Source organism: Granulicatella elegans ATCC 700633, assembly GCF_000162475.2.
Classification (GTDB): Bacteria; Bacillota; Bacilli; order Lactobacillales; family Aerococcaceae; genus Granulicatella; species Granulicatella elegans.
The window spans coordinates 1,136,911-1,194,581 of the sequence record NZ_KI391971.1 but is presented as its reverse complement, the minus strand read 5'-3'; the positions used below and the strand labels follow the sequence as shown (position 1 = coordinate 1,194,581).

Below are 57,671 nucleotides of genomic sequence, written 5' to 3'. Positions count from 1 at the left end.
ATGCATTGGATTGCGACATATCAGAAATTATGGAGTGTATTAAAAATGATTGAAATAATAAATGGAGAATGAATAGAAGAATTGAGGAAGTTAGACTCATCTACGGTTGATTTAATTATTACAGATTCTCCATATAATATTGCGAATTTCATGAACGGGAGAGATACAAATCTATAAAAAATGCGTTCTAATTTTTTTGGTGCTGCTGGTTGGGATGATTTAGATTTTAATGATTGGAAAGACCATATGAGATTGTTTTTAAAGAATTAAGTAGGATACTTAAGAATGGTACTTCCATGATAGTTTTTATGTCAATATTAAGGGTTGAAACTCTTGTTGAAATAGTAAATGAATTTGGTTTTTATTATAAAACCACTGGAATTTGGCACAAAACAAATCCAATACCTAGAAATATGAATTTACATTTTATTAATTCAAATGAGTGCTGGATATATTTTACTTATAAAACAAAAACAGGAACATTCAATAATAAAGGTAAATTGGTTCTAGACTATATTGAAACATCTGTCACGACTGCTAGGGAAAAGAAATTAGGTAAACATCCAACACAAAAGCCAATTATATTATTCGAACATTTTATAAGATTGCTTTCAAATGAGGGCGATTTAGTAGTAGATCCATTTCTAGGAAGCGGTTCTTCTGCAATTGCAAGCTATAGATTAAATAGAAATTTTATCGGTGTTGAATTAGAAGAAAAATATGCTAAATTAGCGAATATGAGGGTAGAAGATGAAAAGACAAGTTATTGATTTGTTTTTTGGAGTTGGTGGACTATCTAAAGAATTTTTCGACTCAGGATTTGAAATTGTTTTAGCAAATGAAGTTGACTATTCTATAGCTAATTTTTATAAAAAAAATCATCCTAAAGTGAAAATGATTAATGAAGATATTTCAAAATTAGATATTGATGATGTTTTTAATGAGTATAAAAATATAGACGTAATTGTTTGGGGACCACCTTGTCAAGGATTTTCTCAAAAAGGGAAAAGAAAAATAATGGATGATCCACGTAATTATTTATTTAAATATTTTTTGAGGTAGTTAGTGTTGTTAGACCGAAGTATTTTGTACTAGAAAATGTAGCCAATATATTAACTGCAAATAACGGACATTTTAAAGACGAAATTTATAGCTTATGTTCCAGTAATGGTTACACGTTATGATGATACCCTAGTAAGGAAGATTATCCAGAATGTTAGTATTTATGATGACCACTTTGTAATATGCTTTAAATCTGGAATTGAAATGGAAGTATGATTTAATACTAATATAAACCGTCAATTAAGAGTTAGGTTCTCTTGATTGGCGGTTTTTGCATTGACTTTTACATGATTTATACATGTGATATTATCAAAAATGTTGTTTATAAGGTTATTGATAAGGAGTTGACCACATGAGTGATGTAATAAGCTGTTAGATGAAGCTATTAAAGAAACCGAAAACTTGTACGAAGGAGAAGTCTTTATTTTTAAGGAATTGTTTAAAGGATATGTATGGAACAGGATACCGAGAAAGGACTGTACTAATGTCTTAGTAGATGTTTTTGAGATATTTTAAATAATAAAAAACACTTGAATAAATGCTCATATAACTATTGACACAATAGAAAAATAATAATATAATAAATACACAACGTATGAATGCTTATTCAAGTAATCAGATGAAATGATTTAAAAAGAGGTGATAATATGACTAAAAAATTTAATTCAATTGAAAGATGTGACTACAATGTAATTCATGAGGATATTGTAAATCAAGTTAGAGATAAAATGCCTCAAGAAGAAAGCCTTTATGATCTAGCAGAATTGTTTAAAGTATTTGGAGATTCAACACGAATCAGGATATTATGGGCTTTACATGAAGCTGAAATGTGTGTTTGTGATATCGCTGTATTACTTAACATGACACAATCAGCAATTTCCCATCAGCTGAGAGTCTTAAAACAAGCTAATTTAGTGAAAAACAGAAAAGAAGGCAAAGTAGTATATTATTCATTAGTTGATGATCATGTAAGAGAAATATTTGACCAAGGTCTAATTCATATCAACGAGAAGTAGTAATGCGGTAGAATAGAATATTTTTTGAAGATATTTGGGCATATATTTAAGTCTTCATTTCAAATGAGCAATGCTTCAAGAAAATTTGAAAAAGACTTGTAGTATTCAAAATAAAATTACAAATAATATTTAGGAGGATTTAATAATGAAAAAGAAATTTATACTTGAAGGTTTAGATTGTGCAAATTGCGCGGCAAAAATGGAAAAGGCTATTAATGAGCTTGATGGAGTGAAAGAAGCTACTGTTAACTTTATGACCACAAAACTCGTTATTGATGGTGAGGATGAAAAAATGCCAACAATAATAGCAGAGGCCGAAAGAATAGTTAAAAAAATCGAACCCGATACAACTATGAAAAAGGCTTAAAGGAGGCTATTTAGTATGACAAAACGACTATGGCGAATAATTATTGGTGCAGCCGTGTTAGCTACAGCAGTATTGCTTAGTTTAAATAACGAATGGTTACAGATTGCTCTCTTTATAATAAGTTACATTATTGTAGGTGGAGATGTTGTAAAAAGAGCTGTAAAAAATATTTTTAAAGGTCAAGTTTTCGATGAAAATTTTTTAATGAGTATTGCAACAATTGGTGCATTTTTTATTGGTGAGTATCCTGAAGGTGTTGCAGTTATGCTGTTTTATCAAGTTGGAGAACTGTTTCAAAGCTATGCAGTTGGCAAGTCGAGAAAGTCAATTGCAAGCCTTATGGATATTCGACCAGATTATGCAAATGTTAAAAAAGGTGATGAACTTGTCAAAGTTGACCCAGATGAAGTACAAATTGGAGATATTATTGTAATTAAAGCAGGAGAAAAAATTCCTCTTGATGGCAAGGTAATTGAGGGAAGTTCAATGATTGATACATCGACACTAACAGGCGAATCTGTTCCTCGTGAAGTAGAAGTTGGAAGTGATATCCTAAGTGGGTGCATCAACATTAATGGGGTTATTACAGCAGAGGTTACCAAGGAATTTGGAGAATCTACTGTAAGTAAAATTCTTGATTTAGTTGAAAATGCAAGTAGTAAAAAATCCAATTCAGAACAATTTATTACGAAGTTTGCGAGATATTATACACCGGTTGTGGTTATAATTGCAGTTTTTCTAGCTATTATACCACCTCTTGTTATAGACGGGGCGACTTTTAGTGATTGGATATATAGAGCACTATCATTCCTTGTGGTATCCTGTCCGTGTGCTTTAGTTATTTCAATTCCTTTGAGTTTCTTCGGTGGAATAGGTGGAGCCTCAAAAAAAGGTGTTTTAGTCAAGGGTAGTAATTATTTAGAGGCATTAGCAGAAACTGAAATTGTTGTTTTTGATAAAACTGGAACACTAACGAAAGGTGTATTTAATGTACAGGAAATTCATCCAGAAGGAGTTTCCAAAGAAGAGCTACTAGAATTAACTGCACATGCAGAAAGCTATTCCAATCATCCGATTTCACTTTCACTGAAACGTGCATATAGCAAAGAAATAGACAATGGACGTATTTCAGATGTAGAAGAGATATCAGGTCATGGTGTTATTGCAACAGTAGATGGCAAAAAGGTTATGGCAGGAAATATCAAACTTATGAAAATGATGGATATCCCTTATTTCAAGGGAGAGCTGATCGGTACTATTGTACATGTTGCTGTTAATAACAAATATATAGGTTACATTGTAATTGCCGATGAGGTAAAGGAAGATTCAGCACAAGCAATCAAGGAACTTAAGGCAGCTAATATTAAACAAATAGTTATGTTGACAGGTGATAATAAAAGTATTGGTTCAAAAGTTGCTAAAGAGCTTGGTCTTGATAAGGTTTATGCAGAACTGTTGCCAGCAGACAAAGTTGAAAAATTAGAAGAATTATTTTCGCAAAAATCTAAAAAAGGTAAACTTGCCTTTGTTGGTGACGGAATCAATGATGCACCTGTATTAGCTCGTGCAGACATTGGAATAGCAATGGGTGGTTTAGGTTCTGATGCGGCCATTGAAGCTTCTGATGTTGTAATTATGACTGATGAGCCATCGAAAATTGCTACTACAATGAAGATTTCTAAAAAGACACTAAAAATTGCACATCAAAACATAGTATTTGCAATTGGAATAAAAATAATTGTTCTTATTTTGAGTGCTTTTGGAATAACTACTATGTGGGCAGCTATATTTGCAGATGTAGGTGTAACTATCATCGCAGTATTAAATGCTTTTAGAGCTTTGAATGTAAAGAATCTATAAACTATTTTTCCTATTCACCCCTTGAATGATACCGATAATTGACGATACAATCAAGGGGTATTTTTTTATTTAAAAACTATAAATGAAAATTGGTTGGGATTTACCTTGAATTAAATGGTTTTAAATATATGGAGGTTATGTAATTGAAAGTTATTGATGAATGTTGCTGTGAATGTATCACACAAAATTTAAATAGAACAAAGGAGAATTGAATCAAGTCATTCCTATGAAAGAACACATATAAAATCAATTTAGGCAACCGAAGCTTTAGTAGATGCTTATTTAAAAAGTGAATTAGTATAATAAAAACGACTCTTATGTACGATAACCTTATGCCATTGATAAAAAGCTTATAGACCTGTTTCTACTTACAGACAAGACTACTTGGCATACGTAGTGTTCACTTGTTTCATGTTGAGGTGGTATCACTGCTTGTACGAGCTGAGGCATTAGCGAAGTAGAAGTAGATGCTCCGCCAATGGGATAGGACTCGTAGAATAAGGAGAAATACCGACGAGATGATACGGTAAGTTCGAACCGCTGAGTGTGTGGCTCTGCTCTTCCAATCTGAGAAAGTCGAAAAGTAGAAGGGGATGGTATTGGTATCAATCAATGAGCAACAAAGTAACAGCATGATTCGAAACATTTGCTTGTAATTTGAGGAGGAACATCAATATGGATGGAATAACAAATGATTATATAAAAACGGCTAAACTAATGAAACAATTATGGCCCCGATTGTCTGATAAAGAAGCTATTGATGAAGTAAAAAAATATACGAATGGCAAAAATACTGCAATCTTTACTGAAGTTGAAGGTGACACAATTGTAGGTCTAGCACTATGTTCACTCAGATTTGATTATGTTGAAGGTTGTAAATATAGTCCTGTTGGATTCTTAGAAGGGATTATTGTCGACGAGGAATATCGTTTAAAGAATATTGCTAAAAATCTCTGTACAAAATGTGAGGAATGGGCGAAAAATAAAGGATGTAAGGAGTTTGCAAGTGACTGTACTTTAACGAATACGGATTCTATAATATTTCATCTCAATATTGGATTTCAGGAGGCAAATAGAATTATTCATTTTAAGAAGAATTTATAATTTCAGAACGTGGTAAAAATTTATGTATCTTTAGGAAGTGTGAAAGAATGGACGGACTATGAATTACTTTTCATTAGTTAAGAATATAATAATGTTGTAAAGTTAATCGAGGAGTGATTGATAAAGATTATTAGTAAAGTAGCCATAAATAAAAGCTGGTCAGATGATAAAAAATATTGTGTGACAGATCAAAATCAGCAAAAATATTTCTTGTGTATTTCTGAACTATAAAATATTTTAATTCTAAAGTTTAATTTTAAACAACAATTCTATTACTTTCGTTCTATAATATAGAAGTTTGCTAACACCACATTTTATGTTTAGTTGTATTGAAGAAACGGGAACAGGGGCGAATAGTAGCATTCCTGAAAATGCTGTGGAATTTTTAGCAGTCGATATGGGTGCAATGGGAGATGACCAACAAACAGATGAATATACGGTTTCTATTTGTGTGAAAGATGGTTCTGGTCCTTATAATTATACGCTACGTCAACATTTAGTAGACTTAGCAAAAGAAAAAGAAATTGACTATCGTTTAGATATTTATCCATTTTATGGAAGTGATGCTTCAGCTGCCATGCGTGCAGGAGCAGATGTCAAACATGCTTTACTAGGAGCAGGAATCGAATCAAGTCATTCCTATGAAAGAACACATATAAAATCAATTTAGGCAACCGAAGCTTTAGTAGATGCTTATTTAAAAAGTGAATTAGTATAATAAAAACGACTCTTATCGTTCGATAGGAGTCGTTTATTTTTTATGATAGAGTTTTATTAATGAGTTTCATATCCCATTAAAATACCACCTTGTTCAGCATAGTAGCTACATAATCCACTAGTAGGATAAGCTTGAACATCAGCATTAGGGAATTCAGAGTGAATTGCTGTCGTAATCATGGCACAAATTTCTGGATTATCGCAATGACTAATCGCCACACGTCCACCTTGGTAATGATTTTTCTTCATTTCATCCCAGATGGCAGTAACAGCACGCTTTTGTCCACGTGATTTATGGAGTAATTCTAATGTTCCTTCTGTACTAGCCTGTCCAACCATGCGAATATTTAATAATCCAACAACACGTCCAACCAATTTGCTAAGACGACCGTTTTTCACTAAATTATCTACACTTGCTAGAGCAAATAATAGTTTAGTTTTTGAATGATAATTACGAGCTTTTTCAACAACTACTTCAAAAGAAGGGTCTTCTTTGATGAAGGTTGCAATGGCTTGTGTGAGTAATACCATTTCTCCGCTGGCTGATAAGCTGTCGATAATTTCAATGTTTGCTTCAGGATGTTCTTCTAAGTACATTTTTTTTGCTAATTGTGCACTATTATGGCTTCCAGATAAAGTACCAGTAATCGTTACGACAATAATATTGTCAGCACCTTCAAATGATTGTAAATAGCTCTCAGGGCTTGGACAAGATGAAGAAGTTTTTCCTTCATAGGCATACATTTTTACCATCATTTGATCAATTTCTAATGCTTCATTATCAATAAATTCTTCCTCACCTACATGAATCGTTAAAGGAACATTAATGTAAGTACAATGCTCAGGTAGAGATTCTAAGTGTTTGATATCACAACCAGAATCTGTAATAATTTTCCAAGTCATTTGTTTCCTCCTAGGGATTATATTTTCAATTAATGAGTTCAATATACTGAGAAAAAAGGGAATTGTCAATGGATAACTGAAACGCTACCACTGTTGAAAATAAGAATAAAAATCGGTAAAATAGAAAGGAAGAAGAACAAGGAGGAGTTCCAATGAAAAGAGCAGCCATTGTATTGACAACAGGATTTGAAGAAATTGAGGCAATAGCGCCAATGGATATTTTACGTCGTGCAGGAGTAGAAGTCGATATAGTTGGAGTAGATGCTAAAGTAGCGACTGGTTCACATAATTTAACGATTTCAACAGATAAAGAATTAGTAGAGGTTATGAATGAGTTATATGATATTGTAATTTTACCAGGTGGAATGCCAGGGGCAAAATTATTAAAAAATCACCAAGCGGTACAAGATTTTGTCAAACGTCATTATGATGTTGGCAAATTGGTCGCAGCTAATTGTGCTGCACCGATTGCCATTGAAAATTCTGGAGCGTTAAAAAATTGTCATTACACTTGTTATCCTGGATTTGAAAAACAAATTGTTGATGGTACTTATACAGGTGATTTTGTACATCAAGATGGTCGAGTGATTACGGGTTCAGGTCCCGCAGCAGCTTTTGAGTTTTCTTATACAATTGTGGGGGCTTTAGGGATTGATGCAGCACCCCTAAGAGAAGCGATGGGATATAATCGTTTGCTACAATAAGGTGTTCATAAAGCTTAATAAAATTTCAAAGTAATAGTTATTAAAATTGAAGTGGACAAAGGAATCTAAATAAAACTTAAGATTTCTGTCCATTTTTCTTTTGAAATTGTAATTTGCTTGTTTAATCAGTTGTTAGTATAATAAAGTGGATTATGATAATTAGAAATGTAACATTGATTTAACGCTAGTATTAATGTTACAAATATGTTACAATATTACAGAACGATGTTATTATAGAAGAATTTATCCGAATATTTAAAGTTAGAGAAGGGGTTCTATGCACGAAAAAGAACTGAAAAAATTAAAGGAAAAGTTAAGAGAAGACGGCGTAAGAATGACAACTCAAAGAATAGCCATTTTAGATTATTTAGCTGAGTCGCATCATCCTACTGCTGAGGATATTTACACAGCTATTGTTGCGAAAGATCCCAATATTAGTATGGCAACCGTTTATAATAATTTGAATAAATTAACGGATGAGGGATATTTACTAGAATTAACATATGGGGATGATGCTAGTAGATATGATTTTAATATAGGGAAGCACTATCATGTAGTCTGTCAAGAATGTGGTTGTGTAGAGGATTTATTTTATCCTTTATTGGAAGATGTAGAATCAGTTGCTGAAGAATTAACAGGGTATAAAGTTCTAGGGCATCGTATGGAAGTTTTTGGAGTTTGTCCAAATTGTCAACAAAAATCATAAAATGTAAAGATTAGGAAGAGGAAATATGAAGAGAGACTGGAAAGGTATAAAACGATTAGAACTACCTCAATTAGTTGCAATTGCTATTTTGATTTTATTTTTAGTATTAGTTGAGTGGTTCGTAGTCAGCAGCTTAGCAAAAAATCATTTGATTAGAAGAAATGAAGCTGTTATGAGAAAAGCTGAAGCAACTGATGCACAGCAGTATAATGAAGCTGTAGAAGTTCAATCTCAAACTATTGGGAATACAGTATTTACGGTGTCATATCCTACTGTTGACCAAAAAATCGTTGAACCTATTCAAAAGGAATTAGATGTTTTATTAGAAAAAGCACAAGAACAATATAAAGATGAATCAAAACGTACTTGGGTATATTTAAAGGTGTATCAATCACATGTTTTAAATGGAATCAAAGATGTTTATTATTATCAATCTGTTTACCAAGAAACTAAAAAAGGATTGGAACAGGTAGCTTATGATGAATTAGGGCATCAATTAGAAGGTAAAGAAAAATCTGGGACAGCTGTTATCAGTGAATTATTTATTAATGATTTAGAAGTTACGAATCATTTTGTTAAAAAAGCTATGAACGTAGCAAAAGAACAATCTTTATCTGAAGAACAGACTAACCAATTATTAAAAGAATTTGCTTATGAAAATTGGAAAAACCTAGATGCATCTATTATTCAAAATGGATTTAGATTCAACTTGAAAGAACCTATTCAAACGAGTAACGGAGAAAACTTGACTCAAATTTCATTTTCGTTTCAAGAACTATTTCCAATTTTAAAAAGTGATCGTATTCCTGAGTCACAACAAGAAGCTTATGAAAATTGGAAAAATCAATTAGAGGAACGTTTAAATGAAAAACGTGTGGCAATTAGTTTTGATGATGGTCCAAGTAGTGAGTTGACTCCGAAAGTTTTAGATATTTTAAAACGATATGGAGTTCATGCAACATTCTATATTATGGGAAAACATGTTCCGGGTAATGAAGATATTATTAAACAAATTGTGGAACAAGGCCATCAAGTAGGAAATCATTCATATAGCCATCCATTATTAACAACATTAACTCCTGAAGGTGTTCATAAACAAGTGGCAGATACTCAAAAATTAATTGGAGATGCTACTGGCGGAATTCGTCCAACAACTTTAAGACCTCCATATGGTGGATTTGACCGTATGGTTGCAGAACAAGCAGGAATTGCTATTTTAAATTGGTCTGTAGATACTTTAGATTGGAAGAGTAGAAATGTAAATAGTATTCTTCAAGAAGTAAGAGAAGGAACTTATAATGGTTCAATTATTTTAATGCACGATATTCATCCAGAAACAGTTGAAGCTTTACCTCGATTATTAGACTTCTTACAACAGGAAGGATATGCGATTGGTTCAATTGACGAATTAATGGGTGGACAAGCAATGTTACCAAATCATGTATACTTCGATAGAAAATCACATAAAGAAGTTCAATAATAAAACTATCAAATTACTTGATTTTTTGATAGAGTTACGTTAATCTATTAGTGTGTTTTAACACAGACCTTGTACCGAGTTTTACGATTCACCAACGTTTTACTCAGTAGAAGGAATAATATAAGAAAGAGGTGTTTAGAAATGGCTATTTCTAAAGAACAAAAGAACGCAATCATCAAAGAGTACGCGATTAAAGAAGGAGATACTGGTTCACCAGAAGTACAAATTGCTGTACTTACTTACGAAATCAATCACTTAAACGATCATATTCGTGTACACAAAAAAGACTACCACTCAAACCGTGGTTTATTGAAAAAAGTTGGTCACCGTCGTAACTTATTAGCATACTTACGTAACAAAGATATCCAACGTTACCGTGAGTTAATCAACCGTTTAGGTTTACGTCGTTAATCATACGATTCAACAAGTCTCACTCCATCGTTTTTCGATGGGGTGTTTTTTTATGAAAAAAAGACGACCGAAGTCGTCTTAAAATGCTGTTGATTGTTTAAAGTGAAATAATTTGATCATTCGTATTGATTTTTTTGAAAATTTTATCTTTTAAGAGATAAGCTTCTCCGTATAGTTCTTCCATTCCATCATGTCCATAAATATAAGTACCATCTGGGAAAATGTAAAATTCTTGATTCATGCTATCTTCTGTAGCAATTTCTTTAATGACATGTTTTCCATCTAAATATTCATGTTTTAAAAAATTATAATGAGGAATCACTTGCTTCGTTGTCAGTCGTAAGCCTATTAGAAATCTTTGGTAATCTGGATTTATACTTTCACCTTCTAATTCTGGATGAGCGTAAACCGTTTCTGCTGCATTCATTGTTCCAGCGCTAATGCCAATAACGACCCCTTTAAAGGTTTGAATTTTTTCAGCTAATTGAATTTCTTGGAAAAATTGATTTTGTGTAGGGACATGACCACCGGATAAAATAACTAAGTCGACTTCATTTAAATATTCTTGAACATTTACTGTTTGACGGTGATCAAAAATAATAAATGGATCAAAATGAAGTCCAACTTCTTCAAATCCTAATTTTGTATAAGAAGAAAAGTCATCTGTTAATTCATATGCATCTGGGTCAGATGAAATATATAAGGTTTTAATCGTTGTTTTTCCAAGTGCATTTTTTAAGTTTTCAATGAAACCATTAGCGGAGTTTACTTTATAAGATTCAGGAATACTTGCACTACTTGTTAAAAAATATTTCATAAGATTCATCCTTTCAAGTTCTATAAGCATAGCCTAAGAGAGAAAAAATTTTTTGTCAAGAATGAAGCTGTGGTATACTACATAAAAATGGAAATGGTAATATGAAAGGGATTTTGAATGACAATTAGAGTAGCAACAATAGAAGATGCAGCAGCATTAGTAGAAATTTATCGATATTATGTAGAAGAAACAGCGATTACTTTTGAATATGATGTTCCAAGTATCGAAGAATTCGAAAGAAGAATTCAAACGACTCTTGAAAAATATCCATATTATGTAATTGAGGAAGAAGGAGAAGTGCTAGGATATGCCTATTCAGGTCCTTTTGCGAGTCGAAAAGCTTTTTCTTGGTCAGCAGAAATTAGTATTTATTTAAAACAAAATCAACAAAGAAAAGGCTATGGGAAAAAATTATATCAACTAATGGAAGCTAAATTACAAGAATTAGGGTATCAAAATATTTATGCTTGTATTGCGACACCTGAAGTGGAAGATGAATATTTAACAAATAATAGTGTTCAATATCATGAATATATGGGCTACAGCTTAGTAGGAGAATTTAAACGTTGTGGTTATAAATTTGATCGTTGGTATCATATTGTTTGGATGGAAAAATGGATTGGAAAACATGAAAGTCCAATAGAAGAACCAAAAAGTTTTTCAGAGCATAAAAAAGTTTGTGAAAATTCTATCTAAATGTTTATCTCAAGCAGTTTCTTTGATATTGGTTTGTGCAGATGATATAATGAGTACTCATTAAGAAATTACTTTGGAGGTAGTTTATGTCAAAAAAAATTCGAGTACTATTGTACTATAAATATGTACCAATTGAGAATGGAGCACAATTTGCTGCAGATCATTTGGAATTTTGTAAATCAATCGGACTAAAAGGACGTATTTTAGTCGCTGATGAAGGAATTAATGGAACTGTTTCAGGAGATTATGAAACAACTCAAAAATATATGGACTATGTTCATTCTTTACCAGGAATGGAAGACTTATGGTTCAAAATTGATGAAGAAGATGAACAAGCTTTCAAAAAAATGTTTGTTCGTTATAAAAAAGAAATCGTTCATTTAGGATTAGAAGATAATGATTTCGATAATGACATTAATCCTTTAGAAACAACTGGAGCTTATTTATCTCCTAAAGAATTTAAAGAAGCTTTATTAGATGAAAATACAGTTGTTTTAGATACACGAAATGATTATGAATTTGATTTAGGTCATTTCCGTGGAGCGATTCGTCCAGACATTCGTAACTTCCGTGAATTACCACAATGGGTTCGTGATAATAAAGAAAAATTCATGGACAAACGAGTAGTTGTATATTGTACAGGTGGAGTTCGTTGTGAGAAATTCTCAGGATGGATGGTTCGTGAAGGGTATAAAGATGTAGGTCAATTACACGGTGGTATTGCGACTTATGGTAAAGACCCAGAAGTACAAGGCGAATTATGGGATGGAAAAATGTATGTTTTCGATGAACGTATTGCAGTAGATATCAACCATGTAAATCCAGTTGTAATCGGAAAAGATTGGTTCGATGGAACTCCATGTGAGCGTTATGTAAACTGTGCAAATCCTGAATGTAACCGTCAAATTTTAACTTCAGAAGAAAATGAAGCAAAATATATCGGGGGATGCAGTCATGAATGCCGTGTTCACCCAAGAAACCGTTATGTTGCTGCTAAAGGATTAACTCCTGCAGAAGTAATGGAACGCTTAGCAGCGATTGGAGAAGAATTACCAGTTCAAGCTTAATTGTAAAGTAAAACTCTTATTGTAACGGATGTTATAGTAAGAGTTTTTGTTTTTCTAAAATCGCTTGACAATTTATATATGGTAGCTAATAATGAATTTATTCTAGTAAATAGGAGGGATTCTATGACAAGAACCACTAGAGGAACAGTATCGATTATTATTGCAATTGTATTAATGGGGATTATATTTTATAGTTCTTCAATGCCTTATCATGATCAATCGCTTGTTTCAAACATACAGACAACTTTACCATTTCAACCTTTTTCAGAAATGCTATCAAAAATTCATTTTACGTATGCAGGAAAAGTAATTAGTATTCCAAGTTTAGGATATGCTCAATTTCTTGAATTTTTTATTCGTAAGGGAGCTCATTTCTTAGTTTATTATTTCATTGGATATCACTGGTCTAGAGGACTAAAAATTCATTTGAAAAATCGTGGTTGGAGTTTAATGATTGCGATTTTTATTACTGTTTTATATGCAATTACAGATGAATTTCACCAAGGCTTAACTCCGGGAAGAACTCCATTAATACAAGATGTTGTTTTAGATAGTTTCGGAGGGATTTTTGGAGCATTATTAGGATTTTTAAAAAAATAACAAAAAAAGTCGAGAAAAAAATATTTTCTCGACTTTTTTGCGTATATATAAGGTGACTAGTCAATTTTTAATAAAGGAGGGAGAAAAATGGAGGAGCTAACGAATGAAATTTTATTGGCAGCACTGCAATTTCGCATTGATGACATTCATTTACTGCCTTTTGGTGAGGAGTATCGTTTTTATTTACGAGATGGAGAGCAATTATCCTTACTAAAGACTATTGATTCGGATACCGCTAATCGGTGGATTACTTTTGTAAAGTATCGGTCTGGAATGGATGTAGGGGAAAAGCGTAGACCACAAAGTGGTGCAATGAAATATGAATTAACGAATGGAACAAGCATTGAATTACGTTTATCAGTGATTACAAACTTTAAAATGCAAACGTCCGTTGTGATTCGTTTATTACATTTATCGATGGATGAGAAAAAATCTGGAGAAGTATCCACCTATTTTTCAAAAGATATTGAGCTTCTTCAAACAATGTTGCATTACAAGAGTGGGCTAATATTATTTTCAGGACCTGTCAGCTCCGGAAAAACGACAACAATGTATCACCTGTTAAGAAATCGTGTTAGTGATACAAATTTACAAGTTATCACAATGGAAGAGCCAGTTGAAATGAGTGAACCTTTATTTTTACAAACAGAAATTAATGAAAAAGCAGGAATTACGTATGAATTACTAATCAAAAGTTCACTAAGACATCATCCTGATATGATGCTAATCGGAGAAATTCGTGATGAAATGACTGCAAAAATGGTTATTCGCGGGGCCTTAACAGGACATTTAATGTTAGCGACAGTTCATGCAAAAGATTGTAAAGGAGTTATTTCAAGATTAGAGGAGTTAGGCATTACAAAAGATTTATTAAGGCAAACATTAGTTGCAGTAGTGGCACAACGTTTAGTACCAAGATATTGTTCTCTTTGTCAGAGTCGTTGTTGCTTTCATTGTAATCATATTCCTCTTTCAAAGAAAAAGGCTACTTTATTTGATATTGCATACGGAATTTCATTGCAGCATTTAATTCAAGAAGAAGAATTTTTGAATCCACTGTTACATCCTTTTAATAGAAAGTTGAGGAAAGCTTATGCGCTTGGATATATTTCAAAAGAAAGTTTCGAAGCCTACAAAATCTATTAAGAAATGGTCTAACAAAACACAGGCTTTGTTTTTAACCCAAGTAGGAGAATTATTAGAAGAGGGCTTCACTTTACAGGAAACATTGGCATTTGCTAAATTACTCATTCCAAAACAAGAACATGTGATTAGTAAAATGATGGAACAATTATTGATGGGTGAGAGATTTGATGAAGTTTTACATCTTGTAGGCTATTCTGATTCGATTTGTTCGCAAATATATTTATCCATGTCGACAGGTGCTTTTGCACTATCTTGTCGAACGATTGGACAATATTTAGATCAAAAGGATCAACAATTAAAAAAATTACGCCAAGTATTAATGTATCCATGTATTTTAATTGTGTTTTTAGTTTGTATGGTTGCTGCAATTCGTTATTTACTTTTAGGGCAGCTACAATCGATGGTTCAAGTAGAGAGTATTAAAGACCATATGATGCTTTATTTGATATGGAATGGTTTTGTTCATTTACCTTGGATTGTTTTAGGAGTCAGTCTGTTTATAGGGATTGTAGCAGGTATAGTATATGTATATTGGAAAAATAAAACAATTTTGAGACGTCTACGCTTATTAATTCACCTACCCATTGTAGGAAGCATAGTTCGTCAATATTACACATTTTTATATGCTAGAGAATTTGCCTATTTTTTAGGAAATGGACAGTCATTACTGCAAATGATTGAACAGATGAAACAAGCAGGTACAAGTCCATTAACAAAGGCTATTGCTGAATTTATTGAAAGTGAAATGCAAAAAGGAATTTCATTTGCAGCGGCGATTGATCAATTGAAGTTATTTCAACAACCACTTATTTTACTAATTGTACAAGGAGAACTAACTCATCAATTAGACATTAAATTACGCCAATTTTCCAAAAATTCATTTGAAGATTTTAAAGGAACACTGGAAAAGAAAATAATGCTTGTTCAGCCAGTTTTATTTATTGGAATTGGGCTAATGATTATGTCAATGTACATTATTTTAATGTTACCAACGTTAACAATGATTGGAGGAAATTAAAATGAAAAAATTAATCAAAAAGAAAAAAGCTTTTACATTAATTGAATTACTCATTTGTCTATTTATTATTGGGCTGATGATGTTACTCATTATTCCTAATATTGCTAAACAAAGAGAAGAGGCACAAAAGAAATCGGACGCCGCGATTGTGAAAGTCATTGAAAATCAACAGGAATTGTATCAATTAGATAAAAATGTAAAAGAAAAACCAAATGCTCAAACATTAAAGGATAATGGATATATTACTCAAGAACAATTAGATTCCTATAATAAGACAACAAATAAAGCTGCAACTAATTCTCGATAATTAATGAGTTGGAGGAATAATAATGAAAGCTCATGCATTTACTTTAGTAGAATTACTCGTTTCTCTCAGTATTCTACTTATCTTATTATGGTTAGTTCCTCCAGCTATAGAGGATTTTGGAGAAACATATCAAGAAAGAGTATTTATAAAGCAGTTCGAGAATGATTTGAAATTGGTACAGGCGAGTGCACAGGCTACTGGGAAATATTCTTATTTAGAAATAAATACTCCTGATAAAAATTTCTATCAGTTATCTTGTCCAGGAAATGAACATTTAAATGTAGTTAGAGAGATACCAAAAAATATTTCTACTTCAGGGATTCCTATTGTTGAATATAAAGGGGAAACAGGGAATATTACCACCTTTAAAGAGTTCTCAAAAATTACTTTTAATAGTAAAAAGTATTCCTATAAGTTTACATTTCAATTAGGAGGAGGTAGATACTATGTTAAAGTTTCAAAAAATTAAAGCATATGCATTTGTAGAAGCTTTACTAGCCTTAATGATTGCGACTTTAACCGTATTATTACTTTCGTTTGTATTAGGCGATTCCGTAAAAAGAGAACAGCAGCATAAATGCATCTTAAATGAATACTCGAAACAATTGATGAAGTTACATGAAAGTAGACCTCCAGTAAGCTATATAGAAGAAAATACTATATCAAAGAGTTCTACCTCAAACTCAGAAAATAATACTTCATCAAAAAAAGACTCTCCAAAAAATTCCGAGTATAAAAATAAAGAAGTCACACATTTGAAAAAAATCAATTCAAAAACTCCAGTAACTTCTGTGCACATTTCTTGTAATCAGGAGGAGGTGGTTCGAATTGAAAGAATGGATTCAACGGAAAAAGTCAGCATTTCTACTCATTGAGCAATTAATGGCTTTAGCGATTTTTGCAGTTAGTATTCTATTAATTAGTGGAGTTTATCAAGTATTATTAAAAGTGCAAAATAAATTGGAAGTCCCTAATTATATAGAATGGCATTTGATGACAACACAAATAGATACTCACTTACAAGGTTATGCAAAAAATAATAACCCTGAGTTGATTGAATTTGTAAATCAACGAACTGTCAAAGAAGGGAATTATGAAGTTAGAGCAAAACCAGATGATGAAAATGTAAAAACAATTTTATGGATTAGTAAAGATAAAGGCTACCATCCATTATTAATTGGATATGAAAAAATGTTTCTTCATAGTGAAAAAGCTGGAGTGCGTCTGAAAGGAATCTTACGAAATAACGAAAAATTTGAAACATATTTTATTCCAGGGAATCGTGTTATTTCACTTGAAAAAGAAGTCATTCAAAAAGAGGAATCCACTTCGAGTAAAGAAGGTCATAAAAAGGAGGACTCTCATGATAAAAAATCTAATAAAACATCAAAAGATAAAAGCTAGTTTAGTAGTTCCTTTCTTAGCTTTACTATTTATTACAAGTTTAGTAACGGTTGCTTTCTATCAAATTAGAGTCGCAAATGCGAATCAGTATCGATTACTCCGTGATACGTATCAACTGAAAATAATGTTAGAATTAACAACTCAAAATTTAGATAGTCATTTAGAAGTAAAAGATAATGAAATGATTTTTCCTACGAAAATAGACTTTTCGACTGGAATTGTAGAAATTAAATGGGATGAAAAAAGTAAAGTTTTTGATTTAAGTGCTCATTTAAAAAATGGTTCCACTCGTTCTGAAAAAGTTTATCTTGTATTTAATGAGAAGAAAGTTAACGAAAAAACACAGTGAATGAGTTTGTTTCATATGCAATCTATGGTATACTTTTCATGATAATATGAAAAGTTGGTGGTTAAATGGAACAAACAATTGGAGAAATCTTAAAACGTGCTCGTCAGTTAAAAGGATATACTTTAGATGACTTGCAACAAATTACAAAAATTCAAAAAAAATATTTAATTGCAATCGAAGAAAATGATTTCGATTTAATGCCTGGAGACTTTTATACTCGAGCATTTATTAAACAAGTTGCAGAAACAGTTGGGGTAGATGGTGTTCGTTTGTTGGAAGAATTCCAATTAGAAACTCCAAAAAATCCTGGAGGAATTCCAGAGGAAGAATCTGTATTAGCAGATAAAAAATTCATCTCAAGTCGTTTATCAAATAATAGAGAGGCACAAACTTCTGTTACAAAAGCTTGGGGACAATTTAAAAATTATTTACCTACAATTTTATTAGGAATGTTAGCTGTAGCAATTGTATTTGCGATTGCACAGTCATTATTGAATAAACGTTCAACTCCGAAGCCAGCAGCAGTTGCTACAACTGTAACAGCTCAAAATACAACAACAGCTGAGAAAGCAGAAGAAACAACTGTGGCGGAAACTACACAATCAACAACGACTACAAAAGAAATAAAAGAAACAACGATTCGTTATTCTTATGCAAATGGAAATTCATTATATTACACAGCAAAATTAGCTGAATTTCCTGCGAATTTAGTAGTCACAAACCGTGCAAGAACACAATTATGGGCAAGAATTACTGCAAATCAAAAAGTTGTAGCTGATGGTGCTCCTACAACAGGACAACAATTAGTAGGATCAATTCCTGAAGGAACAAATTCAATTGTTTTAAACTTTGGTTATACACCAGTTGGTACCATTACTTTAGCAGGACAAGAAATTCAAATTCCTGATGGAGTAAGTGCTACAGCCATTTATATTACAGTGGAATAGAGGAAATAGCATGAATATTGCCAATCGATTAACCATTGCTCGCATTGTTATGATTCCATTGTTTTTACTAATAATGTGTTTTCCAAAAGATGGTTTAGGAATCGTGAATGTTTTTCATTCAAACTTAAGTGTTAGTTGGGTACTGGCAATGCTTATTTTTACGATTGCTAGTATTACAGATTTTTTAGATGGATATTTAGCTAGAAAATATCACTTAATTACAAATTTTGGAAAATTTGCCGATCCTTTAGCAGATAAATTATTAGTGATGACGGCTTTTATTACATTAGTAGGAGCTGGTGTCATTCCAATGTGGATTGTAGCAGTGATTGTATGTAGAGAATTAGCTGTAACAGGACTTCGTTTATTATTAGTGAATGATGGTGAAGTACTTGCAGCAGCATGGCCTGGAAAAGTTAAAACAGCAACGCAAATGTTAGCGATTATCTTTTTATTGATTGATGATTTTCCAGTAAAAGGATTGCCGTTTTCAATTGGAACGATTTTATTATATGTTTGTTTAGTTGCAACAGTTTATTCAGGAGTAGATTACTTTATAAAAAATAAATATGTTTTTGCAGATTCATTTTCTGTTTAATGGTGGAGGCTGGGATTTACCCAGCCTTTTGTTTTTTATAAATGAGGAGTAGAAAGTATGAAAGCAGAAATTATTACAGTCGGTACAGAATTATTAATGGGACAAGTGATTAACACAAATAGTGCAACTATTGCTAGAGAATTAGCAAAGTTGTCTATTCCAACTTATTACCAACAAACTGTTGGAGATAATCCAGAAAGAATGTTTGAAAGTATTCAACTAGCTAGTAGTCGTAGTGATTTAATTATTTTAAGTGGCGGATTAGGCCCTACAACCGATGATATTACAAAACAAGTTTTAGCGAAATTTGTTCAAAGAGAATTAGTAGAAGATGAAGAAGCAATGGATAAAATAATTCGTTTCCATCAACAATCTCATCGTCCAATGAGCCCTAATAACCGACTTCAAGCATTGGCTTTTGAAGGTGAAACAGTTTTTAAAAATCATAATGGGTTAGCGATTGGTGGAGCAGTAGAAACGGATTCAACTATTTTTATTGTTTTACCAGGTCCACCAAGTGAATTAAAAATGATGCTTGAAAAAGAGGCGATTCCATATTTAAAAGAAAAAGTGTCGAATGAAGGCACTTTTGTATCTAGATATTTACGTTTTTTTGGAATTGGAGAATCTAGATTAGTCACTGATTTAGAACAATTAATTGAAGAACAAACGAATCCAACAATTGCTCCATACGCAGGAATGTATGAAGTTGTTCTTCGATTAACAGCAAATGGAGATACAAAAGAAGAGTGTGAACAGTTATTAGATGAATTAGAAGAAAAAATATTGTCCGTTGAACGTGAATATTTTTATGGACATGGAGAATATGAAACACTATTATCCATTACAAGTGAATTATTAAAAAATAGTGGATTAAGTATTGCTTCTGCAGAAAGTTTAACAGGAGGACTTTTTTCTTCTACATTAATTTCTGTTGAAGGAAGTTCACAATATGTACTTGGTTCTTGTGTTGCTTATCAAGAATCTATAAAGAAAAATCAATTACAAGTTTCTCAAGAAATATTAGAAAAATATGGAATGGTCAGTGCTGAGTGTGCCGAAGCAATGGCAGAAAATGTACGAACAATATTTGGTAGTGATCTTGGAATTTCCTTTACAGGAATAGCGGGTCCATCACCAATGGAAGGAAAAGAAGTAGGAACTGTATTTGTTTCATTAGCAGATGGGGTAGAAACGAAAACAATAGAATTACATTTAGCAAGAAATCGTAATGGTAACAGAGAATATACGGTTCAATATGGACTTAATGAGCTAAGAAAATATTTATTAAAAAAATAACAGAACAAATGTTCGTTTTTCTTGCTTTCAGTATGAAGTATAGTGTATGATAAGGATGAATTAAGAGGACATGGAGGTTTAACATGGCAGATCAAGAAAATCGTCAACGTGCATTAGATGATGCATTGAAAAAAATTGAAAAAAGTTATGGTAAAGGTGCAGTAATGAAATTAGGAGAAAAAGCTGATTCGCAAGTTCAGACTGTTTCTTCAGGTTCATTAGCACTAGATATTGCATTAGGAGCAGGTGGATACCCTAAAGGAAGAATTATTGAAATTTTTGGTCCTGAATCAAGTGGTAAAACAACAGTTGCTTTACATGCGGTAGCGGAAGTACAAAAACGTGGTGGAGTAGCAGCATTTATTGATGCGGAGCATGCTTTAGATCCAGAATATGCAAGAGCATTAGGAGTTAATATTGAAGAATTATTATTATCTCAACCAGATACTGGTGAACAAGGATTAGGAATTGCAGATGCATTAGTGGCTTCAGGTGCAGTTGATATCGTAATTGTCGACTCAGTAGCTGCATTAGTACCACGTGCAGAAATTGAAGGAGATATGGGACAATCTCATGTGGGGCTTCAAGCTCGTTTAATGTCTCAAGCACTTCGTAAATTATCAGGTACAATTAACCGTACGAAAACAATTGCAATCTTTATTAACCAATTACGTGAAAAAGTTGGAATTATGTTCGGTAATCCAGAAACAACACCTGGTGGTCGTGCATTAAAATTCTATGCAAGTATTCGTTTAGATGTTCGTCGTAGTGATCAAATTAAAAATGGAGCAGAAATTTTAGGAAATCATACTAAAATTAAAGTAGTGAAAAATAAAGTTGCGCCACCATTTAAAACAGCTGAAGTGGATATTATGTATGGAGAAGGAATTTCTCAAATTGGAGAAATTTTAGATATGGCTTCTGATTTAGATTTAGTGAAGAAGAGCGGTGCTTGGTATGCATATAATGATGAAAAGATTGGACAAGGCCGTGAAAATGCGAAGAAATACTTAACGGAACATCCTGAAATTGTTGATGTTTTAACACAAAAAATTCGCGCTCACTATAATATTGGTGGAGAAGTTATTTCTCAAGAAGTTGAAGATTTAGGTCAAACAAATTTATTAGATGAAGAATAGTCATAGAAGGGAGAATGAAGTTGAATAGCTCATTCTCCTTTTTTTATGAAAAATTTGTATGATTCAATACTTTAAACTAATTTTACTATTTACTTCGGTTAAAAATTTAAGAAATTCGTTAAGATGGTGTTTTTTTATTGGAAGGGCTATAATGAAACCAAAGAATGTGTTATGATAACAATGAATGTTATAAAATATTAGGGTGAGGTGTATCCATGTCAATGAATCAAAGAATCTTAATTATTGAAGACGAAAAAAATTTAGCACGATTTGTAGAATTAGAATTACAACATGAAGGATATGAAACCAAAATTTGTTTTGATGGACGAAGTGGTTTACAAGCAGCAACAGATGAAGATTGGGATGTTATTTTATTAGATTTAATGTTACCAGAATTAAATGGATTAGAAGTAGTCCGCCGATTACGTCAAGTTAAGAAAACACCAATTATTATTATGACAGCTAGAGATTCTGTAATGGATCGAGTAACAGGATTAGATCAAGGAGCAGATGACTATGTTGTCAAACCGTTTGAAATCGAGGAAATCTTAGCGAGAATTCGTGCGTTATTTAGACGATTAAGTATCGAAGAAGAAGCAAGAGTACAAAAGCAAACGATTTTAGAATATCGAGATTTAGTCATTGAAAAAGAAAATCGCACAGTGCGTCGTAATGGTGAATTAATTGATTTAACGAAGAGAGAGTATGAATTACTATTAATGTTGATGGAAAATATTAATGTTGTTCTTTCTCGAGAAGTTTTATTAAACCAAGTATGGGGATATAAGATGGAAGTTGAAACAAATGTTATTGATGTATATATTCGTTATTTAAGAAATAAAATTGATATTCCAGGACGTGAAAGTTACATTCAAACGGTTCGTGGAACAGGTTATGTAATGCGTCGTTAATCAAGTCTAAATGGAGGATATCATGAAAGAAAAACATGAAGAAACTTCCGTTGGAAAAAAATGGTGGTTGATTATTTCGACCACTATTTTTTTACTATTAACATTAGTGACTGTTGGATTTTTAGGATTTGAACTCCAATATTATCAAAGTCAAAAAATAGCTCTAACGGAAAAATATAGAGAACAATTAAGCGAAAAATTATCTGAATACGAAGCTCCACTTACTTCAGCTAATATTGTGGCTACATTAAATCAAAATAATAGTTATCAAAAAGATAAGGATAGTGTTTATCAAAAAAAATTTTATATTAATGATCAGCAGTTCAATGTACAAGTTTATGGAACAAATCGAAAAGAGATCTTTAGAACACAAACTTGGAATGATGGAGAAGTTATTGGAAATGAAGCTAAGAATCAAGTCAAGAAGTTAAAAAATGGACAAACAATTTTTCAAACTTCTATGCCTATCATTTCTAACAAATCAAGAGTTTTAATAGGGTATTTAGCAATTACAAACCGATTAGATAATTTAAAACAACTAAAAGATGAGTTAAATCAGTTAGTTCTGTCGATTCTTTTTATTTCAGCAATTATTGCGATAGTTTTAGGATACTTACTATCGAATCAAATGACAAAACCGATTAAAAAAATTCAAGAAATCATTTCATCTATTAGTGAAGAAAATATTTCAACGAAACGAATCAAAGTTTCAGAAAAGAACGATGAATTTGCAATTGTTTCTGAACATTTTAATGAATTATTAGATAAGATTAGTTTTTATATTGAACAGCAAAAACATTTCGTTGAAGATGTTTCTCATGAGTTAAGAACACCTGTAGCGATTGTAGAAGGACATTTAAAACTTTTAAATCGATGGGGGAAAGACGATCCAGAGGTTTTAGAAGAATCTTTACAAGCTTCACTAGTAGAGTTACAAAGAATGAAAACATTAGTACAAGAAATGCTTGATTTATCTCGTGCACCTCAAGTGAAAGAACAATATAAAGATGCTACAACGAATGTTACTGAAGTTGCCAAGCAAGTGGTGCATAATTTTAGAGTGCTATATCCTGAATTTACATTTACATTTGATGATGATTTAAAGCGTGATTTATGGATTCCTATTTATTTAAATCATTTAGAACAAGTAGTCATTATTTTAATGGATAATGCTGTGAAATATTCTCTTGATCGAAAAGAAATTATTTTAAGTTTATCAAAAGGTGAAGAGCATGTAGAAATTGCTGTTCAAGATTTTGGAATGGGAATGACGGAGGAAGATCGTAAAAAAGTTTTCTCAAGATTTTATCGTGTCGATAAAGCTCGTTCGAGAGAAAGAGGCGGTAATGGTTTAGGATTATCTATTGCTAAGGAATTAATAGAAAGTTATGACGGAGAAATTTCTGTCACAACTTTATTAAATCATGGCTCTATTTTTAAAATTACTTTACCTTTGACGAAGAAAGATAAAGGTAAAAAATAATGGAAATAGTAAAAATGGATAAAGTAGATGCTAGAAAAATTGCAAAAGAAAATTTGTTGCGCTTATCTGCAGAAAAAAGAAACTCTCAAGAAGAATTGGTATTAAACTATTTACGACATCTTCCTGAATGGAAAAAAGCAAAAATTATTGCATTAACGAAGTCAATGCCTATCGAGTTTTCATTGGAAAAAGTTGTAAAGTTAGCTCGAAAAATGAATAAGAGAATTGTAGTTCCTGTAACTTTACCACATCGACAAATGAAATTTGCATTTTGGGATGAAAAGACTGAATTTCAAAAGAATTCCTTTGGAGTAGAAGAGCCTATTCAACCAATTTGGGTGGATGAAGAGCAAATTGATTTAGTCATTGTTCCAGGATTGGCTTATTCTAAAAAAGGAGAACGATTAGGATTTGGTGGAGGTTATTATGATCGTTTCATAGAACAACAGAACTTTTCTACCATTAGTTTAGCTTATCAGGAACAAGTTTATGATGAAGCTATTTGGAATGTGGAAGTATTTGATCAAACGGTTCAAATTCTTATTACAAAAGAAGGAGTGATTCATTCAAATGAATTATTGGAAAAAAGAGAGATATAAAAGAACGATTTTACAAAATTTAACGTTTTCTAATTTATTTTTACTCATACAAATTATCATGTTTATTATTATGACATTAAAGGGTGGTTCAACGAATCCAGGAATTTTAGTTTATTATGGAGCAAGAGCTAATGCATTTATTATTATATTTCATGAATATTGGCGTTTTATCACACCGATATTTTTACATATTGGTCTTGAGCATTTTGCGATGAATAGTTTATTTCTTTATTTCTTTGGAAATCAATTAGAAAGTATTGTTGGTCATGGAAGATTTTTAGTCATTTACTTATTAAGTGGTATTATGGGAAATCTTGCCAGTTTTGCTTTTAACGCTCAGCATATATCAGCGGGGGCAAGTACTTCATTGTTTGGTTTATTTGGACTGATGCTCTATTTATCAACAAGACATCGTTATATTTATGCCTTTAAAGAATTAGGAATGCAATATATGGCATTATTAGTGATGAATTTAATAACAAGCTTATTTTCAAGTACTATAGATCTTTGGGGTCATCTTGGTGGATTAGTAGGAGGTTATGTTATAGCATCAGTTGTTTCATTTAGAGGAGACCGAGTGACTAAAATGTATGAAAGAGTACTATTTGCGATTATTTACATTCTAATTGCAATTTTATTGTTTAAAATCGGTATTGAAATAGGAAAAGAAATGCTATGAAAACTGTATACTAACTGATATACTATAAATAAAATGAATACGTTTTATGAGGTGAAGAATATGAATAAAAAAATTATCGGGATTGATTTAGGAGGAACCTCAATTAAATTTGCTATTTTAACGCAAAATGGTGAAATTCAAGAAAAATGGTCTATTCCAACAAATATTTTAGATGAAGGAAGCCATATTGTTCCAGATATTATTCAATCGATTAAACATAAACTAACGCTATTAGGCTTAACAAAAGATGACTTTTTAGGAATTGGAATGGGTTCTCCCGGTGTAGTGAATCGCCAAGAAGGAACTGTTATTGGTGCATATAATTTAAACTGGAAAACATTACAACCAATTAAACAACAAATTGAATCAGAATTAGGCTTATCATTTTATATTGATAATGATGCCAATGTCGCTGCTCTAGGTGAAAAATGGGTTGGTGCTGGAAATAATGAACCAGATGTTGTTTTTGTAACACTAGGAACAGGTGTTGGTGGTGGAGTCATTGCCGGTAACCAATTAATCCATGGATTTAGTGGTGCTGGTGGCGAACTAGGACATATTGCAGTTGATTTTGAAGAACCAATCTCTTGTACATGTGGTAAAAAAGGGTGTTTAGAAACTGTAGCAAGTGCAACAGGAATTGTGAATTTAACTCGCCGTTATGCAGAAAAATATGCTGGAGATTCTGAATTGAAAGCGAAAATTGATGATGGACAACAAGTCACTGCTAAAGATGTTTTTGATTTAGCAAAAGAGAATGATACGTTGGCGTTAATCGTAATTCGTCATTTTTCAGAATATTTAGGTGTAGCATGTTCTCATATTGCAAACATTTTAAATCCATCAAGAATTGTCATTGGTGGTGGAGTTAGTGCTGCTGGAGAATTTTTATTAAAAGGTGTCCGTGAAGAGTTTGAGAAGAATGTTTTCCCACCAATTAAAGATTCAACAGTTTTAGCATTAGCTGAATTAGGAAATGATGCTGGTGTTATCGGAGCTGCTTCATTAGTATTAATTGGTAAATCATAATTAGAGAGGTAATCGTGTATGTTATTTTGGATTGTTTGGACTATTTTAGCAGTATATGTTGCGTATATTGCGGTATTATTTTGGATGCGTCGTAGTGCAGCAGAAACTTTAGATGCAACGGAATTTAGTAAAGACTTACGTCATGGTCAATTAATTGATTTGCGTGAAAAGGATGAGTTTAGAGCGGGGCATATTTTAGGTGCTAGAAATATTCCTTATTCTCAATTTAAAGATCGTATGTTTGAATTAAGAAAAGATCAACCGATTTATTTATATGAGCAAGGGATGACGATTTCAGGAAGAGCAGCGTATCGTTTAAAACGCAAAGGTTATTCTAATATTTTCATTTTGAAAAATGGATATGATGCTTGGAATGGGAAGGTCAAAAAAGGGTATTAGTATTAAATTAAGACTTTATCTGATGTAGCAAGGGACGGCAGCAGCTTCGCATGGCGAATCTCATGTTTGATTGCTACGACGAAAAGTCTTTTTAATTTGACGTGATTTTACGAGAGTCCGTTAGCAAGGAGACTTTTTCTGATGTAGCATAGGATGCCAGTAGCCAGCAAAACTGACCTACTCCAATGCTACATCTAAATTTTCTCTTGTCACCTCAAAAAATAAAATTTAGCCATTGACAAATAGGAATTTTTCATATATACTGTTGACAATTTGAATAACTCATCTTTAATGTGATCCAGAGAGGTCAGCAAAGATTTAATGATAGAAAACGATGTTTTTTTATGGCTGAACCTACTTACATAAGTAGGCTATTTTTTTATAAAAAACAGTATTCTTTTGATGAGCAACTCATTTTAAATTGTTGGATGTCTGTGAAATAAAAGCATTCGAACGAAAGGAATTGATGTCGCAAAAAGATTTTACTAGTGAGTAATGTTTCGTAACAAAATGTAATAAATGCAGTATCTTTTTAAAATAGTCCAGTGAGGCTAACAAGGGATTGAATTTAACGTTACAAGCTTATTTGAGTATAGAGTTTTTGCATCACCATTCAAATAATACCTTAAATTTAACATACCTTGTAGTCTATGGATTACAAGGTATTTTTTTATAATTAGGAGGAAGTTGTATGAAAAATATTGTAAAAATGGGAGATTTAACAAATGAGGAAGTTTTCCAATTAATTCATCGAGGTTTGGAAATAAAAAATGGAAAACATGTTGAATCTAGAGATGACTTATATGTTGCTAATCTGTTTTTTGAAAATTCTACTCGTACAAAACATAGTTTTGAGATTGCTGAGCATAAACATAAATTAAAAGTGATTAATTTTGAAGTAGCAACTTCTTCTGTGAATAAAGGTGAAACATTATACGATACTTGTAAAACTTTAGAAATGTTGGGTTGTAATCTATTAGTGATTCGTCACAGTCAAAATGCTTATTATGAAGAGTTGAAAAATTTAAATATCCCGATTTTAAATGGTGGAGATGGTAGTGGAGAACATCCTAGCCAATGTTTATTAGATTTAATGACGATGTATGAAAAATTTGGAACATTTGAAAATTTAAATATCATTATTGCTGGAGATATTAAAAATTCTCGAGTTGCTAAAAGTAATTATCGTATGTTAACAAGATTGGGAGCAAAAGTTCGATTTGTATGCCCGGATATTTACAAAGATGAAACTCTTGGAGAAGTCGTTGATTTTGACGATGTCATTGGTGAAGTAGATGTATGTATGCTATTAAGAGTACAACATGAAAGACATGCAGAAAAAATGGGTTTAACGAAAGAAGAATACCATGAACAATATGGACTAACACCACAAAGATATGAAAAGCTAAAAGAGACAGCGATTGTCATGCACCCAGCTCCTGTTAATCGAGATGTAGAAATTGCATCTGAATTAGTAGAAGCACCAAAATCAGTTATTTTTGAACAAATGAAAAATGGAATGTTTATGAGACAAGCAATGATTGAAAAAATTATTAAAGATAATCAATTATAAAAAGGAGAAACTAATGTTACTTTTAAAAAATGGTCAAATTTTAGAACAAGGTGTTTTAGTTCAAAAAGATCTTTTAATTGATGGGAAAAAAATTATTCAAATTTCTGATTCAATTGAAAATACTGAAGCAAAAGTTCTAGATTTAAAAGGAAAATTTATTTCTCCTGGATTTATCGATGTTCATGTTCACTGGAGAGAACCGGGCTTTGAATATAAGGAAACGATTTATCATGCATCAAGAGCTGCAGCACGTGGTGGATTTACGACTGCAATGCCAATGCCGAACTTAAATCCTGTTCCAGATTGTTATGAAAATTTAAAATTGCAATTAGATATTATTGAACGTGATTCAGTGATTCGTGCCATTCCTTTTGGAGCGATTACAAAAGGAGAGCAAGGAAAGGAATATGCTGATTTTAAAGAATTAGCAAATTACGTTTTTGCCTTTAGTGATGATGGTCGTGGCGTTCAAGATGCGAATATGATGTTTGAATCAATGAAAGTTGCTGCAAGTCTTGATAAAGCGATTGTGGCTCATTGTGAAGATAATTCACTCATTCGTGGTGGTTGTATGCACTGTGGAAGAAGAAGTAGAGAATTGCAATTGCCAGGTATTCCATCTGTTTGCGAAAGTGTTCAAATTGCTCGAGATGTGTTGTTAGCAGAAGCAACAGGTTGTCATTACCATGTTTGTCATGTTTCTACAAAAGAATCTGTCAGAGTCGTAAGAGATGCAAAAGCTGCTGGGATTAAAGTGACGTGTGAGGTATGTCCTCATCATTTATTAAGTAATGAAATGGATATTCCAGAAGACAATGGAATGTGGAAAATGAATCCACCATTAAGATCAGCTGAAGATCACAATGCTTTAATTGCAGGACTATTAGATGGAACCATTGATGTAATTGCTACAGACCATGCACCTCATGCACCATATGAAAAGGAATTAACAATGACAAAAGCAGCATTTGGAATAGTCGGTAGTGAAACAGCTTTTAGTCAACTTTATACAAAATTCGTTAAACCAGGAGTTTTTTCATTAGATTTTCTAGTGAAGAAGATGAGTGAAAATGTAGCAGATACCTTTGAATTGCCGTATGGTCGATTAAAAGAAAATGGATTCGCTGATTTAGTCATTATTGATTTAGAAAAATCAATGGAGATTGATCCAAATCAATTTTTATCAAAAGGACGTAATACTCCATATATTGGTGAGAAAATATATGGGATTCCAGTGTTAACTTTATGTGAAGGAAGAATTGCGTATCAAGATAAGGAAGTTTTCACCGATTTATAAGGAATGAATGATTTTAATAGTTAATAAGCAAATGAAAAATGGTAAAGGAGTATTTGTATGGATACTTATATGACAAGGGTTATCAGTAATGAAAAAATTGCGGATAAAATATTTCGAATGGAATTACAGGGGGACATCGTTCAAGAAATGACGACACCTGGGCAATTTGTCAATATTAAAGTTAATAATAGTTATGAATTTCTATTAAGAAGACCGATTTCCATTTGCGAAATTAATCATGAAAAAAAATCATTTGTTATTGTCTATCGTGCAGATGGTGCAGGAACGAAGATTATCTCTGAATTAAAAGAAGGAGAAATAGTAGATATTTTAGGTCCACTTGGAAAAGGATATGATTTAGAAGTTTTAGAAGAAGGACAAATAGCTCTGATTGTTGGTGGTGGAATTGGTGTACCTCCATTATATGAATTAGCGAAGCAATTTCAGAAAAAAGGAATCCAGACGATTCATATATTAGGATTTAATAATATTAAAGATGTTTTTTATGAAAATGAATTTGCACAACTAGGTACAACGTATATCGCAACTGCTGATGGTAGTTATGGTGAAAAAGGTTTTGTAACAGATGTTATAAAAAAATATGCAGTAGACTATCATAAATATTTTAGTTGCGGACCATTTGCCATGTTAAAAGCCTTAACTAAAATTGATGAGGAAAAAATGGGATATGTATCCCTAGAAGAGCGAATGGCTTGTGGGGTAGGAGCTTGTTATGCCTGTGTTTGCGAGAAAAAAGACGGTACAATTTCAAGAGTTTGTTATGATGGGCCTGTATATGACACAAGAGAGTTAGCACTATAGGAGGAAATGATGAGCGAGAGATTAAGAGTGAAATTACCAGGTTTAGATTTGAAGAATCCTATTATGCCAGCCTCTGGTTGCTTTGCATTTGGCTTAGAATATGCTCATTTTTATGATTTAAGTAAATTAGGCGCCATTATGATTAAAGCAGCAACAAAAGAACCACGATTTGGGAATCCAACTCCTCGGGTGGCAGAAACTTCTAGTGGAATGTTGAATGCGATTGGGTTACAAAATCCAGGGGTGCATGAAATAATGGAGACTAAATTAAAAGCTTTAGAAAAATATGATGTACCAATTATTGCAAATGTTGCAGGAAGTGAAATTGAAGACTATGTTTATGTTGCAGAACATATTAGTAAAGCTCCCAATGTTCATGCATTAGAATTAAATATTTCTTGTCCAAATGTAAAACATGGAGGAATTCAATTTGGAACAGATCCATGTGTTGCCAGAACATTAACAGAAAAAGTAAAAGCGGCTTCTAGCGTACCTGTCTATGTCAAATTATCTCCTAATGTAACGGATATTGTTTCAATGGCAAAAGCCGTTGAAGAAGGTGGAGCAGACGGAATTACAATGATTAATACATTAGTTGGAATTCGTTTAGATAGAAAAACAGGAAAACCCATTATTGCGAACGTAACGGGTGGATTATCTGGCCCAGCAATTAAGCCTGTAGCCATTCGAATGGTCTATTTAGTTTCTCAAGCTGTACAAATCCCTATTATTGGAATGGGTGGTATTATGGATGAATGGGATGTCATTGATTTTATTTCAGCAGGAGCAAGTGCGGTGGCAGTTGGAACAGCAAACTTTACAGATCCGTATGTTTGTCCAAAAATTATTGACCGATTAGAAGGTGTACTTGATGAATTAGGAGTGCATCATCTACTAGAGTTACGTGGACGAGCTTATCAATAAAGAAGGAGTGGTAGGATGAAAAAAGAAGTCATTGTTGCATTAGATTTTCCAACAGTGGAGGAATCATTAGAATTTTTAGAAAAATTTGGAGACGAGAAATTATTTGTAAAAATTGGCTTAGAATTATATTTACAAAATGGACAAGTAGTTGTTGAGCAAATAAAAAAATTAGGACATAAAATTTTTTTGGACTTAAAATTACATGATATTCCTAATACGGTTTATGGGGCTGCAAAAGGATTGGCGCAGTTTCATGTGGATATTTTAACCGTACATGCTGCAGGTGGCTATGAAATGTTGAAAGCAGCTAAACAAGGGATGGTAGATGGTGGAAGTTTTGACACAAATGTTATTGCCATTACTCAATTAACTTCTACTTCAGAACAAGATATGAGAGAGTATCAATGTATCCCTCTTACTTTAGAGAAAAGTGTGATTCATTATGCGAAGTTAGCAAAACAAGCAGGTTTAGATGGAGTTGTTTCGTCTGTTTGGGAAGCAGGGAAAATTACTGAAAATTGTGGAGAAGACTTCTTAAAAGTGACTCCTGGGATTCGACTTGAAACAGATGAAGTAGGTGATCAAAAACGTGTGGCAACTCCTAAAGTTGCAAGTGTTGAAGGAAGTACGCATATTGTTGTAGGTCGTTCGATTACAAAGGCAGAAAAGCCAGTAGAAGTATATCATTTTATTAAAGAACAATTTACAAAATAAAGGAGAAAAATATGACATTAGAAGGTAAACTTGCCAAAGACTTATTAGCTATTCAAGCTGTAGCATTAAGACCAAATGATTATTTTACATGGACATCAGGCATTAAATCACCAATTTATTGTGATAATCGAATTACAATGTCTTATCCAAGTATTCGTAGAGAAATTGCTGCAGGAATGGTAGAAGTTATAAAAGAAAAATATCCAGCAGTAGAAGTTATAGCTGGAACTGCAACAGCAGGTATTCCTCATGCTGCTTGGGTCAGTGAATTGTTAGATTTACCGATGATTTATGTTCGAGATTCTGCAAAAAAACATGGGAAAACCAATCAAATTGAAGGAAGAGTATTAGAAGGACAAAAAGTAGTTATTATTGAAGATTTAATTTCTACAGGTTTGTCATCTTTAAAAGTCGCAAAAGCTTTAAGAGAAGCAGGAGCTGAAGTATTAGGTGTTGTAGCAATTTTTAGTTATGAGTTAACTAAAGCTCATGAAGCTTTTTCTCAAGCAGGAGTGGAATATATTACATTAACCAATTACCCTGTTTTGGTAAAAGAAGCAGTGGATTCAGAATATATTCACCAAGAAGATGTGGAAAAATTATTAGAGTGGAGAAATCAATTATCTTAAAAAAGAAAAACGAGATTGAAAAAGTTCAATCTCGTTTTTAATATTTATAATCGTAACAGTACAGGTGTTCTTAAGAACATTCTAAGAAAAGTTTATTTTTGGTTTCTCTACTGGAATACTAATTTCAACAAAATTATCTGCATAAATAATATCTAAATCATCGCAAGTAGTATGAAGCAAACGATGAACAACAAATTCAATTTCATTCTCTTTTACACGACGCTTACGGTTGAGAATAACGATATCTTTATGAGTAGCAGCATCTTCATAAATAACAGTTGTTTGTCCTAGTGAATACACTTTTACAAAAAATGCATCCGTATTGGCTAATTGTTCTTTAACAAGTTTTAAGTGACTATTAGTAATATCAATTAACTTCATTTTCATACACCCTTTACTGTAATCTCTTTCTGTTATTATACTCTCTTTTTCTGAAAAATTCATTATTAAAGTTCAAAAAAATGAAAAAACATAATCTAGAAGATGAAATCGTAAATGATGATAAAAAAATTATTAAAATATGGATAGAAATAGTTGTTAAATTCATAAAAACATGGTAACCTAACTTAATGAGAGGAGTGTATACGTTTGCTAGGTATACTAGTGAGGGAACATTCCTTAATAAAAAATTTTATATTTAAAAGGAGTTTTTTTCATGGAAAAGAAAGAATATCACGTAATTGCAGAAACAGGAATTCACGCTCGTCCAGCGACATTATTAGTTCAAACAGCTAGCAAATTTGCTTCAGATATTCAATTAGAATACAAAGGTAAATCTGTTAACTTAAAATCAATTATGGGCGTTATGTCATTAGGTGTTGGTCAAGGTGCTGACGTAGTTATTACAGCTGATGGTGAAGATGCAGCAGAAGCTCTTGCTGGAATCGAAGAAACACTTAAAAAAGAAGGATTAGCTGAGTAATATGAAACCAACTTTACAAGGTATTGCAGCCAGTGATGGCATTGCAATCGCAAAAGTTTATACATTAACTGAGCCAGATTTAAGCTTTACAAAAATTAGTGTAGAAGACACAGATAAAGAAATCTCTCGTTTAGAAGAAGCTTTAGTAGTATCGACTAAAGAGATTGAATTAATTAAAGAAACAGCATTAAAAAATTTAGGAGAAGAAGAAGCTCAAGTATTTGAAGCTCACTTAATGGTTTTAAGTGACCCTGAATTAGTAGGTCAAGTAAAAGATGCGATTACTTCTCAAAAAGTTAATGCAGAACATGCTTTGAAAGAAGTTTCAGATATGTTTATTAGCATTTTTGCTGGCATGGAAGATAATCCATACATGCAAGAACGTGCAGCTGATATTCGTGACGTTTCAAAACGTATTTTAGCGAATTTATTAGGTGTTAAAATCCCTAGCCCAGCTACAATCAAAGATGAAGTAGTAGTTGTTGCTGGAGATTTAACTCCAAGTGATACAGCACAATTAAATCGTAAATATGTTAAAGCGTTCGTAACAGATATCGGTGGACGTACTTCTCACTCAGCAATTATGGCTCGTTCATTAGAAATCCCTGCAATTGTAGGTACAAAAGAAATTACATCATTAGCTAAAGATGGTGATTTAATCATTATCGACGGTTTATCAGGAGATGTATTCTTAAATCCTTCTGAAGATGTAGTTGCTGAATACCGTGCGAAAGCAGAAGCATTTGCAGCGCAACAAGCTGAATGGGAAAAATTAAAAGATGCTGATACATTTACAAAAGATGGTCATCAAGTTGAATTAGCAGCAAATATTGGAACTCCAAAAGATTTAGAAGGAGTAATCCATAATGGTGCTGAAGGTGTTGGTTTATACCGTACAGAATTCTTATACATGGATTCTCATGATATGCCAACTGAAGAAGATCAATTTGAGGCTTATAAAGCAGTATTAGAAGGCATGAATGGTAAACCTGTTGTTGTTCGTACAATGGACATCGGTGGGGATAAAGAATTACCATATTTACCATTACCACACGAAATGAATCCATTCTTAGGATACCGTGCGATTCGTATTTCATTAAATGAACCTGAAATGTTCCGTACACAATTACGTGCATTATTACGTGCATCAGTTTACGGTAAATTACGTATCATGTTCCCAATGATTGCGACATTAAACGATTTCCGTGGAGCAAAAGCATTATTATTAGAAGAAAAAGCTAAATTAGTTGCAGAAGGTGTTGCAGTTAGCGATGACATTCAAGTAGGGATTATGATTGAAATTCCTGCAGCAGCAGTATTAGCACATCAATTTGCAAAAGAAGTTGATTTCTTCAGTATTGGAACAAATGACTTAATCCAATATACAATGGCTGCTGACCGTATGAACGAACGCGTTTCATACTTATACCAACCATATAATCCATCAATCTTAACATTAATTAAACATGTTATTGATTCAGCTCATAAAGAAGGTAAATGGGCTGGAATGTGTGGAGAAATGGCTGGAGATCAAACAGCTGTACCATTACTTGTTGGTTTAGGCTTAGATGAGTTCTCAATGTCTGCATCAAGCGTATTAAAAACACGTAGCTTAATTTCTAAATTAACATTAGAAGATATGAAAGCATTAGCAGATAAAGCCATCAATGAATGTGCAACAGTACAAGAAGTTGAAGCATTAGTTGAAGAAGCAGTTTCAAAACTATAATTTGAAATGATTTAGAGTGAGAGAAATCTCACTCTTTTTTTGTTTCTAACGATGTATATGTCGATAAGCAAAATAATCGACTAAGATTCTTAAATTTGAGACAATTATTTTGATATTAAAGATTAAAGGAGAAGTATCATGATTGAATTAGGAATTAGTACTTTTGGTGAAACAACTAAAATTGAAGAAACAGGCATTACTCCTACACATGATGAACGCATTCGTGAATTAATAGAAGAGATGAAATTAGCAGATGAAGTAGGTTTGGATATTTATGCGATTGGCGAGCATCATCGTAAAGATTTTGCGGTTTCTGCGCCGGAAATAATATTAGCAGCAGGAGCAGCTGTTACAAAGAATATTAAATTAAGTTCAGCAGTAACAGTATTATCTTCTACTGATCCAATACGAGTGTATCAACAATTTGCAACTATTGATGCCATTTCAAATGGACGAAGTGAAATAATGGTAGGACGTGGCTCTTTTACAGAATCATTCCCACTGTTTGGTTATAGTTTATCCAACTATGAAGAATTATTTGATGAAAAATTGGAGATGCTTGAAAAAATTAAGGAAGAAGAAATATTAGATTGGAAAGGGAAGTTGACTCAAACAGTTAATCATAAAGGAGTATATCCACGTGCTGTCCAAGAAGATTTTCCGATTTGGGTAGCAACTGGTGGAAATGCAGAATCTACCGTTAAGATTGCACAAAAAGGATTGCCGATTGCATATGCCATTATTGGTGGAAAGTATGAGAATTTTAAAGGATTAATAAATTATTATAAAAAAATTGGAATTGCATCCGGGTACTCTGAAAAACAATTAAAAGTAGCATCTCATTCATGGGGATTTATTGCTGAAACAGATGAAGAAGCGATTCAAAAATATTTCCATCCAACGAAACAAGTTGTCGATGCAATTTCAAAAGACCGTCCATTTTGGCAACCATTAACATTTGAACAATATTTATCAAGTGTTAGCCCAGAAGGAGCAATGGTAGTTGGTAGCCCTGATACAGTAGCTAATAAATTAATTAAAATGATTGAAGTGTTGGGGCTAGACCGTTTTATGTTACATTTACCATTAGGGTCTATGCAACATGAAGATATTTTAAAAGCAATTGAATTATTTGGACGTGAGGTAACTCCAAAAGTACGAGCATATTTTGAAAACAAATAGATTAATCATATAGGAAGTATCTATTTAGAATATTTGAGGGATAAAGGGTGTTTAGCGAATAACTTTAGATAAATGATTTTGTCATTGCATGATAGATTTTCAAAGAGTATAATGAGGGAAAATGTCTTAATAGGGGTGTTTATATGAAAAAAAATAAAATTTTTCAATTGGTTTTCACAGCCATTTTAATTTCAATTATTATTTTACAAAGTTTTATTCCGTTTTTAGGGAATTTACCATTACTCGTCATTGATATTACGATTATTCATATTACAGTGATTATTGGTGCTTGTATAATGGGATGGCAAACGGGATTATTACTAGGAACGGTTTGGGGTGTATGCTCTTTTATTCGAGCATTTACTTCAGGAAGTGCCATTAGTTTATTAGTGTTTACAAATCCTTTAATTGCAATTGTTCCTCGTGCACTAGTTGGATTACTTTCCGGACTACTTTTCGTAGCCTTACAAAAAGTTATTTCATCTAGTCATTTGAGAATGAGTATTGTAGGAGCTTTTGGAAGCTTATTAAACACAACTCTAGTATTATCTTTAATTTATTTCCTTATAGGAAATCAATATGCTGAAAAATTACAAAAAACTCTTGGAGAATTACCAGTATTTTTAATGACGATTGTTGGAACAAATGGTGTTCCGGAAGCTATTGCTTCTGCTATTATTGTACCAGTTGTGGGTGGAGTTCTTTTAAAATTAATGGAAAAACGGAGAATGAAAAATGCTTAATCAAAAGAAAGTAGCCGTGTATGTTACAGGAGGAATTGCAGCATATAAAGCTCTTTTATTTGTAAGATTATTAATAAAAGAAGGTGCACAAGTAAAAGTTGCAATGACTCAATCAGCTTGTCAATTTGTTTCACCTTTGACGTTTCAAGTATTAACGAAAGAAAAAGTAATGGTGGACACTTTTGATGAAAATGATCCATCAGTTGTTCAACATATTCATTTTGCAGACTGGAGTGAATTAGCGATTGTGATTCCGGCTACAGCTAATACAATTGCAAAGATGGCAAATGGAATTGCTGATAATTTTGTGACAAGTGCATTACTTGCAACAACAGCTCCTAAAGTGATTGTTCCTGCTATGAATGAACATATGTGGGAAAATCCAGCTACAGTAAGAAATTGTACCCAATTACAAAAAGAAGGTGTTCATTTCATTGAACCAGCTGTGGGTTTCTTAGCAGAAGGATATTCAGGAAAAGGAAGATTACCTGAACCTGAGGAAGTGCTTCAACAAATCAAAGAATTGAATTTGTTTGAGCAAGAAGAACAGCCATTATTAGGGAAAAAAGTTTTAATTACAGCAGGTGGAACGAAAGAAAGAATTGATCCAGTTCGCTATATTTCGAATGATTCTTCCGGGAAAATGGGGTATGCATTAGCAGAAGATGCTGTTAAAAAAGGAGCAGAAGTTATTTTAATTTCTGCGACAACCGCTTTACCTGTTCCTAAAGGAGTGAAAATTGAGTATGTGGAATCTGCTAGAGGCATGCAAGAAAAAGTATTGAATCATTTTTCATCAGTAGATATTGCTATTATGGTGGCGGCGGTATCAGATTATCGAGTAAAAGAACCAGCAACTCAAAAAATAAAAAAAATAGATGATGAAGATGAAATTACTTTAACTCTAGTAAAAAATCCAGATATTTTAAAACAATTAGGAAGTTTGAAAAAAGAAGGGCAAACGGTAATCGGATTTGCAGCAGAAACGCATCAAGTCATTGAGTTTGCCAAACAAAAGCTTGTTAAGAAGAATGCAGATTTTATTATTGCAAATGATGTTTCAGATCAATCAATTGGTTTTGGTGCCGATATGCATCAAGTAACCATTCTATCAAAAACAGGTGAAGAAATTTTATTGCCGAAAGTTTCTAAACAGTTATTAGCAAAAGAAATTTGGAAGAATTTAATTCAGCATTTATAAAAATAAAATAAAAAGGACTTTTCTAATCTAGCATAGTTTAACTCTATGACTATATGAAAAGTCTTTTTTGTTGCAATTAAGGAAAACAAAAGGAATATTGTCAAAAAATATAAAGAAAAAATCAGAAAATATCCCTTGTTTTATTAAAAAACTGTGGGAAAGCTATTCCAGTGGTCGAATTTGTGCTATAATGATGAAGGTTTATTAGGCATGAGAGGAGTAGATATGAAAACAGAACATCAAATGCCAGAGTTTATGAGAAATCATTATACTTTAAAAGCAGAGGAAGTATTGCAAAAGAAAAAAGCGACGTTGTTTTTCAAACGTCTTTTTGACATCTGTTTGTCATTAATTCTTTTAGTCATACTATCACCAGTATTTCTAGTTTTAAGTATTTGTATTAAACTAGAAGATGGTGGGCCTATCTTTTATCGACAGCAACGAATTACGACATATGGAAGAGTATTTAGAATTTTTAAATTCCGTACAATGGTAATGAATGCCGATAAAATGGGACCATTAGTAACTCAGGATAATGATTCAAGAATTACAAAAATCGGGAAAAAGATTAGAAGTTTCCGTTTAGATGAAGTACCACAATTGATTAATGTGTTAATTGGAGATATGAGTTTTGTAGGAACTCGTCCTGAAGTACAGAAATACGTAGATGCCTATTCTGAAGAAATGATGGTTACATTATTGTTACCAGCAGGAATCACTTCAAAATCAAGTATTGAGTTTAGAAATGAAGCAGATAAAATTTCTAAATGGATGGAGCAAGGATTAACAGCTGATGAAGCGTATATCCAAAAGATCCTTCCAGAAAAAATGCAATATAATATTGATTATATTGAAGAAGTAAGTGTTGCTCAAGATATAAAAGTAATGCTTCAAACTGTATTTGCTGTTTTAAAATAGTAAATAAACAATCGGAGGTTAAGAGACATGATTAGAAATATTCCATTTTCACCACCAGATATTAGCAATCGAGAAATTGAATTAGTAACAGAAGTGCTTAAATCTGGTTGGCTTACAACTGGACCAAAAACAAAAGAGTTTGAAAGACAATTAGCAGCTTATTTAGGAACGGATAAAACAGTTTGTTTAAATTCAGCAACAGCTGCATTGGAATTAGCTTTACGAGTATTAGGAATTGGTGAAGGAGACGAAGTTATCGTTCCTGCCTATACTTATACAGCTTCATGTAGTGTAATCGAACATGTTGGAGCAACTCCAGTATTAGTAGATATTCAAGAAAACCACTATGAAATGAATTATGATTTATTAGAACAAGCGATAACACCAGCGACTAAAGTGATTATTCCTGTTGAATTAGGTGGAGTTCCTTGCGATTATACTCGTATTTTTGAAGTAGTAGAAAAGAAAAAAGATTTATTTTCAGCAAATAATGCCTTGCAAGCTCACTTTAATCGAATTATTGTAGTTTCAGATTCAGCTCATGCGATGGGAACAACAATTAATGGATTATCAGTTGCTCAAGTGGCTGACTTTGCTTCTTATTCATTCCATGCAGTTAAAAATTTAACAACTGCTGAAGGTGGTTGTATTACTTGGAATCCTAAGAACGGATTAAATGATGAAGAAATTTATCGAGCTTTCCAAATTTATTCCTTACATGGACAAACAAAAGATGCCTTAGCGAAGACAAAACCAGGTTCATGGGAATATGATATTGAAATTCCAGGGTACAAATGTAATATGGCAGATATTATGGCAGCCATTGGTTTAGCTCAATTAGAACGCTATGAAGGGATTTTAAATCGTAGAAAAGAAATCGTAAACCAATTAGATGCTGGGTTAAAATCTGAACTTATCCAAGTGTTACCACATCAAACAGATCATTATGAATCTTCAAGACATTTATATATTACAAGAGTAAATGGGGCTTCTTACGAACAAAGAGGTTTGATTATTGAAAAAATGGCAGAGCGTGGTATTTCATGTAATGTGCACTATAAACCATTACCATTATTAACAGCCTATAAAAATTTAGGATTCGATATTAAAGATTATCCTCAAGCTTATCGTTATTTTGAAAATGAAGTGACCTTACCATTACACACTTTACTAATGGACGAAGATATTCAATATATTATTCAAAACTATAAAGAAGTCGTTCAAGAAGTATTAGAAGCTTAATGATGGAGTAAGGAGAAGTGTAGATGAATAATCGATTAAAAATTTTATTACTATTCGTATTAGACTCAATCATCGTATTAGGTTCTGTATTTTTAAGTTTTAGACTTGTAACAGAAGGGCTTATTCGTAACATTCATGCCTTAACAGTTACAGCATTATTATCTCTAGCAGCTTATTATGTATTTTCCTATTTCTTAAATTTATATTGGAGAGATTGGGAATATGCGAGTGTTTATGAAGTTATTACTGTTGTAAAATGTGTCAGTGCTGCAGTTATTGTTTCAACCATTGCAGGAATTGTTTGGTTTAAAACATTAGTAACTTGGCAATTTGTAGTCGTGTTATGGCTATTACTTGTTTGTGCAGTAGGTGGCGTTCGACTATCGATGCGTATTTTTAGAGAGTACTTTGTAGATAGTGTTGTTATGGAAAATGCGAAACCAACTTTAATCGTTGGGGCAGGAGCAGCAGGAACATTATTAGTACGTCAAATGTTAATGCATCCAAAAATGAGAATGATGCCTGTAGCTTTTGTTGATGATGATCAAGAAAAACAAAGAAAAGATATTTATGGGGTTCGAATTTTAGGAACGACAAAAGATATTGAAAAAATTGTTCAACAGATGGGAATTACAAAAGTTGTAATTGCAATGCCTTCGTTACCAAATAAAAAATTAAACGAAGTATATGATGTTGCTCGTAAAACTGGAGCAGAATGCGTGATTCTTCCAAATATCGATGAAGTCATGTCAGGAAACTTACATGTACAACAATTAAGAAATGTTGAAATCGAAGATTTACTAGGACGAGATCCAGTCGAATTGGATCAAACATTAATTGAAAAACAATTACGTGGAAAACGTATTTTAGTAACTGGGGCAGGTGGCTCAATCGGTTCTGAAATTTGTAGACAAGTTTCTTCATTCCGTCCAAAAGAATTAATTATTTTAGGACATGGAGAAAATAGTATTTATCAATTAAATATGGAATTACTTGGAAAATATGCAGAACATTTTAGAATTACGCCTGTTATTGCTGATGTTCAAGATAGAAAACGTATATTTGAAGTGATGGAAAAATATCGTCCAGATGTTGTGTATCATGCTGCTGCACATAAACATGTGCCTTTAATGGAAATTAATCCAAGAGAAGCAGTAAAAAATAATATTTTAGGAACTCGTAATGTTGCTGAAGCTGCGAATCATGCAAAAGTAAAAACTTTTGTAATGATTTCAACGGATAAGGCTGTTAACCCGCCGAATATTATGGGTGCAACAAAACGTTTATGTGAAATGATTGTTCAAGATATGGCAACAAAAAGTGATTCAACGAAATATGTAGCCGTACGTTTCGGGAATGTATTAGGATCAAGAGGTTCTGTAATTCCGTTATTTAAGAAACAAATTGCTAAAGGTGGTCCAATTACAGTAACTCATCCAGATATCGTTCGTTACTTTATGACGATTCCAGAAGCAGCACAATTAGTAATTCAGGCTGGCTCTCTAGCACGTGGAGGAGAAATTTTCGTATTAGATATGGGTAAACCAGTTCGTATTGTTGATTTAGCGAAAAATCTAATCCGTCTATCAGGTTACAGTGAAGATGATATTGAAATTAAATTTACTGGTTTACGTCCTGGTGAAAAAATGTATGAAGAGTTATTGAACGAGGGAGAAATTAATCCAAAACAAATCTTCCCTAAAATTCATATTGGAATTGCAGACAATTCAAAAATTGATCGTGTTTATGACTTTATTGAAAAATTTGAAGATTATTCAGAACAAGAATTACACGATGAATTGATTGATATTGCGAATAAAAAGAAATAAAATAGAGAAGGCTGGACAATGCTCCAGCCTTCTTTTCATAAACAAAGATTAAGGAGAAATTATGTTAGTTTCAGTATCAATTAGCGCTTATAACGAAGAAAATTATTTACCAGCAATTTTTGAAAGTTTAGTACATCAAACTTATCCACATAAACAAATTGAAATTGTTTTAATTAATGCGATGTCAACAGACCGAACAAGAAATTTAATGAATGAATTTCAAGAAAAGTATCAACATGAATTTTATGCAATTAAGATTTTTGATAATCCAAAGAAAACATTAAATACAGGTTTAAATTTAGGGTTTAAACATTCCGATGGAGATTGTTATTTAAAAATTGATGCTCATTCTCATATTCCAGAAGATTTTATTGAAAATAATGTAGATGTGATTGAAAGAGGAGAAAGAGTTTGTGGGGGAAGAAGACCAACGATTGTTGAAACAGATGATGAGTTAGCAAAAACATTACATATTGTAGAAGAATCTGCATTAGGTAGTAGCATCGCTAATTATCGTAAAGGTGATGAGAGTCGATATGTCGATTCTGTATTCCAAGGTATGTATCATAAAGAAGTAATTGAAAAGGTTGGATATTTTGACGAAAAATTAGTTCGTACGGAAGATAATGAGTTTCATTATCGTATTCGTAAAAATGGATTTAAAATTTGGTATGATACTTCGATTGAATCTTTCCAATATATACGTCCAACTTACTCAAAAATGTTAAAACAAAAATATGGAAATGGTTATTGGATTGGATTGACAAGTCATGTTTGCCGTGAATGTTTATCTTTATTCCATTTTGTACCTGGAATTTTTGTAAGTACGTTATTAGCAACGATTTTAATTTCAGGTATCTCCGCGTTACCATTTTTCCTATTAGTGAGTATCTATTTACTAGCGATTATTGGATTATCAGTATTTGAAATCATGACACATCCATTTCATATCACTCGATTATTGATTCCATTCATGATAATTTCTGTCCATATCTCTTATGGAATTGGAACTATTCGTGGCTGGATTGAAGGATTTTGGTGGAAGAAAACTTATTTTGAAAATAATGAACTGTAAAATTATTAAAAAGTAGTAAATCTCTCCTCAAGATTAAGAGGAATTATGGTATAATAAATTGATTATAGATAAAAGAGAGGTTGAACAGTTTGAGCAGATTAGAAAATCATATTCATCAGAAAATTCAAAAAAATAAAAGAAGAAAATGGACAATATTTTTTATTGTATTAGCAGCAACTTTAATTACGGTAACAGGGGCTTATATTCGAGCTAGATTAGCTAAAACTGAAAATAGCATTCATCAAAAAGTAGAAACTGTAAATTTACGAGATAAACAAATAAAAGATAATGATAGTTTTTCAGTACTATTATTAGGAATTGATAATGGGGCATATGGAAGAGGAACAGAAGTAGGCCGTAGTGATACAATGTTAGTCGTAACGGTTAATGAAAAATTAGGAAAAACTACAATTATAAGTATTCCTCGTGATTCCTATACAGAAATTATCGGTTATGGAACAAATGATAAAATTAATCATGCATATGCATTTGGTCAAGAATCGATGTCTATTAACAGTGTTCAAAACATGTTAAATATCCCTATCGACTATTATGTAACAGTTGATATGGGCGGTTTAATGGGATTAGTGGATGCAGTTGGAGGATTAGATATTACTCCAATTTTAACATTTACTTATGAAGGAGAATCCTTTACTGAAGGAGAATTCCGACATGTAGACGGAGAAGCAGCTTTAAGATATGCAAGAATGCGTTATGATGATCCAGAAGGAGATATGGGACGTCAAAAACGTCAACAATATGTGATTCAAAAATTAGTAGAGAAACTTTTAAACATTTCTTCTGTAACTCGTTATGAAGAAATTTTGAAAACATTAGAAAATTCTGTTCGAACGAATTTTACAATAGAAAAATTATTATCTGTAAAAAATAATTATCCAAAAGCATTACAAAATTTTGAAACGGATACGATTAGCGGTTCTGGTACAATGATAGGTGGTATTTATTATTTTGTAGTTCCGGAAGAGGAAAAAATCCGTATTTCAAATGTATTACGTGAAAATCTTGAATTAGAAAAAGTAGATACTTTAAAACATATTGAAACAAAAGAAACACAAACAGTACCAAATGTTGAAAATCATCAACCAACAAATCCATCATTTTATCAAGAAGAAATAACAGATGAGTATGTAGAACCAGCATATGTGCCACCGGTAGAAAATACTCAACCGATAGCTCCAGTAGCTCCAGTGGCTCCAGTAGCTCCAGTGACTCCGTCACAATCAACTACAACAACTTCATCAGTTCAAAGAGTCGATGATAACAAAGTTGAAACTACAAGAAATACTCAATCGAATCAACCTGTGCAACCAAGTCAACCAACGACTGTAGCACCTACTCGAACTCAACCAAGTTCAGTAGAGCTTGCTCCTGCACCAAGTAATACCACAATTGCACCAAGACCTGCTCAAACAGAAGGCAATGGTACAAATAATCAATAAGCAGAATCTATAAAGAATTTGAGGAAAGAAAATGGTAGAACATCATGATTTTGGTCTTCGTTCCAAAAGAAGACAAAAAAAGAAAAAAGGTAAATTATTATTTATTTTCATATTCATCACAGCATTAATAGTTGGCGGTTCAATAATTTTTGCAGATAAACTAAATTTATTTCATAATACGATTCATCAAATTACTCAAGATGTTGGGAATCGTACTGAAGAAGAAGCAAATGAGATTATTGAGAATGCTAAACCCATTAATATTTTATTATTAGGTATTGATAATGGGGCATATGGTCGACCAGCGGAAGATGGACGTAGCGATACAATGCTTTTATTAACAGCTAATCCAAGTGAGAAAAAAGCACAATTATTAAGTATTCCACGTGATACTTATACAGAAATTGTAGGAATGAATACGTATGATAAAATCAATCATGCTTATGCATTTGGACAAGCTAAAATGGCGATTAATTCTGTAGAAAAATTATTTGATACAAGCATTGATTTTTATATGGAAATTAATATGGCTGGTTTAATGGAATTTGTTGACGCAGTCGGAGGAATTGAAGTAACAAGTCCACTAACTTTTACTTATGAAGAACGTTCATTTGTAGAAGGTAAAACAGAATTATTAGACGGAGAAAGTGCATTGCGTTTTGCAAGAATGCGTTATGATGATCCAGAGGGAGATTATGGTCGCCAAAAACGTCAAAGAATAGTCATTGAACAATTAGTGAATAAATTGATGTCCTTTAGTTCCATTAAAAATTTTGAAAAAATTATGAGTGCTGTAAGAAACAATGTTAAAACTGATATTCCGATAGGAAGACTTATGGCTTTGAAAAATACTTATGGACCATCTTTTGAGCATTTAGAACAAGCATTTATTGAAGAACGTTCATTATTATTAACGAATTCAATTGGAGAACAAATTTACTATTCTTATGCAACGGATGAAGAGTTATTAGAAAAATCAAACTTAATTCGTTCATATTTGGGTCAAAAACCAGTAACAACTTATCCATTGTTACAACAAAGAGAAAACTTATTATATTTAACTACACCATAGAAAGAAGGAAGTCGAATGATTTACGCTGGAATACTAGCTGGTGGAACAGGAACTCGTATGGGTATTCAAGATATGCCTAAACAGTTTTTAACATTAGGAAAAAAACCAATTATTATGCATACCGTTGAGAAATTCCTATTTGTTCCAGATATTGATGTCGTATATGTAGCAGTTCATCCAAATTGGATGACATATTTTGAAGATTTAATTCATAAATATGTTCCAACACAAAAAGAAAAAATTCGTGTTGTTTCAGGTGGAAAAGATAGAAACGATAGTATTATGAATATTATTAATGATATCCAAGAAAAATCTGATGAAACGACAGATGATATTTTAATTACTCATGATGCAGTTCGACCATTTGTTTCATATCGAATGATTCAAGAAAATATTGCTGCAATGAAAGAGTACGATGTAGCAGATACAGTCGTTCTTGCAAATGATACAATTGTTGAGTCTGTAGATGGAAAAGTTATTTCATCTATTCCAAATCGTACACATATGTATCAAGGACAAACACCACAAACATTTAAAATTCAAGCATTTATAAATATTTATGAATCAATGGAAGAAGATGTCAAACAAATTTTAACAGATGCTTGTAAAGTGTTTGTATTAAATAATACTCCTGTTGGATTAGTTCAAGGGGAATATTCAAATATTAAAATTACCACAGTAACGGATTTAAAAATTGCTGAAGCGATGTTGGGAGAGATCTAAGTGATTAATCGAGTTTATCAATTAATTCGTCCGCATTATTTTTCTGTGAAATATGAAGACGTTGAAATGGAGCAAGAAGATACAGTAGTTGTTAGACCAAATTATATTGCACTATGTCATGCAGACCAACGTTATTTCCAAGGAACACGACCACCTAAAATTTTGCAAAAGAAATTGCCGATGGCGTTAATTCACGAATGTTGTGGAATTGTTGTGAGTGATGCTTCTGGAACGTATAAACCAGGAGATAAAGTAGTCATGATTCCAAATCAACCTCCAAAAGAATTTGAAGAGGGAACAGAATTTTATGAAAATTATGTAACTGGCGGATATTTCCGTTCAAGTGGACATGATGGATTTATGAGAGAATTTGTCACAATTCCTAAAAATCGTGTGGTTAAATATGAAACAATTCCATCAAAAGTGGCTGCGATTACAGAATTTGTTTCTGTTGGGATTCATGGAATTACAAGAATGAAACAAGTAGCACATTCAAAAAGAGATCGTATTGTGGTATGGGGTTCTGGAAGTTTAGCATATGTTGTTGCGACACTTGCAAAAGAAAAATTCCCTAACTCGACGATTATTGTTGTTGGAAAAAATCATGATAAATTACGTTTATTCTCTTTTGCAGATGAAGTCTATGATGTGAGCGAAATTGAAGATGATTTCACGTTTGATCATGCTTTTGAATGCGTTGGTGGAACGGGAACTCAAGAAGCTTATCGAGATATTATTAAACATATCAAACCACAAGGGGCAGTCGTTATGATGGGAGTTAGTGAATTTGAAGTCCCATTAAATACACGAGATATTTTAGAAAAAGGATTAACTTGGGTTGGTAGTTCACGATCAGGTCGTGAAGATTTTGAAGGGGCTGTTCAAATGATGGAACGTCCTCAAGTACATTCAAGATTGAATTTAATTATTCATGAATCAAATAAAATTCAAGATATCCAAGACATTTATCATTTCTTTGAAGAAGATACTGTTACACCATTTAAGACAGTTGCGAAATGGGATATTTAATAATGAGGTGAAATCATGGAACCACTTCAAGCGAAGTGTTTAGAAATGGCAGAGTATTTCGTTCAATTTTGTAAGGAAAATGATTTACTTTGCTACTTATGTGGTGGAGGAGCAATTGGGACTCTACGACATAAAGGATTTATTCCTTGGGATGATGATTTAGATTTCTTTATGCCAAGAAAAGATTATGAAAAATTAGCACAGCTTTGGCCACAAAAGGCAGATAGTCGTTATCAACTTTCAAAAAGTAATGAAAATTATATCGACCGTAATTTATTTATTACAATAAGAGATACACAAACAACATGTATCAAACCTTATCAACAAGATTTGGATATTCCACATGGATTAGCCTTAGATGTCCTTCCATTGGATTATTATCCAGCTAATGGGCTATCACGAAAAAAACAAGTGATAGCTGCTTTAGTCTATTCACTATTTTGTGCGCAAACCATTCCAGAAAAACATGGTGGAATTATGAAGTGGGGAAGTCAAGCTTTATTAGCACTTGTTCCTTCAAAAAAATTGCGTTATAAAATATGGAAAAAAGCAGAAGCTGAAATGACGAAATATACAAAAGAAGAAAGTGATGGCATTACTGAACTGTGTTCTGGGCCATACTATATGAAGAAGAAGTATCCAATTTCAAGTTTTGAGGATGCATTGTGGCTTCCTTTTGAAGAAACGGAATTACCAATTCCAATTGGATATGATGCTTATTTAAAAACTGCTTTTGGGGATTATATGACTCCACCACCAGTAGAAAAACAGGTTGCTCATCATGATGCGGTACTCATCGATTTAGAGAAAAGCTATACACATTATAAAGGTGAATATTATGGAAAATAAGAAAAAAGTACTTTTCTTTTTATGGTCTTTCTCATTAGGAGGAGGAGCTGAAAAAATTTTATCAACAATTGTTTCCAATTTGGATTTAGAGAAATATCAAATTGATATTTTAGAAATGGAACATTTTGATAAAGGGTATGAAGCAGTTCCTGAAGGAGTTAGAATTTTAAAGCCTTATAAGAAAAGAAAATATGGACGATTAATGGAAACCATTTTATGGCGTCTAAGAATTTATTTTCCACATTTAGTAAGAAAATGGCTAATCAAAGATGACTATGATATTGAAGTTTCCTTTACGATTATGAATCCTGCATTCCCTTTTTCTAAGAGAGCAGAAGTTAAAAAATTTGCTTGGATTCATGGGAGTATTGAAGCATTTTTAGAAGAAAATCAGGCTCACTATCGTAAAAATCATTTTGAACAATTGAGCCATGCAGATAAAATTATTGCAATTTCTAAAAAAACAAGAGAATCGATTGAAACAGTTTATCCAATGTTTAGCGATAAAATTCAAACGATTTATAATGGGTATGATTTTACTTCTCTTCTTGAAAAAGCAGAAGAAGTTAGCCCAGTTACCCTGGAAAAGAATAGTATTTGTGTCATAGGTCGTTTAGAAGAGTTAAAAGGGACGGATCGTGTACTAGAAGTCTTTACCAAATTACAACAAGAATTATCTGATATTCATTTATACTATATTGGTAGTGGAGAACAAGAGAGCTTCTTAAAAGGAGAAGTAGAACGTCTTCAATTACAAAATAAGGTTCATTTCTTAGGCTATCAAAAAAATCCTTATTCCATTTTAAAGCAAGCTAAAGTTTTGTTATCCTTATCAAAACAAGAAGGATTTTCAGGAGCTGTTGTTGAAGCAGTGACTTTAGGAATTCCATTTGTTTCTACAAATGTTGGAGGAGCTTTAGAATTATCGAATGAAGGACAATTTGGAGAAGTCATCGATTCTAATCAAGAAGCCATCGATGCCCTTAAAAATTATATTACTGGAGAAAAAAGAATTTCTGAACAATATTCAGAATTTATCCAACAATTTACAATTGAAAAACAACTGCAACAAATAGAGGAGTTATTTCAATTATCTAAAGAAGAAAGGAGTTAGATAGATGCCGGATTCTTTAAGAAAACTTCATGCAGTACTTACAACTTTCTGCTATGGGTTAGCGATTGTTTTTTATTTGATTTATTTAAACAATAATCATTTAGAAACTTTATTATATACCGTTGTAATAGTTTTTATTGCACATACATTATTTAGTTTTCATAACTTAAAATATCAATTAATTCATATCTTGTTTTATATGACAATTTTTGTATTTTTATTTTCAAGGCCATTAATTGATTATTTAAGAATTGGAAGTTTTGACACGTATCAACAAGATGCTTATGTATTCACTTTTAATATCATTTTAGTATCCTTGCTAGGATTATGGTTGGGTGGAATCATAGGTGTCAGATATTTTAGTCGAAAGAAAGAAAAGCCTGTTGATGAAAATTCTTATGCTCGATTAATTTTACAAGTTCGAAGAGTTTCTTTAGCAGTATTTTGGTTAACATATCCATTTTATGTATTAAGATTAGTGGAACGTTTAATCTTTAGATTACAAACTACTTACTATGGATATTATGCGAATTTCACAAGTAAATTACCATACTTTACTTATTTATTATCAGCTTTTATGTTCTATGCATTATGTGTTTATTTGGCAACGAAACCTTCAAAAAAAACATCCATATTTATGCTTGGATTATATGTTGCAGCTAATTTGATTCATTTAGTCATTGGTACAAGAAATCCATTTATATTAAGTTTATTATTTGCCTTTGTTTATTTCTTTATGCGCCATTATTCTGATAAAAAAGAAGTTTGGCTTGGACGTAGAGAAAAAATTGCATTAGGAATTGGAACACCAGTCTTAATGCTTGCCATGGGGGCGATGAACTATATTCGAGATGGAGCGAAATTAAAGTTTGATAGTATCTTTGCTTTATTAGTCGATTTTATTTACAAACAAGGAACTAGTTTTGGAGTTTTAGCTAGAGGATATTTATATCGAAGTAGTTTACCAATTCGAGAAATGAGAAACTTTACATTTGGTCCTATTATGGATTATTTTTATCGAGGTAGTATTGGGATGAATTTATTAGGAACTACAGCTTTTAAAACAACGACAAATAGTATTGAATTAGCTTTAGAAAGTAATAGTTATGCTCATAATATTTCGTATTTAGTATTAAAACAACAATATTTAGATGGGCATGGTATCGGAAGTAGTTATATGATGGAAGTTTACACCGATTATGGTTTTGTTGGCTTATTTATAACGAGTTGTATTTTAGGGTTTATTTTTATCGCGTTACTAAATTCAGCTTATCGTAAAAATCTTCTTGGTTTTACTGTGTCATTACTAGTCCTTGGAAATCTATTTTTTATGGCAAGAAGTAGTTTCTCAGAGAGTTTCTTTAGTTTGTTTACAATGCAATTTTGGACAGTTGTAATAGTGATTTTCTTAATGTCCTATTCAATGAAGAAACCAATTTATCATACAACATTAGCAAAGGATGGTTATATACATGTTTGAAAATTATTCATTAGCTGATTTATTAGCTAATTTAAAGAAAAAGAAAAAATGGAATGTCATTGCAGTTTTTGTATTATTTGTTTTAATGGCTTTACCTATGAGCTATAAAGCTATTACTTCAAAATCAGTCGTAAAAAATAATACAAGTTACTCAAGCTATATTATTTATAAAATTAATGCACCAGAAAAAGAATTTAAAACAGAATCCAATACAAAGAATGACCAGTTTAGTTATTTTTATTCTAAATTAATTAGTTCAAATATGAATGGTGCTTATTTATTCAATGATTCAACAGATCAAGAAGTAGCAAAATATGCCGGAGAAATTGCCAGCAATGCAACTCAATTAAGAAATTCAGATATAGATTTCTGGGAAAAGAAAATCATTGTTAGTTCTTTAGGGGATTATACAGGTGTTTCTGTTAAAGTATTAACAACAAGTCCAACTTTAAATCAGTTAATTGAGAAAAAAGTGGATGCATTAATGAACAGTTATAAAGATGTATTTAAAGACGTGACGATTCAAAAATTAAATACTGTTAATTCCCAAGAAGTTGGTGGAAGTGAAACAACAGTTTCAAACTTCAATGTAAAACAATTAGTATTAAGAATGGTAGTTGTTTTTGTATTAGCAGGATTTATTGTTATCTTTATGAACTTTGTTTGGTATTTATTTAATCCAACAATGAACCGTGTTGGAGATTTCAAAAAATACGATATTAAACAAGTATATGAAATTGAAAATGCAGAAGTGTTACGTCAGTTAATTCGTTATAAAAAAGAAAACCTTGGAGAATTTGCAGTAGTTACTTCAAGTAAAGCTATTGCAAAACAATGGGAGCAAAAAATTCAAGATGTAAACATCGAATATGTAGAAGCATCTAATTTTGAAAGAATTTGTCAATTTGATACTTACCTATTCGTAGAAGAATTTGGGAAGAGTCGCTATGTTGATTTTGAGAAAAAATTACAAGAATTGCATAATTTCGATAAAAAGATTATTGGTGTAGTAGTATTTCCACTATAGTAAAAAAACTCGTCAGTTATTCTGGCGAGTTTTTTATTTTAAAATGAATCAGAAATTGTATTTAAATAGTTCACTAATTCCATTATCGTTAAATTATTATGGCAAATAAATTCTTTCTTTAATCCATCGATATAGAAATTTGCAACAATAATATCATAATCAGTTTTATTTAAAATATCACTTGAAAGATCGACATCAGTCCAATTTTCAAAGATGAATCGGTCATTACAATAATAAGATAGAACTCTCATTAATGTAATAGGATGAGCATGGTCAAAATTACTAATTACTAAAACTTTAATTTTTGGACGATTCATTAATAATTGAATCGCCATATCTTCTCCGTGGGTAAATAGAGTATATATTAAATGATGAATATGCTCCGGAGTATGGGTACGATTCATTAATTTTAGATAATTCATAATTTCGGATTTTACAATTTCAAAAGCGGATGAAAAATGTTTTTGAAAATTATTCATTGTTCTTTGCTTTTGGTTAAACAGAAGAGGATCGGTAAATGTTTCTTGTCGCTCTAAGTGAACTGTATTATGCATATACCAAATTAAATCATTTCGATTGTTGAAATGAATATTTAGTTTGAATTCAAGTTTCAATAACATTTCATCTAATAATCGGCATGAGTTCTTTGCATATTCGTCTTCTTCTAGTGAAGCATAAAACTCTTCAGGACTTAAGAAGATAGTATCTTGAATAAATGAAATAAAAATTTGTGCTAATACTTCTGGTGTCATACTTATTTGAAATTTCTCAGAGAAGTACACTAATTTTTCTTCAATATCTGGTAATTGTGCAAATGGAGGAAATACTTCATCAAAGAAGTTATCTGGAATTGGAACAAAATGTTTATTTTTCACACGATAAATTCCAATCATGACCATCCATTTATACATATGAAATATTGCAAAGCCCATTGGATAATTTGTCGGAGTATAAAAATATTTTGCGAATTCATCCAAATCTTCCTCATTAAAATCAGTAAAAGGCCATTCTAAAAAATTATATCTTTCAGAAAAATATTGAGCATAAAAATAACGAATATCCACTTCATTTCCTGTAATAGAAACGGGGGTTAACTGAATATTAAATTTAAATTTAGGTTCAATATCTTTAACCATTTTATTGACAATTCGGTATAGATTAGCAGGAGTAGTATAAAATGCATTACTAATGTCATTAATAGTTTCTCCTTCGTGAAAGAATATATATTCTAATAGAGAAAAATTTTGTGAGTTTACAAAAAAGTGCTTATAAATATCCTCAATACTATTTTCTTTTGAAAAATAAGCTTTAACACCATTTGTTGAAGTTTGAATATCAATATTCGGAAAAGCTTCCCTTAATTCAGCAATATCTTGTTTTAAAATTCGTTCTGTACAGTCAAATTTTTCGGCTAATATATATAAATGAGTCCATTTTTTTGAATCAATTAAATATTCCATAAACTCTAATTGCCTTTTTTCTTTAGAGGAAAGTAAATTTCTCATAGCAACTCCTTTTCGTTATGACTTGTTAGATTTATGATAATATAACTCGTTTTAAAAGTAAAGAAAATCCTTATAAAATCAATATAGCAAACGGTTGTATTAATTGTAAAATTTTATTAACTTTATGAGAATATTACTAGAATTATTACAAATAAATTACATGATTATTTCACTCAAGGGGAAAAAAGTTAATAATCGTAATTTTTTCCCTTTGAATGAAGAAATACAAACAGGAAAAGGTATTGAATAATAAGAATTTGAGAGATATAATTCGTCCGTATCGTGATTTAACGAACAAGAAATAAATCTTAAATAATTTTAATAATTTCGAAATATAAATTTAACATTGGAAAATACAGGAGGATAAAGATATGTCTAAAGCAAGAAAAGCTAAATGGAATATTGAAGAAAATACCCGTGAAGGTTATACAAGGTACAGTATTCGTAAATACAGTATGGGGGTAGCCAGCGTAGCGGTATTATCAGGATTTTTCTTTTTAACAGGGATTAGTGCACAAGCTGCAGAAATTACAGCACCACAAATTCCTGCGCAAACTGATGCAAACGTTTTACCTACATCCAAACAGGCACTCAGTAAAGAAGCAGTAGAAAAGAAAGCGACTGTAACAAAATCTACAAAAGAAGAAGTAGTTACATCAACTCCAAAAGAAACAAAAGTGGAAGAAAAGAAAGAAGTAACAGAAACTCCGACAACTACAGGCTCAACAAGAGAAGCAAAAGTTGAAACAGTTGCTGCAACTCCAAAAGAAGAAAAAGCGGCTGTAGTAACAACTACTACTCCTGAAACAAGAGAAGCTTCTACAAGGGAAGCTGTAACTACTGAATCTGGACAAAGTGGATTTCGTGCTGCTAGAAGACCTGGACCAAGCCGCCCAGCGCCAAGTCAACCAGTAAATCATTCAGCAGCAACACCTACTAATACCGTAGCAGCAAGTGCTGGAACAATAAATCATGATAAAAATGAGCGTTTAAGATTAGAAGATGCAATTGAACCGACTGATGTAAGTAAAGGAACTCATAAATTTATAGGAGAAGGTACAGCACGTTTAAATACACCTATTCATTATAATGTAACAACAACAAGAACTAATGGCGGGTTAGATGTTTCAATTAACTATACAGCTCCAGGAAATACTAGAGAATTTGTAAGAAATAATTTCATCCTTCACACAGGTAATGGTTTTGGAACTCCACAATTACGAGGTGTATCAGGAACTACTGGAAACCCAAGTATCGTCAAGGGTGAAAACTTTATGTCTCATTCTGGTTATACATTAGCTAGTTCTGTAGATACAAATAGAGATCAAACTGTAAGATTTTTCTTACCTATTAGCAGACCAAATGCAGATTTAACATTTAAGTTACAACCAACTACATTTAACGTAAACCAAGGTGGAGGTAGTGAAGCTACTATTAATGACCCATATAGTAATTCAAACTACTACTTTAAAGAACGTCCACTATATTTAGATGCAAACCCAGGGGGGAATGCAGCAGGAACAAAAACATTTAAAGAAATAATTGATTTCCAAACTATTTATCTTCCAACAACTAAATTAGCTGAAGGCGAAACAAAAGTTGTTAAAGATGGAGTTAACGGTGAACGCCAAAAAACTTATAAGGTTCATAAATTTGGAGAAGAAACAGTTTTAGGATTACCTATTAGTAATAGTATTACAAAAGAAGCGAAACCACGTATTGTACAAATTGGTGTTGCAAAAGACTTAGTTGAAAAACCAGAAGTTGTAAAACCACGTGTTGATCAAAATAAAGTTGGAGATACAAACCATTTAACATTCTATTTAGATAAAGATGGAAACAATATCTACAATGAAGGTGTAGATGAATTAATTCAAAACATCGATATTAAAGATGGAGCGAAAGGTGAAAAGGGTGACCGTGGACAACAAGGTGAACGTGGATTAACCGGAGCACAAGGAGCGAAAGGTGAAAAAGGGGACCGAGGTGAACGTGGTTTAACTGGAGCACAAGGAGCGAAAGGTGAAAAAGGAGACCAAGGTGAACGCGGATTAACTGGAGCACAAGGGGCGAAAGGTGAAAAAGGAGACCAAGGTGAACGTGGTTTAACTGGAGCACAAGGAGCGAAAGGTGAAAAAGGAGACCGTGGTGAACGCGGATTAACCGGAGCACAAGGAGCGAAAGGTGAAAAAGGGGACCAAGGTGAACGCGGACAAGATGGAAAATCTTTAGTTGCTGTAAAAAATGGAAATAAAACAAAATTATATGTTGAAAATCCAGCTCAACCTGGTCAGCCATTAGATCCAACTCATCCATTAGCAACAATTACGGATGGAGTAAATGGTCGTGATGGTCAATCTCCTACAATTACTGCAACTAGAACTGTACAAAACGGAAAAAATGGAGTGTTAATTACAGTAACGCCAGTAAATGGAACTCCTCAGTCTACATTTGTACAAGATGGAGTAAATGGTCAAAATGGTTCTACACCAACTGTAACAATCACAGAAGGTAAAAATGGTACACATACTTTAACAGTTCATACTCCAGGACAAGCTGATGTATCAACAGTTATTAGAGATGGTGCACAAGGACGCCAAGGTGAACGCGGAGAAAAAGGTGACAAAGGTGAGGCAGGTAGAGATGGCGTAACACCAACAGTTACAGTTAAAGATAATAAATCAGATGGAACTCATACAATTACAATTAATGATGGTAGAGGAAACATTACAAACACAATTGTTAAAGATGGATTCGATGGTAAATCACCATTAGTTGCTACAAATAGAAATGAGGAAGCTAAAACTACAACGGTCGTATTCTATTATGATGAAAATGGAAATAATGAATTAGATGCTTCTGATAAAAAATTAAAAGAAGTTGTTATTGCGGATGGTGCAAAAGGTGAGAAAGGTGACAAGGGAGCTACACCTAAAGTTACAACTGCTCGTGGAAAAGATGGACGTAGTACTGACATTACATTTACTGTTCCAGGAGAAGAGCCTGTAACCGTTAATGTAAAAGACGGGAAAGATGGACGTACACCAACTATTGACTTAAATGCCTTAGCAGAAGCAGCAATAAGAATTAATAATCAAAGAAGTGGAAGAGTAAGAAGAGCATTAGCAGATGCCCCATCTACAGCACCAGCATCACAACCAGTAGATGGTACTCGTATTACAGCATACTTTGATAACAATGGTAACGGTAAATACGATCCAGATGTGGATGAATTAATTGGTACAAGTGATATCTTGAATGGTACAAATGGACGTAATGGTGCAGATGGAGCTTCTGGTACAGATGGCCGTAACGGTGCCGAATTATTAAGTGGACCTAATGCCCCAACAGCTAAAGATGGTAGAGATGGTGATACTTACATTGATGCAACTACAGGAGACGTTTACAAAAAAGAAGGCGAAAACTGGAAGAAAATCGGTAATATTAGAGGACCTCAAGGACTTAAAGGTGATAAAGGGCAAGATGGAGCTCAAGGACCACAAGGATTAAAAGGAGACAAAGGTGAACAAGGTCTTCAAGGTGAACGTGGACAAGATGGAGCACAAGGTCTACCAGGTCGTGATGGACGTGACGGAGCTGCAGGACGTGACGGAAGAGACGGCCGAGATGGAAAAGATGTACTAAACGGAAAAGTAGACCCAACAACAGAAGGTAAAGACGGAGATAAATACGTAAATACTGAAAGTGGAGACGTATTCGTTAAAAATAACGGAACATGGGAAAAAGAAGGCAACATCAAAGGACCAAAAGGTGACAAAGGAGAACAAGGTCTTC

General features: G+C 32.4%; 59 protein-coding genes and 3 pseudogenes (1 of these 62 running past the window's edge). 58 read left to right on the top strand and 4 right to left on the bottom strand.

The features are described from left to right. From HMPREF0446_RS05670 to HMPREF0446_RS05630, 10 genes and pseudogenes are all read left to right on the top strand, one after another. Window positions 1-53, top strand: the 3' end of a protein-coding gene (locus HMPREF0446_RS05670; protein WP_006702354.1) for a helix-turn-helix domain-containing protein. The gene continues 154 nt to the left of window position 1, outside the view; only the last 53 of its 207 coding nucleotides appear in the window; its start codon lies beyond the left edge, outside the window; its stop codon occupies window positions 51-53. Window positions 54-233: 180 nt separating this feature from the next. Next, window positions 234-770: a DNA-methyltransferase gene (locus HMPREF0446_RS05660; protein WP_006702355.1), complete on the top strand. Its 537-nt coding sequence runs from the start codon at window positions 234-236 to the stop codon at window positions 768-770. After that, window positions 751-1,184, top strand: a pseudogene (locus tag HMPREF0446_RS05655) (DNA cytosine methyltransferase). The gene HMPREF0446_RS05660 and the pseudogene HMPREF0446_RS05655 overlap by 20 nt, the downstream one beginning before the upstream one ends. 247 nt (window positions 1,185-1,431) lie before the next feature. Next, window positions 1,432-1,578, top strand: a complete 147-nt coding sequence (locus tag HMPREF0446_RS08355; RefSeq protein WP_082713872.1) for a DUF1413 domain-containing protein — start codon at window positions 1,432-1,434, stop codon at window positions 1,576-1,578. A 131-nt stretch (window positions 1,579-1,709) separates the two neighbouring features. Next, complete coding sequence (locus HMPREF0446_RS05650; RefSeq protein WP_006702357.1) at window positions 1,710-2,078, top strand: ArsR/SmtB family transcription factor; 369 nt, start codon at window positions 1,710-1,712, stop codon at window positions 2,076-2,078. Between the two features lie 145 nt (window positions 2,079-2,223). Next, on the top strand, window positions 2,224-2,445 hold the full coding sequence (locus HMPREF0446_RS08735; protein ID WP_040507585.1) for a cation transporter: 222 nt from the start codon (window positions 2,224-2,226) through the stop codon (window positions 2,443-2,445). A 15-nt stretch (window positions 2,446-2,460) separates the two neighbouring features. Next, window positions 2,461-4,305: a heavy metal translocating P-type ATPase gene (locus HMPREF0446_RS05640; RefSeq protein WP_006702358.1), complete on the top strand. Its 1,845-nt coding sequence runs from the start codon at window positions 2,461-2,463 to the stop codon at window positions 4,303-4,305. Between the two features lie 675 nt (window positions 4,306-4,980). Continuing rightward, entirely contained in the window at window positions 4,981-5,409 is a 429-nt protein-coding gene (aac(6'), locus tag HMPREF0446_RS05635; protein WP_006702359.1) for an aminoglycoside 6'-N-acetyltransferase, read from the top strand. Between the two features lie 120 nt (window positions 5,410-5,529). Next, window positions 5,530-5,634: pseudogene (locus HMPREF0446_RS08730) on the top strand (phosphotransferase family protein); the annotation flags it as partial. 76 nt (window positions 5,635-5,710) lie between these two features. After that, window positions 5,711-6,079, top strand: a pseudogene (locus tag HMPREF0446_RS05630) (peptidase M42); the annotation flags it as partial. Window positions 6,080-6,183: 104 nt separating this feature from the next. Here the strand turns inward: HMPREF0446_RS05630 and HMPREF0446_RS05625 are convergent. After that, on the bottom strand, window positions 6,184-7,029 hold the full coding sequence (locus HMPREF0446_RS05625) for a DegV family protein (RefSeq protein ID WP_006702361.1): 846 nt from the start codon (window positions 7,027-7,029) through the stop codon (window positions 6,184-6,186). 152 nt (window positions 7,030-7,181) lie between these two features. Here HMPREF0446_RS05625 and HMPREF0446_RS05620 point away from each other — a divergent pair, with 152 nt between their 5' ends. The 4 genes from HMPREF0446_RS05620 to rpsO all read left to right on the top strand — a co-directional run bounded on the left by HMPREF0446_RS05620 (window position 7,182) and on the right by rpsO (window position 10,330). Then, window positions 7,182-7,733 carry a DJ-1 family glyoxalase III gene (locus HMPREF0446_RS05620; protein WP_006702362.1) on the top strand — a complete coding sequence of 184 codons (552 nt, stop codon included), beginning with the start codon at window positions 7,182-7,184 and terminating at the stop codon, window positions 7,731-7,733. 277 nt (window positions 7,734-8,010) lie between these two features. Further along, window positions 8,011-8,439: a Fur family transcriptional regulator gene (locus tag HMPREF0446_RS05615; RefSeq protein WP_006702363.1), complete on the top strand. Its 429-nt coding sequence runs from the start codon at window positions 8,011-8,013 to the stop codon at window positions 8,437-8,439. A gap of 25 nt (window positions 8,440-8,464) precedes the next feature. Next, complete coding sequence (locus HMPREF0446_RS08155) at window positions 8,465-9,919, top strand: polysaccharide deacetylase family protein (RefSeq protein ID WP_020991392.1); 1,455 nt, start codon at window positions 8,465-8,467, stop codon at window positions 9,917-9,919. A gap of 141 nt (window positions 9,920-10,060) precedes the next feature. Then, window positions 10,061-10,330 carry a 30S ribosomal protein S15 gene (rpsO, locus tag HMPREF0446_RS05605; RefSeq protein ID WP_006702365.1) on the top strand — a complete coding sequence of 90 codons (270 nt, stop codon included), beginning with the start codon at window positions 10,061-10,063 and terminating at the stop codon, window positions 10,328-10,330. Between the two features lie 97 nt (window positions 10,331-10,427). Here rpsO and HMPREF0446_RS05600 read toward each other — a convergent pair whose 3' ends face one another. Continuing rightward, a complete protein-coding gene (locus HMPREF0446_RS05600; RefSeq protein ID WP_006702366.1) occupies window positions 10,428-11,147 on the bottom strand; it encodes a Type 1 glutamine amidotransferase-like domain-containing protein in 720 nt (239 codons plus the stop codon). Window positions 11,148-11,264: 117 nt separating this feature from the next. Here HMPREF0446_RS05600 and HMPREF0446_RS05595 point away from each other — a divergent pair, with 117 nt between their 5' ends. From HMPREF0446_RS05595 to pyrE, 26 genes are all read left to right on the top strand, one after another. Continuing rightward, window positions 11,265-11,843 carry a GNAT family N-acetyltransferase gene (locus tag HMPREF0446_RS05595; protein WP_006702367.1) on the top strand — a complete coding sequence of 193 codons (579 nt, stop codon included), beginning with the start codon at window positions 11,265-11,267 and terminating at the stop codon, window positions 11,841-11,843. 86 nt (window positions 11,844-11,929) lie between these two features. Further along, window positions 11,930-12,910, top strand: coding sequence for an oxygen-dependent tRNA uridine(34) hydroxylase TrhO (gene trhO, locus HMPREF0446_RS05590; RefSeq protein ID WP_006702368.1), 981 nt, complete (start codon window positions 11,930-11,932; stop codon window positions 12,908-12,910). A gap of 123 nt (window positions 12,911-13,033) precedes the next feature. Continuing rightward, complete coding sequence (locus HMPREF0446_RS05585) at window positions 13,034-13,510, top strand: VanZ family protein (RefSeq protein ID WP_020991391.1); 477 nt, start codon at window positions 13,034-13,036, stop codon at window positions 13,508-13,510. Between the two features lie 87 nt (window positions 13,511-13,597). Next, complete coding sequence (gene comGA / locus HMPREF0446_RS05580; RefSeq protein WP_006702370.1) at window positions 13,598-14,656, top strand: competence type IV pilus ATPase ComGA; 1,059 nt, start codon at window positions 13,598-13,600, stop codon at window positions 14,654-14,656. Then, entirely contained in the window at window positions 14,610-15,674 is a 1,065-nt protein-coding gene (comGB, locus tag HMPREF0446_RS05575) for a competence type IV pilus assembly protein ComGB (RefSeq protein WP_169816067.1), read from the top strand. Before comGA ends, comGB begins: the two co-directional genes overlap by 47 nt. 1 nt (window position 15,675) lies before the next feature. Then, the gene (gene comGC / locus HMPREF0446_RS05570; RefSeq protein ID WP_006702372.1) at window positions 15,676-15,981 is read left to right on the top strand and encodes a competence type IV pilus major pilin ComGC; all 306 of its coding nucleotides are present in this window, start codon (window positions 15,676-15,678) and stop codon (window positions 15,979-15,981) included. A gap of 22 nt (window positions 15,982-16,003) precedes the next feature. Then, entirely contained in the window at window positions 16,004-16,450 is a 447-nt protein-coding gene (gene comGD, locus HMPREF0446_RS05565; protein ID WP_006702373.1) for a competence type IV pilus minor pilin ComGD, read from the top strand. Next, window positions 16,428-16,856, top strand: a complete 429-nt coding sequence (locus HMPREF0446_RS05560) for a hypothetical protein (RefSeq protein WP_006702374.1) — start codon at window positions 16,428-16,430, stop codon at window positions 16,854-16,856. The genes comGD and HMPREF0446_RS05560 overlap by 23 nt, the downstream gene beginning before the upstream one ends. Continuing rightward, window positions 16,810-17,385 (top strand): hypothetical protein, encoded by a 576-nt coding sequence (locus tag HMPREF0446_RS05555; RefSeq protein WP_006702375.1) that lies wholly within the window; start codon window positions 16,810-16,812, stop codon window positions 17,383-17,385. Before HMPREF0446_RS05560 ends, HMPREF0446_RS05555 begins: the two co-directional genes overlap by 47 nt. Then, window positions 17,345-17,734, top strand: coding sequence for a hypothetical protein (locus HMPREF0446_RS05550; protein WP_006702376.1), 390 nt, complete (start codon window positions 17,345-17,347; stop codon window positions 17,732-17,734). Before HMPREF0446_RS05555 ends, HMPREF0446_RS05550 begins: the two co-directional genes overlap by 41 nt. A gap of 65 nt (window positions 17,735-17,799) precedes the next feature. Further along, complete coding sequence (locus HMPREF0446_RS08825; RefSeq protein WP_006702377.1) at window positions 17,800-18,681, top strand: helix-turn-helix domain-containing protein; 882 nt, start codon at window positions 17,800-17,802, stop codon at window positions 18,679-18,681. A gap of 10 nt (window positions 18,682-18,691) precedes the next feature. Beyond that, window positions 18,692-19,279 carry a CDP-diacylglycerol--glycerol-3-phosphate 3-phosphatidyltransferase gene (gene pgsA / locus HMPREF0446_RS05540; protein ID WP_006702378.1) on the top strand — a complete coding sequence of 196 codons (588 nt, stop codon included), beginning with the start codon at window positions 18,692-18,694 and terminating at the stop codon, window positions 19,277-19,279. Between the two features lie 57 nt (window positions 19,280-19,336). Continuing rightward, complete coding sequence (locus tag HMPREF0446_RS05535) at window positions 19,337-20,578, top strand: competence/damage-inducible protein A (protein WP_006702379.1); 1,242 nt, start codon at window positions 19,337-19,339, stop codon at window positions 20,576-20,578. 83 nt (window positions 20,579-20,661) lie between these two features. Continuing rightward, window positions 20,662-21,717, top strand: a complete 1,056-nt coding sequence (gene recA, locus HMPREF0446_RS05530) for a recombinase RecA (RefSeq protein ID WP_006702380.1) — start codon at window positions 20,662-20,664, stop codon at window positions 21,715-21,717. Between the two features lie 215 nt (window positions 21,718-21,932). After that, complete coding sequence (locus tag HMPREF0446_RS05525) at window positions 21,933-22,628, top strand: response regulator transcription factor (protein WP_006702381.1); 696 nt, start codon at window positions 21,933-21,935, stop codon at window positions 22,626-22,628. 22 nt (window positions 22,629-22,650) lie between these two features. Then, window positions 22,651-24,111 (top strand): sensor histidine kinase, encoded by a 1,461-nt coding sequence (locus HMPREF0446_RS05520; protein ID WP_006702382.1) that lies wholly within the window; start codon window positions 22,651-22,653, stop codon window positions 24,109-24,111. Next, window positions 24,111-24,710 carry a 5-formyltetrahydrofolate cyclo-ligase gene (locus HMPREF0446_RS05515; RefSeq protein WP_006702383.1) on the top strand — a complete coding sequence of 200 codons (600 nt, stop codon included), beginning with the start codon at window positions 24,111-24,113 and terminating at the stop codon, window positions 24,708-24,710. The genes HMPREF0446_RS05520 and HMPREF0446_RS05515 overlap by 1 nt, the downstream gene beginning before the upstream one ends. After that, window positions 24,682-25,389: a rhomboid family intramembrane serine protease gene (locus HMPREF0446_RS05510; RefSeq protein ID WP_006702384.1), complete on the top strand. Its 708-nt coding sequence runs from the start codon at window positions 24,682-24,684 to the stop codon at window positions 25,387-25,389. The genes HMPREF0446_RS05515 and HMPREF0446_RS05510 overlap by 29 nt, the downstream gene beginning before the upstream one ends. Window positions 25,390-25,449: 60 nt before the next feature. Continuing rightward, window positions 25,450-26,418 carry an ROK family glucokinase gene (locus HMPREF0446_RS05505; protein ID WP_020991389.1) on the top strand — a complete coding sequence of 323 codons (969 nt, stop codon included), beginning with the start codon at window positions 25,450-25,452 and terminating at the stop codon, window positions 26,416-26,418. An 18-nt stretch (window positions 26,419-26,436) separates the two neighbouring features. Beyond that, window positions 26,437-26,817 carry a rhodanese-like domain-containing protein gene (locus tag HMPREF0446_RS05500; RefSeq protein WP_006702386.1) on the top strand — a complete coding sequence of 127 codons (381 nt, stop codon included), beginning with the start codon at window positions 26,437-26,439 and terminating at the stop codon, window positions 26,815-26,817. A 691-nt stretch (window positions 26,818-27,508) separates the two neighbouring features. Continuing rightward, window positions 27,509-28,390: an aspartate carbamoyltransferase catalytic subunit gene (locus tag HMPREF0446_RS05495; protein ID WP_006702387.1), complete on the top strand. Its 882-nt coding sequence runs from the start codon at window positions 27,509-27,511 to the stop codon at window positions 28,388-28,390. Window positions 28,391-28,403: 13 nt separating this feature from the next. Continuing rightward, on the top strand, window positions 28,404-29,687 hold the full coding sequence (locus HMPREF0446_RS05490) for a dihydroorotase (protein ID WP_006702388.1): 1,284 nt from the start codon (window positions 28,404-28,406) through the stop codon (window positions 29,685-29,687). A 57-nt stretch (window positions 29,688-29,744) separates the two neighbouring features. Next, window positions 29,745-30,509: a dihydroorotate dehydrogenase electron transfer subunit gene (locus HMPREF0446_RS05485; RefSeq protein ID WP_006702389.1), complete on the top strand. Its 765-nt coding sequence runs from the start codon at window positions 29,745-29,747 to the stop codon at window positions 30,507-30,509. A 9-nt stretch (window positions 30,510-30,518) separates the two neighbouring features. Continuing rightward, a complete protein-coding gene (locus tag HMPREF0446_RS05480; RefSeq protein ID WP_006702390.1) occupies window positions 30,519-31,433 on the top strand; it encodes a dihydroorotate dehydrogenase in 915 nt (304 codons plus the stop codon). 15 nt (window positions 31,434-31,448) lie between these two features. Beyond that, entirely contained in the window at window positions 31,449-32,147 is a 699-nt protein-coding gene (gene pyrF / locus HMPREF0446_RS05475) for an orotidine-5'-phosphate decarboxylase (protein ID WP_006702391.1), read from the top strand. Between the two features lie 11 nt (window positions 32,148-32,158). Next, complete coding sequence (gene pyrE / locus HMPREF0446_RS05470; RefSeq protein WP_006702392.1) at window positions 32,159-32,776, top strand: orotate phosphoribosyltransferase; 618 nt, start codon at window positions 32,159-32,161, stop codon at window positions 32,774-32,776. Between the two features lie 81 nt (window positions 32,777-32,857). On the opposite strand, the gene HMPREF0446_RS05465 is transcribed toward pyrE, so the two are convergent. After that, on the bottom strand, window positions 32,858-33,157 hold the full coding sequence (locus HMPREF0446_RS05465) for a DUF1827 family protein (RefSeq protein ID WP_006702393.1): 300 nt from the start codon (window positions 33,155-33,157) through the stop codon (window positions 32,858-32,860). A 274-nt stretch (window positions 33,158-33,431) separates the two neighbouring features. Between HMPREF0446_RS05465 and HMPREF0446_RS05460 the strand changes: the two genes are divergently transcribed. The 17 genes from HMPREF0446_RS05460 to HMPREF0446_RS08620 all read left to right on the top strand — a co-directional run bounded on the left by HMPREF0446_RS05460 (window position 33,432) and on the right by HMPREF0446_RS08620 (window position 52,371). Then, the gene (locus tag HMPREF0446_RS05460; RefSeq protein ID WP_006702394.1) at window positions 33,432-33,698 is read left to right on the top strand and encodes a phosphocarrier protein HPr; all 267 of its coding nucleotides are present in this window, start codon (window positions 33,432-33,434) and stop codon (window positions 33,696-33,698) included. 1 nt (window position 33,699) lies between these two features. Further along, entirely contained in the window at window positions 33,700-35,427 is a 1,728-nt protein-coding gene (gene ptsP / locus HMPREF0446_RS05455) for a phosphoenolpyruvate--protein phosphotransferase (protein WP_006702395.1), read from the top strand. Between the two features lie 138 nt (window positions 35,428-35,565). After that, window positions 35,566-36,609 carry an LLM class flavin-dependent oxidoreductase gene (locus HMPREF0446_RS05450; protein ID WP_006702396.1) on the top strand — a complete coding sequence of 348 codons (1,044 nt, stop codon included), beginning with the start codon at window positions 35,566-35,568 and terminating at the stop codon, window positions 36,607-36,609. A gap of 143 nt (window positions 36,610-36,752) precedes the next feature. Then, a complete protein-coding gene (locus HMPREF0446_RS05445) occupies window positions 36,753-37,352 on the top strand; it encodes an ECF transporter S component (RefSeq protein ID WP_006702397.1) in 600 nt (199 codons plus the stop codon). Then, window positions 37,345-38,553 carry a bifunctional phosphopantothenoylcysteine decarboxylase/phosphopantothenate--cysteine ligase CoaBC gene (gene coaBC / locus HMPREF0446_RS05440; RefSeq protein ID WP_006702398.1) on the top strand — a complete coding sequence of 403 codons (1,209 nt, stop codon included), beginning with the start codon at window positions 37,345-37,347 and terminating at the stop codon, window positions 38,551-38,553. The genes HMPREF0446_RS05445 and coaBC overlap by 8 nt, the downstream gene beginning before the upstream one ends. A 225-nt stretch (window positions 38,554-38,778) precedes the next feature. Then, window positions 38,779-39,471, top strand: coding sequence for a sugar transferase (locus HMPREF0446_RS05435; RefSeq protein ID WP_006702399.1), 693 nt, complete (start codon window positions 38,779-38,781; stop codon window positions 39,469-39,471). Window positions 39,472-39,498: 27 nt separating this feature from the next. After that, the gene (locus HMPREF0446_RS05430; protein ID WP_006702400.1) at window positions 39,499-40,713 is read left to right on the top strand and encodes a DegT/DnrJ/EryC1/StrS family aminotransferase; all 1,215 of its coding nucleotides are present in this window, start codon (window positions 39,499-39,501) and stop codon (window positions 40,711-40,713) included. 23 nt (window positions 40,714-40,736) lie between these two features. After that, on the top strand, window positions 40,737-42,542 hold the full coding sequence (locus HMPREF0446_RS05425) for a polysaccharide biosynthesis protein (RefSeq protein WP_006702401.1): 1,806 nt from the start codon (window positions 40,737-40,739) through the stop codon (window positions 42,540-42,542). A 61-nt stretch (window positions 42,543-42,603) separates the two neighbouring features. Further along, window positions 42,604-43,617, top strand: coding sequence for a glycosyltransferase family 2 protein (locus tag HMPREF0446_RS05420; protein WP_006702402.1), 1,014 nt, complete (start codon window positions 42,604-42,606; stop codon window positions 43,615-43,617). Between the two features lie 89 nt (window positions 43,618-43,706). Continuing rightward, complete coding sequence (locus HMPREF0446_RS08340) at window positions 43,707-45,077, top strand: LCP family glycopolymer transferase (protein ID WP_020991388.1); 1,371 nt, start codon at window positions 43,707-43,709, stop codon at window positions 45,075-45,077. 31 nt (window positions 45,078-45,108) lie between these two features. Then, window positions 45,109-46,149, top strand: a complete 1,041-nt coding sequence (locus HMPREF0446_RS05410) for an LCP family glycopolymer transferase (RefSeq protein WP_006702404.1) — start codon at window positions 45,109-45,111, stop codon at window positions 46,147-46,149. A 15-nt stretch (window positions 46,150-46,164) separates the two neighbouring features. Next, entirely contained in the window at window positions 46,165-46,872 is a 708-nt protein-coding gene (locus tag HMPREF0446_RS05405) for an IspD/TarI family cytidylyltransferase (RefSeq protein WP_006702405.1), read from the top strand. Further along, window positions 46,873-47,901 carry an alcohol dehydrogenase catalytic domain-containing protein gene (locus HMPREF0446_RS05400; RefSeq protein WP_006702406.1) on the top strand — a complete coding sequence of 343 codons (1,029 nt, stop codon included), beginning with the start codon at window positions 46,873-46,875 and terminating at the stop codon, window positions 47,899-47,901. Between the two features lie 15 nt (window positions 47,902-47,916). After that, window positions 47,917-48,750: a LicD family protein gene (locus tag HMPREF0446_RS05395; RefSeq protein WP_006702407.1), complete on the top strand. Its 834-nt coding sequence runs from the start codon at window positions 47,917-47,919 to the stop codon at window positions 48,748-48,750. Then, window positions 48,740-49,864 carry a glycosyltransferase gene (locus tag HMPREF0446_RS05390; protein ID WP_006702408.1) on the top strand — a complete coding sequence of 375 codons (1,125 nt, stop codon included), beginning with the start codon at window positions 48,740-48,742 and terminating at the stop codon, window positions 49,862-49,864. Before HMPREF0446_RS05395 ends, HMPREF0446_RS05390 begins: the two co-directional genes overlap by 11 nt. Window positions 49,865-49,868: 4 nt before the next feature. Further along, window positions 49,869-51,344 (top strand): O-antigen polysaccharide polymerase Wzy family protein, encoded by a 1,476-nt coding sequence (locus tag HMPREF0446_RS05385; RefSeq protein WP_006702409.1) that lies wholly within the window; start codon window positions 49,869-49,871, stop codon window positions 51,342-51,344. Further along, the gene (locus HMPREF0446_RS08620) at window positions 51,337-52,371 is read left to right on the top strand and encodes a hypothetical protein (RefSeq protein ID WP_006702410.1); all 1,035 of its coding nucleotides are present in this window, start codon (window positions 51,337-51,339) and stop codon (window positions 52,369-52,371) included. The genes HMPREF0446_RS05385 and HMPREF0446_RS08620 overlap by 8 nt, the downstream gene beginning before the upstream one ends. Window positions 52,372-52,409: 38 nt before the next feature. Here HMPREF0446_RS08620 and HMPREF0446_RS05375 read toward each other — a convergent pair whose 3' ends face one another. After that, complete coding sequence (locus HMPREF0446_RS05375; protein ID WP_006702411.1) at window positions 52,410-53,876, bottom strand: M protein trans-acting positive regulator PRD domain-containing protein; 1,467 nt, start codon at window positions 53,874-53,876, stop codon at window positions 52,410-52,412. A gap of 371 nt (window positions 53,877-54,247) precedes the next feature. Between HMPREF0446_RS05375 and HMPREF0446_RS05370 the strand changes: the two genes are divergently transcribed. Then, window positions 54,248-57,671, top strand: a 3,424-nt coding sequence (locus tag HMPREF0446_RS05370; RefSeq protein ID WP_020991387.1) for a collagen-flanked surface repeat-containing protein, incomplete at its 3' end; no start/stop codon positions are given.

Excerpts from the sequence above, each read along its gene's own strand:
- comGC (WP_006702372.1), top strand. The coding sequence starts at position 15,676 with ATGAAAAAATTAATCAAAAAGAAAAAAGCTTTTACATTAATTGAATTA.
- HMPREF0446_RS05595 (WP_006702367.1), top strand. The coding sequence starts at position 11,265 with ATGACAATTAGAGTAGCAACAATAGAAGATGCAGCAGCATTAGTAGAA.
- HMPREF0446_RS05485 (WP_006702389.1), top strand. The coding sequence starts at position 29,745 with ATGGATACTTATATGACAAGGGTTATCAGTAATGAAAAAATTGCGGAT.
- HMPREF0446_RS05460 (WP_006702394.1), top strand. The coding sequence starts at position 33,432 with ATGGAAAAGAAAGAATATCACGTAATTGCAGAAACAGGAATTCACGCT.
- HMPREF0446_RS05495 (WP_006702387.1), top strand. The coding sequence starts at position 27,509 with ATGAAAAATATTGTAAAAATGGGAGATTTAACAAATGAGGAAGTTTTC.
- HMPREF0446_RS05625 (WP_006702361.1), bottom strand. The coding sequence starts at position 7,029 with ATGACTTGGAAAATTATTACAGATTCTGGTTGTGATATCAAACACTTA.
- HMPREF0446_RS05410 (WP_006702404.1), top strand. The coding sequence starts at position 45,109 with ATGGTAGAACATCATGATTTTGGTCTTCGTTCCAAAAGAAGACAAAAA.
- HMPREF0446_RS05480 (WP_006702390.1), top strand. The coding sequence starts at position 30,519 with ATGAGCGAGAGATTAAGAGTGAAATTACCAGGTTTAGATTTGAAGAAT.
- HMPREF0446_RS05430 (WP_006702400.1), top strand. The coding sequence starts at position 39,499 with ATGATTAGAAATATTCCATTTTCACCACCAGATATTAGCAATCGAGAA.
- HMPREF0446_RS05490 (WP_006702388.1), top strand. The coding sequence starts at position 28,404 with ATGTTACTTTTAAAAAATGGTCAAATTTTAGAACAAGGTGTTTTAGTT.
- HMPREF0446_RS05615 (WP_006702363.1), top strand. The coding sequence starts at position 8,011 with ATGCACGAAAAAGAACTGAAAAAATTAAAGGAAAAGTTAAGAGAAGAC.
- comGA (WP_006702370.1), top strand. The coding sequence starts at position 13,598 with ATGGAGGAGCTAACGAATGAAATTTTATTGGCAGCACTGCAATTTCGC.
- HMPREF0446_RS05425 (WP_006702401.1), top strand. The coding sequence starts at position 40,737 with ATGAATAATCGATTAAAAATTTTATTACTATTCGTATTAGACTCAATC.
- HMPREF0446_RS05510 (WP_006702384.1), top strand. The coding sequence starts at position 24,682 with ATGAATTATTGGAAAAAAGAGAGATATAAAAGAACGATTTTACAAAAT.
- ptsP (WP_006702395.1), top strand. The coding sequence starts at position 33,700 with ATGAAACCAACTTTACAAGGTATTGCAGCCAGTGATGGCATTGCAATC.
- HMPREF0446_RS05560 (WP_006702374.1), top strand. The coding sequence starts at position 16,428 with ATGTTAAAGTTTCAAAAAATTAAAGCATATGCATTTGTAGAAGCTTTA.
- rpsO (WP_006702365.1), top strand. The coding sequence starts at position 10,061 with ATGGCTATTTCTAAAGAACAAAAGAACGCAATCATCAAAGAGTACGCG.
- HMPREF0446_RS05435 (WP_006702399.1), top strand. The coding sequence starts at position 38,779 with ATGAAAACAGAACATCAAATGCCAGAGTTTATGAGAAATCATTATACT.
- trhO (WP_006702368.1), top strand. The coding sequence starts at position 11,930 with ATGTCAAAAAAAATTCGAGTACTATTGTACTATAAATATGTACCAATT.
- HMPREF0446_RS08620 (WP_006702410.1), top strand. The coding sequence starts at position 51,337 with ATGTTTGAAAATTATTCATTAGCTGATTTATTAGCTAATTTAAAGAAA.
- HMPREF0446_RS08735 (WP_040507585.1), top strand. The coding sequence starts at position 2,224 with ATGAAAAAGAAATTTATACTTGAAGGTTTAGATTGTGCAAATTGCGCG.
- HMPREF0446_RS05385 (WP_006702409.1), top strand. The coding sequence starts at position 49,869 with ATGCCGGATTCTTTAAGAAAACTTCATGCAGTACTTACAACTTTCTGC.
- pgsA (WP_006702378.1), top strand. The coding sequence starts at position 18,692 with ATGAATATTGCCAATCGATTAACCATTGCTCGCATTGTTATGATTCCA.
- HMPREF0446_RS05445 (WP_006702397.1), top strand. The coding sequence starts at position 36,753 with ATGAAAAAAAATAAAATTTTTCAATTGGTTTTCACAGCCATTTTAATT.
- HMPREF0446_RS05500 (WP_006702386.1), top strand. The coding sequence starts at position 26,437 with ATGTTATTTTGGATTGTTTGGACTATTTTAGCAGTATATGTTGCGTAT.
- coaBC (WP_006702398.1), top strand. The coding sequence starts at position 37,345 with ATGCTTAATCAAAAGAAAGTAGCCGTGTATGTTACAGGAGGAATTGCA.
- pyrE (WP_006702392.1), top strand. The coding sequence starts at position 32,159 with ATGACATTAGAAGGTAAACTTGCCAAAGACTTATTAGCTATTCAAGCT.
- comGD (WP_006702373.1), top strand. The coding sequence starts at position 16,004 with ATGAAAGCTCATGCATTTACTTTAGTAGAATTACTCGTTTCTCTCAGT.
- HMPREF0446_RS05465 (WP_006702393.1), bottom strand. The coding sequence starts at position 33,157 with ATGAAGTTAATTGATATTACTAATAGTCACTTAAAACTTGTTAAAGAA.
- HMPREF0446_RS05550 (WP_006702376.1), top strand. The coding sequence starts at position 17,345 with ATGATAAAAAATCTAATAAAACATCAAAAGATAAAAGCTAGTTTAGTA.
- HMPREF0446_RS05390 (WP_006702408.1), top strand. The coding sequence starts at position 48,740 with ATGGAAAATAAGAAAAAAGTACTTTTCTTTTTATGGTCTTTCTCATTA.
- HMPREF0446_RS05450 (WP_006702396.1), top strand. The coding sequence starts at position 35,566 with ATGATTGAATTAGGAATTAGTACTTTTGGTGAAACAACTAAAATTGAA.
- HMPREF0446_RS05535 (WP_006702379.1), top strand. The coding sequence starts at position 19,337 with ATGAAAGCAGAAATTATTACAGTCGGTACAGAATTATTAATGGGACAA.
- HMPREF0446_RS05525 (WP_006702381.1), top strand. The coding sequence starts at position 21,933 with ATGTCAATGAATCAAAGAATCTTAATTATTGAAGACGAAAAAAATTTA.
- HMPREF0446_RS05620 (WP_006702362.1), top strand. The coding sequence starts at position 7,182 with ATGAAAAGAGCAGCCATTGTATTGACAACAGGATTTGAAGAAATTGAG.
- HMPREF0446_RS08155 (WP_020991392.1), top strand. The coding sequence starts at position 8,465 with ATGAAGAGAGACTGGAAAGGTATAAAACGATTAGAACTACCTCAATTA.
- HMPREF0446_RS05640 (WP_006702358.1), top strand. The coding sequence starts at position 2,461 with ATGACAAAACGACTATGGCGAATAATTATTGGTGCAGCCGTGTTAGCT.
- HMPREF0446_RS05600 (WP_006702366.1), bottom strand. The coding sequence starts at position 11,147 with ATGAAATATTTTTTAACAAGTAGTGCAAGTATTCCTGAATCTTATAAA.
- HMPREF0446_RS05650 (WP_006702357.1), top strand. The coding sequence starts at position 1,710 with ATGACTAAAAAATTTAATTCAATTGAAAGATGTGACTACAATGTAATT.
- HMPREF0446_RS05515 (WP_006702383.1), top strand. The coding sequence starts at position 24,111 with ATGGAAATAGTAAAAATGGATAAAGTAGATGCTAGAAAAATTGCAAAA.
- HMPREF0446_RS05505 (WP_020991389.1), top strand. The coding sequence starts at position 25,450 with ATGAATAAAAAAATTATCGGGATTGATTTAGGAGGAACCTCAATTAAA.
- HMPREF0446_RS08825 (WP_006702377.1), top strand. The coding sequence starts at position 17,800 with ATGGAACAAACAATTGGAGAAATCTTAAAACGTGCTCGTCAGTTAAAA.
- HMPREF0446_RS05585 (WP_020991391.1), top strand. The coding sequence starts at position 13,034 with ATGACAAGAACCACTAGAGGAACAGTATCGATTATTATTGCAATTGTA.
- recA (WP_006702380.1), top strand. The coding sequence starts at position 20,662 with ATGGCAGATCAAGAAAATCGTCAACGTGCATTAGATGATGCATTGAAA.
- HMPREF0446_RS05395 (WP_006702407.1), top strand. The coding sequence starts at position 47,917 with ATGGAACCACTTCAAGCGAAGTGTTTAGAAATGGCAGAGTATTTCGTT.
- HMPREF0446_RS05420 (WP_006702402.1), top strand. The coding sequence starts at position 42,604 with ATGTTAGTTTCAGTATCAATTAGCGCTTATAACGAAGAAAATTATTTA.
- pyrF (WP_006702391.1), top strand. The coding sequence starts at position 31,449 with ATGAAAAAAGAAGTCATTGTTGCATTAGATTTTCCAACAGTGGAGGAA.
- HMPREF0446_RS05405 (WP_006702405.1), top strand. The coding sequence starts at position 46,165 with ATGATTTACGCTGGAATACTAGCTGGTGGAACAGGAACTCGTATGGGT.
- HMPREF0446_RS05375 (WP_006702411.1), bottom strand. The coding sequence starts at position 53,876 with ATGAGAAATTTACTTTCCTCTAAAGAAAAAAGGCAATTAGAGTTTATG.
- HMPREF0446_RS05520 (WP_006702382.1), top strand. The coding sequence starts at position 22,651 with ATGAAAGAAAAACATGAAGAAACTTCCGTTGGAAAAAAATGGTGGTTG.